The organism is Ruegeria sp. HKCCA5491 (assembly GCF_013034565.1).
GTDB lineage: Bacteria > Pseudomonadota > Alphaproteobacteria > Rhodobacterales > Rhodobacteraceae > Ruegeria.
This window is the reverse complement of the sequence record NZ_WQGG01000001.1, coordinates 288,358-346,028: the sequence shown is the minus strand read 5'-3', so window position 1 is coordinate 346,028 and position 57,671 is coordinate 288,358. Positions and strand designations below refer to the sequence as shown.

At 55.6% G+C, this 57,671-nt stretch carries 52 protein-coding genes and 1 tRNA gene (2 of these 53 only partly in view); 36 read left to right on the top strand and 17 right to left on the bottom strand.

Annotation, left to right across the window (positions count from 1 at the left end; all coding sequences use genetic code 11):
- Both GOV88_RS01615 and GOV88_RS01610 read left to right on the top strand, forming a co-directional pair.
- Positions 1-115: the 3' end of a xanthine dehydrogenase family protein molybdopterin-binding subunit gene (locus GOV88_RS01615; RefSeq protein ID WP_171239331.1), read on the top strand. The gene continues 2,246 nt to the left of window position 1, outside the view; only the last 115 of its 2,361 coding nucleotides appear in the window; its start codon lies beyond the left edge, outside the window; it ends in the stop codon at positions 113-115.
- Positions 116-210: 95 nt separating this feature from the next.
- Positions 211-1,002 (top strand): xanthine dehydrogenase family protein subunit M, encoded by a 792-nt coding sequence (locus GOV88_RS01610; RefSeq protein WP_171121282.1) that lies wholly within the window; start codon positions 211-213, stop codon positions 1,000-1,002.
- A 39-nt stretch (positions 1,003-1,041) separates the two neighbouring features.
- Here GOV88_RS01610 and GOV88_RS01605 read toward each other — a convergent pair whose 3' ends face one another.
- Both GOV88_RS01605 and GOV88_RS01600 read right to left on the bottom strand, forming a co-directional pair.
- On the bottom strand, positions 1,042-1,929 hold the full coding sequence (locus GOV88_RS01605; RefSeq protein ID WP_171239330.1) for an FAD:protein FMN transferase: 888 nt from the start codon (positions 1,927-1,929) through the stop codon (positions 1,042-1,044).
- On the bottom strand, positions 1,929-3,992 hold the full coding sequence (locus tag GOV88_RS01600; RefSeq protein WP_171239329.1) for a 4Fe-4S binding protein: 2,064 nt from the start codon (positions 3,990-3,992) through the stop codon (positions 1,929-1,931). The genes GOV88_RS01605 and GOV88_RS01600 overlap by 1 nt, the downstream gene beginning before the upstream one ends.
- Before the next feature lie 198 nt (positions 3,993-4,190).
- Between GOV88_RS01600 and pqqA the strand changes: the two genes are divergently transcribed.
- Genes pqqA through pqqE form a run of 5 tightly spaced genes read left to right on the top strand, consistent with a single transcriptional unit; the run spans position 4,191 to position 7,297 of the window.
- On the top strand, positions 4,191-4,298 hold the full coding sequence (gene pqqA / locus GOV88_RS01595) for a pyrroloquinoline quinone precursor peptide PqqA (RefSeq protein WP_170537497.1): 108 nt from the start codon (positions 4,191-4,193) through the stop codon (positions 4,296-4,298).
- Between the two features lie 26 nt (positions 4,299-4,324).
- Positions 4,325-5,212, top strand: a complete 888-nt coding sequence (pqqB, locus tag GOV88_RS01590; protein WP_171124980.1) for a pyrroloquinoline quinone biosynthesis protein PqqB — start codon at positions 4,325-4,327, stop codon at positions 5,210-5,212.
- Complete coding sequence (pqqC, locus tag GOV88_RS01585; protein ID WP_171123175.1) at positions 5,209-5,937, top strand: pyrroloquinoline-quinone synthase PqqC; 729 nt, start codon at positions 5,209-5,211, stop codon at positions 5,935-5,937. Before pqqB ends, pqqC begins: the two co-directional genes overlap by 4 nt.
- Positions 5,934-6,221 (top strand): pyrroloquinoline quinone biosynthesis peptide chaperone PqqD, encoded by a 288-nt coding sequence (gene pqqD / locus GOV88_RS01580; protein ID WP_171123177.1) that lies wholly within the window; start codon positions 5,934-5,936, stop codon positions 6,219-6,221. Before pqqC ends, pqqD begins: the two co-directional genes overlap by 4 nt.
- The gene (pqqE, locus tag GOV88_RS01575) at positions 6,218-7,297 is read left to right on the top strand and encodes a pyrroloquinoline quinone biosynthesis protein PqqE (protein ID WP_171239328.1); all 1,080 of its coding nucleotides are present in this window, start codon (positions 6,218-6,220) and stop codon (positions 7,295-7,297) included. Before pqqD ends, pqqE begins: the two co-directional genes overlap by 4 nt.
- Positions 7,298-7,318: 21 nt before the next feature.
- On the opposite strand, the gene GOV88_RS01570 is transcribed toward pqqE, so the two are convergent.
- Positions 7,319-8,668 (bottom strand): tetratricopeptide repeat protein, encoded by a 1,350-nt coding sequence (locus GOV88_RS01570; RefSeq protein WP_171124984.1) that lies wholly within the window; start codon positions 8,666-8,668, stop codon positions 7,319-7,321.
- Positions 8,669-8,837: 169 nt separating this feature from the next.
- Here GOV88_RS01570 and gntH point away from each other — a divergent pair, with 169 nt between their 5' ends.
- The 4 genes from gntH to GOV88_RS01550 are packed head-to-tail and all read left to right on the top strand — an operon-like array spanning position 8,838 to position 13,478.
- Positions 8,838-10,172 (top strand): guanitoxin biosynthesis MBL fold metallo-hydrolase GntH, encoded by a 1,335-nt coding sequence (gene gntH / locus GOV88_RS01565; protein ID WP_171239327.1) that lies wholly within the window; start codon positions 8,838-8,840, stop codon positions 10,170-10,172.
- A gap of 46 nt (positions 10,173-10,218) precedes the next feature.
- Positions 10,219-10,482 (top strand): hypothetical protein, encoded by a 264-nt coding sequence (locus tag GOV88_RS01560; RefSeq protein WP_171124988.1) that lies wholly within the window; start codon positions 10,219-10,221, stop codon positions 10,480-10,482.
- Entirely contained in the window at positions 10,433-12,211 is a 1,779-nt protein-coding gene (locus tag GOV88_RS01555; RefSeq protein ID WP_171239326.1) for a hypothetical protein, read from the top strand. The genes GOV88_RS01560 and GOV88_RS01555 overlap by 50 nt, the downstream gene beginning before the upstream one ends.
- Before the next feature lie 4 nt (positions 12,212-12,215).
- Positions 12,216-13,478: a HupE/UreJ family protein gene (locus GOV88_RS01550; RefSeq protein WP_171239325.1), complete on the top strand. Its 1,263-nt coding sequence runs from the start codon at positions 12,216-12,218 to the stop codon at positions 13,476-13,478.
- A 2-nt stretch (positions 13,479-13,480) separates the two neighbouring features.
- Here GOV88_RS01550 and GOV88_RS01545 read toward each other — a convergent pair whose 3' ends face one another.
- Complete coding sequence (locus tag GOV88_RS01545) at positions 13,481-14,329, bottom strand: Rossmann-like and DUF2520 domain-containing protein (protein ID WP_171239324.1); 849 nt, start codon at positions 14,327-14,329, stop codon at positions 13,481-13,483.
- A 210-nt stretch (positions 14,330-14,539) separates the two neighbouring features.
- Between GOV88_RS01545 and paaA the strand changes: the two genes are divergently transcribed.
- The 5 genes from paaA to GOV88_RS01520 are packed head-to-tail and all read left to right on the top strand — an operon-like array spanning position 14,540 to position 18,143.
- Positions 14,540-15,535 (top strand): 1,2-phenylacetyl-CoA epoxidase subunit PaaA, encoded by a 996-nt coding sequence (gene paaA, locus GOV88_RS01540; protein ID WP_171124996.1) that lies wholly within the window; start codon positions 14,540-14,542, stop codon positions 15,533-15,535.
- A 4-nt stretch (positions 15,536-15,539) separates the two neighbouring features.
- The gene (gene paaB, locus GOV88_RS01535; RefSeq protein ID WP_171239323.1) at positions 15,540-15,830 is read left to right on the top strand and encodes a 1,2-phenylacetyl-CoA epoxidase subunit PaaB; all 291 of its coding nucleotides are present in this window, start codon (positions 15,540-15,542) and stop codon (positions 15,828-15,830) included.
- Positions 15,830-16,600 (top strand): 1,2-phenylacetyl-CoA epoxidase subunit PaaC, encoded by a 771-nt coding sequence (paaC, locus tag GOV88_RS01530; RefSeq protein WP_171239322.1) that lies wholly within the window; start codon positions 15,830-15,832, stop codon positions 16,598-16,600. The genes paaB and paaC overlap by 1 nt, the downstream gene beginning before the upstream one ends.
- A 5-nt stretch (positions 16,601-16,605) precedes the next feature.
- Positions 16,606-17,064: a 1,2-phenylacetyl-CoA epoxidase subunit PaaD gene (gene paaD, locus GOV88_RS01525; protein ID WP_171239321.1), complete on the top strand. Its 459-nt coding sequence runs from the start codon at positions 16,606-16,608 to the stop codon at positions 17,062-17,064.
- Between the two features lie 11 nt (positions 17,065-17,075).
- A complete protein-coding gene (locus GOV88_RS01520) occupies positions 17,076-18,143 on the top strand; it encodes a ferredoxin--NADP reductase (RefSeq protein WP_171125004.1) in 1,068 nt (355 codons plus the stop codon).
- On the opposite strand, the gene GOV88_RS01515 is transcribed toward GOV88_RS01520, so the two are convergent.
- The 3 genes from GOV88_RS01515 to paaI are packed head-to-tail and all read right to left on the bottom strand — an operon-like array spanning position 18,140 to position 20,501.
- Positions 18,140-18,748 (bottom strand): TetR/AcrR family transcriptional regulator, encoded by a 609-nt coding sequence (locus GOV88_RS01515; RefSeq protein ID WP_171125006.1) that lies wholly within the window; start codon positions 18,746-18,748, stop codon positions 18,140-18,142. The genes GOV88_RS01520 and GOV88_RS01515 overlap by 4 nt on opposite strands.
- A 4-nt stretch (positions 18,749-18,752) precedes the next feature.
- Positions 18,753-20,063, bottom strand: coding sequence for a phenylacetate--CoA ligase PaaK (gene paaK, locus GOV88_RS01510; RefSeq protein WP_171125008.1), 1,311 nt, complete (start codon positions 20,061-20,063; stop codon positions 18,753-18,755).
- A 12-nt stretch (positions 20,064-20,075) separates the two neighbouring features.
- Positions 20,076-20,501, bottom strand: coding sequence for a hydroxyphenylacetyl-CoA thioesterase PaaI (gene paaI, locus GOV88_RS01505; RefSeq protein ID WP_171125010.1), 426 nt, complete (start codon positions 20,499-20,501; stop codon positions 20,076-20,078).
- A gap of 187 nt (positions 20,502-20,688) precedes the next feature.
- Here paaI and paaZ point away from each other — a divergent pair, with 187 nt between their 5' ends.
- From paaZ to GOV88_RS01480, 5 genes are all read left to right on the top strand, one after another.
- Positions 20,689-22,734, top strand: coding sequence for a phenylacetic acid degradation bifunctional protein PaaZ (paaZ, locus tag GOV88_RS01500; RefSeq protein WP_171239320.1), 2,046 nt, complete (start codon positions 20,689-20,691; stop codon positions 22,732-22,734).
- Positions 22,735-22,815: 81 nt separating this feature from the next.
- Entirely contained in the window at positions 22,816-23,553 is a 738-nt protein-coding gene (locus GOV88_RS01495) for a hypothetical protein (protein WP_171239319.1), read from the top strand.
- A gap of 112 nt (positions 23,554-23,665) precedes the next feature.
- Positions 23,666-24,679, top strand: a complete 1,014-nt coding sequence (locus GOV88_RS01490; protein WP_171125016.1) for a TRAP transporter substrate-binding protein — start codon at positions 23,666-23,668, stop codon at positions 24,677-24,679.
- Entirely contained in the window at positions 24,676-25,182 is a 507-nt protein-coding gene (locus GOV88_RS01485; RefSeq protein WP_171125018.1) for a TRAP transporter small permease, read from the top strand. The genes GOV88_RS01490 and GOV88_RS01485 overlap by 4 nt, the downstream gene beginning before the upstream one ends.
- A gap of 5 nt (positions 25,183-25,187) precedes the next feature.
- Positions 25,188-26,525: a TRAP transporter large permease gene (locus GOV88_RS01480; protein ID WP_171239318.1), complete on the top strand. Its 1,338-nt coding sequence runs from the start codon at positions 25,188-25,190 to the stop codon at positions 26,523-26,525.
- Between the two features lie 63 nt (positions 26,526-26,588).
- Here GOV88_RS01480 and GOV88_RS01475 read toward each other — a convergent pair whose 3' ends face one another.
- The 7 genes from GOV88_RS01475 to GOV88_RS01445 form a co-directional block, all read right to left on the bottom strand.
- Entirely contained in the window at positions 26,589-28,343 is a 1,755-nt protein-coding gene (locus GOV88_RS01475; RefSeq protein ID WP_171239317.1) for a SulP family inorganic anion transporter, read from the bottom strand.
- Complete coding sequence (locus GOV88_RS01470) at positions 28,343-30,022, bottom strand: bifunctional protein tyrosine phosphatase family protein/NAD(P)/FAD-dependent oxidoreductase (RefSeq protein WP_171239316.1); 1,680 nt, start codon at positions 30,020-30,022, stop codon at positions 28,343-28,345. The genes GOV88_RS01475 and GOV88_RS01470 overlap by 1 nt, the downstream gene beginning before the upstream one ends.
- Positions 30,023-30,042: 20 nt before the next feature.
- The gene (locus GOV88_RS01465; protein WP_171239315.1) at positions 30,043-30,927 is read right to left on the bottom strand and encodes an MBL fold metallo-hydrolase; all 885 of its coding nucleotides are present in this window, start codon (positions 30,925-30,927) and stop codon (positions 30,043-30,045) included.
- Between the two features lie 24 nt (positions 30,928-30,951).
- Entirely contained in the window at positions 30,952-31,389 is a 438-nt protein-coding gene (locus GOV88_RS01460; protein ID WP_171125028.1) for a DUF6691 family protein, read from the bottom strand.
- 3 nt (positions 31,390-31,392) lie between these two features.
- Complete coding sequence (locus tag GOV88_RS01455; protein WP_254449136.1) at positions 31,393-31,827, bottom strand: YeeE/YedE family protein; 435 nt, start codon at positions 31,825-31,827, stop codon at positions 31,393-31,395.
- The gene (locus tag GOV88_RS01450) at positions 31,824-32,036 is read right to left on the bottom strand and encodes a DUF2892 domain-containing protein (RefSeq protein ID WP_171239314.1); all 213 of its coding nucleotides are present in this window, start codon (positions 32,034-32,036) and stop codon (positions 31,824-31,826) included. Before GOV88_RS01450 ends, GOV88_RS01455 begins: the two co-directional genes overlap by 4 nt.
- Positions 32,037-32,143: 107 nt before the next feature.
- Complete coding sequence (locus tag GOV88_RS01445) at positions 32,144-32,812, bottom strand: Crp/Fnr family transcriptional regulator (protein WP_171125032.1); 669 nt, start codon at positions 32,810-32,812, stop codon at positions 32,144-32,146.
- 184 nt (positions 32,813-32,996) lie between these two features.
- Between GOV88_RS01445 and GOV88_RS01440 the strand changes: the two genes are divergently transcribed.
- The 7 genes from GOV88_RS01440 (at position 32,997) to GOV88_RS01410 (ending at position 46,522) form a co-directional block, all read left to right on the top strand.
- Positions 32,997-34,307 carry a glycosyltransferase gene (locus GOV88_RS01440; protein ID WP_171239313.1) on the top strand — a complete coding sequence of 437 codons (1,311 nt, stop codon included), beginning with the start codon at positions 32,997-32,999 and terminating at the stop codon, positions 34,305-34,307.
- A gap of 95 nt (positions 34,308-34,402) precedes the next feature.
- Positions 34,403-35,563 (top strand): acyl-CoA dehydrogenase family protein, encoded by a 1,161-nt coding sequence (locus GOV88_RS01435; RefSeq protein ID WP_171239312.1) that lies wholly within the window; start codon positions 34,403-34,405, stop codon positions 35,561-35,563.
- Positions 35,556-36,806 (top strand): HupE/UreJ family protein, encoded by a 1,251-nt coding sequence (locus tag GOV88_RS01430; protein ID WP_171239311.1) that lies wholly within the window; start codon positions 35,556-35,558, stop codon positions 36,804-36,806. Before GOV88_RS01435 ends, GOV88_RS01430 begins: the two co-directional genes overlap by 8 nt.
- A complete protein-coding gene (locus GOV88_RS01425) occupies positions 36,806-38,323 on the top strand; it encodes an amino acid adenylation domain-containing protein (protein ID WP_171239310.1) in 1,518 nt (505 codons plus the stop codon). The genes GOV88_RS01430 and GOV88_RS01425 overlap by 1 nt, the downstream gene beginning before the upstream one ends.
- Positions 38,304-38,570 (top strand): acyl carrier protein, encoded by a 267-nt coding sequence (locus GOV88_RS01420; protein WP_171125042.1) that lies wholly within the window; start codon positions 38,304-38,306, stop codon positions 38,568-38,570. Before GOV88_RS01425 ends, GOV88_RS01420 begins: the two co-directional genes overlap by 20 nt.
- Before the next feature lie 4 nt (positions 38,571-38,574).
- On the top strand, positions 38,575-42,687 hold the full coding sequence (locus GOV88_RS01415; RefSeq protein ID WP_171239309.1) for a non-ribosomal peptide synthetase: 4,113 nt from the start codon (positions 38,575-38,577) through the stop codon (positions 42,685-42,687).
- Position 42,688: 1 nt separating this feature from the next.
- On the top strand, positions 42,689-46,522 hold the full coding sequence (locus tag GOV88_RS01410; protein WP_171239308.1) for a non-ribosomal peptide synthetase: 3,834 nt from the start codon (positions 42,689-42,691) through the stop codon (positions 46,520-46,522).
- Between the two features lie 24 nt (positions 46,523-46,546).
- On the opposite strand, the gene GOV88_RS01405 is transcribed toward GOV88_RS01410, so the two are convergent.
- The gene (locus GOV88_RS01405; protein WP_171239307.1) at positions 46,547-48,406 is read right to left on the bottom strand and encodes an adenylate/guanylate cyclase domain-containing protein; all 1,860 of its coding nucleotides are present in this window, start codon (positions 48,404-48,406) and stop codon (positions 46,547-46,549) included.
- Between the two features lie 287 nt (positions 48,407-48,693).
- Entirely contained in the window at positions 48,694-49,512 is an 819-nt protein-coding gene (locus tag GOV88_RS01400; RefSeq protein WP_171125050.1) for a DUF2189 domain-containing protein, read from the bottom strand.
- 173 nt (positions 49,513-49,685) lie between these two features.
- Here GOV88_RS01400 and GOV88_RS01395 point away from each other — a divergent pair, with 173 nt between their 5' ends.
- From GOV88_RS01395 to GOV88_RS01385, 3 genes are read left to right on the top strand one after another with little or no spacing between them, the layout of a single operon-like run.
- Positions 49,686-50,510 carry an ABC transporter substrate-binding protein gene (locus GOV88_RS01395; protein ID WP_171239306.1) on the top strand — a complete coding sequence of 275 codons (825 nt, stop codon included), beginning with the start codon at positions 49,686-49,688 and terminating at the stop codon, positions 50,508-50,510.
- Positions 50,511-51,371, top strand: coding sequence for an amino acid ABC transporter permease (locus GOV88_RS01390; RefSeq protein WP_171125054.1), 861 nt, complete (start codon positions 50,511-50,513; stop codon positions 51,369-51,371).
- A complete protein-coding gene (locus GOV88_RS01385) occupies positions 51,368-52,099 on the top strand; it encodes an amino acid ABC transporter ATP-binding protein (protein WP_171239305.1) in 732 nt (243 codons plus the stop codon). Before GOV88_RS01390 ends, GOV88_RS01385 begins: the two co-directional genes overlap by 4 nt.
- A gap of 90 nt (positions 52,100-52,189) precedes the next feature.
- Here the strand turns inward: GOV88_RS01385 and GOV88_RS01380 are convergent.
- Positions 52,190-52,274, bottom strand: a tRNA-Leu gene (locus GOV88_RS01380).
- Positions 52,275-52,650: 376 nt separating this feature from the next.
- Between GOV88_RS01380 and GOV88_RS01375 the strand changes: the two genes are divergently transcribed.
- The 5 genes in view from GOV88_RS01375 to GOV88_RS01355 are tightly spaced (at most 30 nt apart) and all read left to right on the top strand, a layout consistent with a single transcriptional unit that may run on beyond the window.
- A complete protein-coding gene (locus GOV88_RS01375) occupies positions 52,651-53,058 on the top strand; it encodes a hypothetical protein (protein ID WP_174825885.1) in 408 nt (135 codons plus the stop codon).
- Positions 53,059-53,060: 2 nt separating this feature from the next.
- Complete coding sequence (locus GOV88_RS01370; RefSeq protein ID WP_171239304.1) at positions 53,061-55,073, top strand: dynamin family protein; 2,013 nt, start codon at positions 53,061-53,063, stop codon at positions 55,071-55,073.
- An 8-nt stretch (positions 55,074-55,081) separates the two neighbouring features.
- Positions 55,082-56,767, top strand: a complete 1,686-nt coding sequence (locus GOV88_RS01365) for a dynamin family protein (protein WP_171239303.1) — start codon at positions 55,082-55,084, stop codon at positions 56,765-56,767.
- Between the two features lie 30 nt (positions 56,768-56,797).
- Positions 56,798-57,199, top strand: a complete 402-nt coding sequence (locus tag GOV88_RS01360) for a hypothetical protein (protein ID WP_171123262.1) — start codon at positions 56,798-56,800, stop codon at positions 57,197-57,199.
- A 25-nt stretch (positions 57,200-57,224) separates the two neighbouring features.
- Positions 57,225-57,671: the 5' portion of a hypothetical protein gene (locus GOV88_RS01355; RefSeq protein WP_171125064.1), read on the top strand. The gene runs 399 nt beyond the window's last position; 447 of the gene's 846 nt are visible here — the first part of the coding sequence; the start codon lies at positions 57,225-57,227; its stop codon lies off the right edge, out of view.

Sequence of the window (57,671 nt, the reverse complement as noted above, 5' to 3'; positions counted from 1 at the left end):
GCCCCCCGCTGTGGTCAATGCGGTTCTGGATGCGATGCATTCGGGTGGCAAGGCTGTCGATCACATCGACATGCCGGTGAGCCCGTCGCGCGTCTGGGCGGCGATGAACAGTTGAGAGGTTGGGGTGCGAGGGGCCAGCCCCTCGCGCTCCCCGGGATATTTATAGCCAGATGAAGAACGGATCCGTGTTCTTCGGAAAGGAAATGCGAAATGTACAGTTTCGAGTTTGAGAAGCCTTCGACCATTGCCGATGCGGTTGCCGCGTTGGGGGCCGAGGACGCACAGGCGTTGGGCGGGGGGCAGACGCTGATCCCGACGCTGAAGCAGCGGTTGGCGGCCCCTTCGGCGCTGGTATCGCTGGGTGGGATTGCCGAGATGCAGGGCGTGTGCGTCGAGGATGACGGCTCGGTCTCGATCGGCGGGGCCACGCCCCATGCGGTGGTGGCGCGCGAGGCGGCGGGGTCCTATCCTGGGCTGGCGGCTTTGGCCGGGCAAATCGGTGATCCGGCGGTGCGCAATCGCGGCACCATTGGTGGCTCGGTGGCCAACAATGATCCGGCGGCCTGTTATCCGGCGGGCGTGCTGGGATCGGGCGCGACCATTGTGACCAACGCGCGGCAGATCGCGGCGGATGACTTTTTTCAGGGCATGTTCACAACGGCGTTGGACGAGGGCGAGATCATCACCCAGATCCGCTTTCCCGTGCCGCAGGCCGCGAGCTATCAGAAGTTCCTGCAACCTGCGTCGCGCTTTGCGTTGGTCGGCGTCTATCTGGCGCGGTTCGCAGATGGCGTGCGCGTGGCTGTCACCGGCGCCAGCGAAGACGGCGTGTTCCGTTGGTCCGAGGCTGAACAAGCGCTCAACACCGAGTTCCGCCCCGACGCCCTGACCGGCCTGAGCATCAACCCCGCAAACATGATCGGCGACCTGCACGGCAGCAAGGACTACCGCGCCCACCTCGTCAGCGTCATGACTAAACGCGCAATCAACGCCTGCTCGTAACACACCAATAAACCAAGGCCCGGAAACAAAGGGCCTTGGTTACACGGTCAAATATCTGACCCTACCGTCAGGAAGCACGCAATAGGCGGACGGGTATCCGTTTGTTTTCGCAAGTGTCCGTTCGATTTCATCCACACTCAGGTAACAAAACGCTGTGGACAGTGCATCGGCGGTTGTTGCATTCGAAGCTTCAACGCTGACCGTCGACCACACCGGCGCGCCGTGATTTCTGGGATCAAGAATATGGGTGTGCTCTGCGCTCAACCTCATCGCTTGCGGGCTGGATGTTGCGATCGCTCTGTCCTTCAGTTGGACAGTCTGAACGATGCCATGACGAGGGTCGGAAATACCCAAAGTCCATACCTTACCACCGGCGTGAAACTCTCCGACATTGACCAGAACTTTGGTCCAGCCTGACTGTTTGAGGACACCGGCAACCATATCTGTCGCATAGCCCTGCGCGATGCCGTTCAGTGTCAATTTCTGACCACGGCCAAGAACAATTCTGTCTGGAGAAATCTTCACACGGTCCCAGCCAATTAAGCCTTTTGCCGCGTCAAGATCTCTGCCCTTGGCCAATGCTTCCCACAACGGTTGAACCGTTGGATCAAATTGGCCACCTGTCAAAATGTACGCCTCTTGGCAGGCCAGAAGTAGCTGAAGAAATTGCGGTGATGGGTTGCGCAGGCTGCCTTGGCTGTTCAACTGCGACAAGGCTGAACTGGGGCGATACAGGCTGAATTGGTCCTCACAATCTTGCAGCAACGCGGTCACTTTTTCTATGGCTGCGGCGGCAGTGGTGGGGTCTCCCTCAAAGGTCAGGCTGACTTCGGCACCCAAAGCGTATCCGCGCCAGGTCGTTGTCTGAGCGCCAGCGGGGGCGGCAATTGCAGCGGCAGAGATTGCTAGAAAACGGCGGCGTTTCATCACTTGGCAGCAACCTTTCGTTCCTGACGGCGGGCGGCAATGATCAATGGGACGCAACGCTGACGGTCGTCGTGAATTGCGACGCAGTCCAAACATTGGAAGCATTCATTGTACTGGATTTCCCCAGTCTTTTTGATTGCACCATATTTACACTTTACCCGGCAAAGTTGGCATGGCGAACCACATTCAGCCTTGCGGTCGATCCAATCGCGTCCGCGTATAAGCCCTCCGATTGCCAAAAACGCGCCCAACGGGCAGACATAGCGGCAAAACCCTTTGAACATGACCATGCCCAGGAAAAGCCAGAAGGCGGCATAAACGGCATAGTACCATTCGCGCACGAAGAAAGTGGTGATAGCGGTTTTGAAAGGTTCCACCTCGGCGGCTTTGTCGATCTGATCGGGGATCGTAAAAACGACAACGACAAGACCCGCGAGCACCACGTATTTCAACCATTTCAAACGCTGGTCCCATTTGTCGGACGGTTCTATTTGCGGAATCCGCAAAGCCCTTCCTAAATGGTGCGCAAATTCCTGCAGCGCGCCAAATGGGCAGAGCCAGCCGCAAAACAGCCCCCTGCCCCACGCGACAAGACCAACAATCGAAACCGCCCAAATCAGGAGCGAAAAGGGATCATAGAGAAGAAACGCAAAGCTGCCTCTCTCGAGTGCGGCGCGAAGGGTGCCGAGAACCGTCACGATTGACAATTGCCCCTGACCCCACCACCCGACAAATCCAACGACAACAGCCAGAATGCCAAGGCGGTACGGAGTGAACATTGGCTGGGCGGCAAGTGAATTCATTCGGAATCCAAGCACGGACACCAGCCCAACCAAAAATACCGACAGGATAATCATGTCGGATTGGCGGCTTCTCAGAGCTTCCAACCACGGGGGTGCAGGTTTGATCTGAACGGGTCGGGAAAAGAAACGATCAGGGGTTGAGTGTGAGATTTCGAGTGTTACCGACCCGGTTTCCGGCTGGAACATGCCATGTTCCCGCACGGCCAATACCTTTAGAATCCAGTCCCGCGAAGGATCAAAACCCAATCGCCGGTCTGTCCGCAGGATCATGGCAGTGCCATCTGGCGCGCCATCTGCCAGTTCAACAAGCAGGTCGGCATCGCGCAGGGCCACTGGCAATCCATCCTGTTCGGCTGAAATCCAATCAGGCGCTGTGTTTCGAACGAATTCATCACTAACAAGGCCGTGTCGGGCGGTTTCGATCAGAAGGATCGGCTCATCATTGTCCGAAATCTCCATAAAACCCTGCAGTTCTTCGAAACTGCCGGTCGAAAGCGCAGCACGGGCAATTGATTTAGGCCCCAAGTCCACGATCCACAGGTCGAGATACGGCTCATCCGGGTAATCCCGTGCCTCGGGGTCGTCATCTTCCCACAAAGTGCCAGCAAAAAGTGCGTCCACTTCGGAATTTGACAGCGTTTTGTGGGTTGCGATCCCGGTGGCGATCAAGTCATCCCAAGTCAGGTTTTCGTCATGATCCGGGTTCGGGAAGGCGGGCGGTGACGTCGCCAAGCCCTGCATCTTTTCCCGCGCCACCGCAAGAGCAGCGCCCATGACCGATTCATGCGCGATGCGGACACTGGCAGTGGCCTTGGTAACGCCGTCGAGGTAAACAAGCTGTGATCCCGATGCGGCGTCGCCGTACTGTGTGCCGACTACGATTGAGTCCGAGATCGAATGTCCCCCATACTGCTCAAAGAACTTGTGAAAGGGCGCTTGTCCCAAACCTGAGACAAAGATCGGTTCATTATGCTCAATCAGTTGGACGTCCATGAACCGCCCTTCCAGGTCCAATACAACCAACATGTTGATCGGCGCTCCGGAAAAACCCGGCAAGGGCGCTAAGGGCTCAGTTTCAAAAACAAATCCGGCCTCGATACCGCCCGAATTCAGGAGCGCATAGACCCCTTTGTCGTTCAGGGCGTCCCCAAGGGAAAACGGCGCACGAATAAAGTCCTCGAGTTTTTCCCGCGGCAGCGGTTCAGCTTCAGCCATCAGGCTGCCGAATAGCAGGATAATCATTGCAACCAGCGTGCGCATGGGCTGAACACTATATTTCCCATCACACGCAGGACATTCGACGAAAGTCCTAAAACGCAGTTTGCCTATCTCGGGCCATTGACGATGCGCGTAATGGATCAGACAATGAGATTACAGTCTTACGACCAAAGCAGCATTTTCCCGATAAGGTGCCGGTTGTAGGTTTTTTGCTGTAGTCACCCAGCTGTGGAGGAATCAATGACCTGGAGCACGCCTAAACTGAAGGAAGTGAATTGCGGCATGGAGATCAATATGTATTCTCCGTCCGAGGACGAAGGCCGCGAGCACGAGCGCGACCTGTTCTAATCACTTAAGCTCAGCGGAGGCCCGAGGTGCGATTTTTGGTTCTTGGGGCTTCTGCTGGTGGCGGACTGCCGCAATGGAATTGCGGCTGCCGGAATTGCCGGGACGCACGTAGCGGGGTTATCCCTCCATCGGGTCAGTCTTCATTGGCTGTGTCACCTGACGGTGAAAACTGGAGCATTCTGAACGCTTCACCAGACATCCGGCAGCAGATGCTGGACAATCCTCAACTGCATCCCCGATCAATTCGCGACACACCTGTTGCGTCGGTTCTGCTGACGAATGGGGACATCGACCACATTGCGGGCCTTCTCAGCCTGCGCGAGCAGACACCGTTTTCGCTGTTTGCCACCGGAGATATTCTTGATGTTCTGGCAGCAAACAAAATTTTTGACGCCGTGAACCGAGAAAAAGTAACACGTTCCCGCATCGCCTTGGACAAAGACTTTGCCCTACAGGATGGTCTGCAGGCACGGTTGTTCGCTGTTCCGGGAAAGGTTCCCTTGTTCATGGAAGGCGAGGCCGTAGACACCAACCTGATGGGCGAACAAACCGTTGGAGTGCGCCTTTCGACTGGTACCAGAGTGGCTTATTACATTCCCGGCTGCGCACGGGTAACGCCAAAGCTGCTGGATCAGCTTCGTGACGCGGATCAGCTCTTCTTTGACGGAACATTGTATGAAGACGACGAGATGATCCGTACGAGCACCGGGGTGAAAACAGGTCGGCGTATGGGTCATATCTCGGTCAACGGGCCTGAGGGGTCGATCGCGCAACTGGCCGGAGTAACGGCTGCCAAGACGTTCATCCATATCAATAATACAAACCCGATGTTGCAACCAAACAGCCCCGAGCGCGCTGCCGTTGAAAAGGCTGGCTGGTCAATCGCGTTTGATGGGCAGGAGATCGCAATATGAGCCGAGAGACCTTGGAAGCCCGTCTGCGGCAGATCGGACAAGAACGGTATCACGACAAACACCCCTTTCATCACCGTCTTCACAGCGGGCAGTGTTCACCGGATCAAGTGCGCGCCTGGGTGATCAATCGCTGGGCATATCAAGCCGCAATCCCTTTGAAAGACGCAGCTTTCATGTCGCGTTGCGCGGACCCGGACATTCGCCGTGAATGGCGCTCGCGCATCGAAGATCATGACGGCGGCGTTGAAGAAGGTGGCGGCATCCGACGTTGGTTGAAACTGGCCGAAGCCGTGGGGCTGGACCCCGACTACGTTGCATCGGGCCGTGGAGTGCTGCCCGCAACTCAGTTCGCTGTCGATGCCTATGTCCATTATGTTCGTGAACGCCCGATGCTTCAGGCCGTCGCGTCATCTCTGACCGAGTTGTTTGCGCCCAAAATCCACGAGCAACGGATCGAAGGACTGTTAGCTCATTATGATTTCGCAAACGCGGATAGCCTGTCTTATTTCCGTAAGCGCCTGACTCAGGCACCCAAAGACGTGGCCTTTGGCCTCAACTGGGTGTTGGATCATGCGGATACAGCCGAAAAAGAGGATATGGCCTGCGACGCGCTGATATTCAAAACCAACGTGCTTTGGGCCCAGTTAGACGCGTTGTGGTCAGCTTATGTCACGCCGGGCGCGGTCCCTCCCGGCGCATGGAAGCCCGGAGAAGGCATGGCATGACCCTGGCGCTGCGCAAAACCGACCGTCCTTACCTGCCCCGCGGGGTCCGCGTACAACGCGACGAGAAACGCAACCGAACCGTTTTGATGGCGCCCGAAAAAGTAATCGAGCTGGACGATATCGGAGTTGCGATCCTGTCACGGATCGACGGCATGACCAGACTTGAAGACTTGGTTCAGGATTTGGCCACCACCTACAACGCGCCAGCCGAACAGGTAGAACCTGATGTCCAGCGATTTCTGCAAGCCTTGCGCGGCCGGCTTTACGTAATGGTGAAGGAATGACCCCATCTGCGCCAATAGCCCTGCTTGCAGAGCTGACACATCGCTGTCCGCTTAGTTGTCCCTATTGCAGCAACCCGGTCGAGTTGGAGCGTAAAGAGACCGAACTGGACACGGAAACGTGGAAAGAGGTCCTGGGACAAGCGCGCGACCTTGGTGTTTTGCAAGTGCATCTGTCCGGCGGAGAGCCTGCTTCGCGCCGCGACCTCGAAGAACTTACGGAACACTCGGCTGGGCTTGGACTTTATACTAACCTGATCACATCAGGCATTGGATTGACACCCAAGCGTCTGGACAATCTGGAAGCCGCAGGACTGGATCACATCCAATTGTCGCTTCAGGGCACAAACGCCAACCTTGCAGATTTTATCGGCGGGTATCGCGGTGGGTTCGATCGCAAAATGAGCGTTGCCAAAGACATCCGGGAAAGGGGCATTCCGCTCACGCTGAACGCGGTAATGCACCGGAAGAATCTGGATGATCTGGACCGAACCATTGAAATGGCCGTCGAACTTGGCGCGCGACGGCTTGAAGTTGCCTGTGTCCAGTTTCACGGCTGGGCGCTGCAGAACCGCGCCGCCCTGCTGCCGACTCGGGCACAGACCCAGGCTGTGAAGGAAACAGTGGCCCAGGCCGCCCGTCGGTTACAGGGGGTTCTGGCCTTTGATTTCGTCCCGCCAGATTACTATTCCGATTTTCCCAAGGCGTGCATGGGTGGGTGGGGATCAACCGGTTTGAACATTACGCCCAACGGTACGGTACTGCCCTGCCACGCAGCCCAGACACTGACCCATCTCAGGTTTGAAAACGTCCGCGACACCGGGCTTGAAGATATCTGGTACAAAAGCCAAGCCTTCAACGCCTATCGCGGAACAGATTGGATGCCCGAACCTTGTCAGAGCTGCGACCGAAAAGATCTGGATTTTGGCGGCTGTCGGTGTCAAGCCCTTGCATTGGCTGGCGACGCCGGAGCAACGGATCCCATATGCAGGAAATCGCCACTTCACGCGAAAGTCACTGAGATTTTGCATCAGGAACCAAACGCGCAGGAAAGCGACCTAGTTTACCGAAGACTTTGACCCTTGATAATTGGCGGGCCTTTATTGCGACGCCGCTGTTTCTTGCGACGGTCCAGTCCACCCTAATGCGACCAGCCTATCAATAACCGCCGCTGCATGTGCGTCATTCCTGTAGATACTTTTCAACATCGCATCGACCGGCACTTCCGGCCAGGCAAGCTCCAGCTCTGCCAGTTTCGCGCGCGCCTCTGGCTTGCGTCCCAAAGCCGCTAACGAAGCGGTCACATAAGCCAATGACGGCGCGCTGAGAGGGTCGCCCAGCTCCTTCGCCTCTTCAAACCTTGCAATCGTCGTTTCAAATTCACCTAGATGAAAATGTGCCGCTCCAGAGATGTTGCGATTGGCAAACCGTTGATTGCTGGACTCCAGCAAAGACAGACGATCCGCAATTTCGACAGCTTCTTCGAAGTCACCCGAAAACAGGGCAACAGCACCCAGAAAATCCAGAATGGCGCCGTCTGCCGGGTCAAGCTGGGATGCACGCCGCCCAAGCGTCAAAGCCGTCTCATAATCCCCATTGGCAAAATAAGCCCAGCTTTTTGCCGACTGGCTCCACCCATGCTCGGGCGCCAGTTGCATCGCTTCGTTTGCGAAATCCATAGCAGCCGTCGCGTAGTCAGATTTCTCCTGCAACTCAGGGGTCAGGATGGACAGCGTCGCCAGAGTCTGTGCCGCTCCTGCGTACCCTCCGAAATAGGTTGCATCCATTTCGATGACCCGTTCAAACACCGAAAGGACCAGTATCTGTCTTTGCAAATCAAAAATCGGGAAAGTCATCACGCGCGCCTGTTGCGCAAGGTTGTAGGCCTGCAAAGCAGACGGAGACTTTTCATAAATCGCGGCGTTACGCAGCAAGTCGGGCTTTCCCACCGCAACATTATCAGGCTTTGAACCGGAACCCCGCTCCGACGTTACAGGCAAAAAGCTGACCGCCAAGACCGCGCCCAAAAACACACCTGCGGAGAACGTCGTAAGTGGCAACCAAAATATTTTTTCTGACTTACGGGGTTCGGGCTGAATACTCTTCGTCGCAGGCTCAAATCGTGGGCGATACCCTCCTGTGTCGATGTGCAATCGAACGGGGTCAAACTTACCAACGCCCTCGTAATACAGTTCCAAAAGCTGCCGAAGTCGCCGTGCGTCTACGCGGACGACGTTTTCCGGGTCTATGCCTTCTGACGTGTCGCGGTCATAGACATCCTGCGCGACCGTCTTTCCGCGAATATCGGCCCCCCGACCTGCGATCTCTTCCTCAACCACATAGTTTAGAAAAGAACGCAACCTATCCGCGCCATCGAAATGCGTATCGTCCAACACATTGGCAAGCGCACGGCGCTTGTCTTGTTCTGAGATTCCATCTGAAGCGGCCATCACATTCAGATACTTGCAATTAATTCGACGTGAGTCACCCGGATTTTCACCGTGAGTCACTTACGCGAAGTGCCATCACGGTGCAGAATTAAAAGGGTACACCCCGCAGGTAAGCCTAACTGGTCTGCGATCCGAATTGCCTTGTCATTTGATCACAAAGGGGAAATCCATGTCACGGCGCACACGTTTTTCACATCTCGGCAAACACTTTTCGATCGGGCTGGTCTTTGGCGCGTGGGCTATAGCGCCCCAGACCTTCACCAACACCATAGAGGCTTTGTTCGTACCAAATGCCGCCTATGCACAAGAAACCCAGGAGGTTTCGCCAACAATGGTGCGCGACCGCCCCCGTGACGTTTATTACCCGAACACCGAAGATCTGGCTGAAGACGAGATGCGGGTCATCGCCTGCGGCACCGGGATGCCAACCACGCGTGCAGCACAGGCTGCGGCGTGTTTCCTTGTTGAATTGGGAAACGGCGACAAGTTCCTGTTCGACATCGGATCAGGTTCAGCGGAACGAATTTCATCATTGCAAATCCCCTACAACTATTTGGACAAGGTCTTTATCGGGCACCTCCACACTGACCATTTCGGGGCCTTGCATGACCTCTTTATCGGCGGTGCATTGATGGGGCGAAACGTGCCATTGCGCGTGTGGGGGCCAAGCGGCCCAGTGGAGGAACTCGGCACGGCATATGCGTTGGAGAACATGCGCAGGATGCTGACATGGGACCTTGCAGCAAGGGCGGGAAACACAGATTTCCGGGGCTATAACCTCGTGATAAACGAGTTTGACTACACCGGTGAGAACCAGATTGTTTATGAAAGCAACGGTGTTACCATCCGTTCCTTTCCGGCAATTCACGCCATTGATGGGTCAGTTAGCTATGCATTGGAATGGAACGGTCTGAAATTTGTTTTTAGCTCTGACACGTATCCTAACAAATGGTTCAAGGAACACGCGCAAAATGCCGATCTAGCGATCCATGAGTGTTTTATTGCGGTGCCGGAATTGGTCACTAAAATGAAATTTACACCCGAATCCGCCCTTCTGGTGGGAACACAGGTTCACACGGCCCCAGAAGCCTTTGGAAAAGTCATGAGCGACATAAAACCCCGCATGGCCGTCGCCTATCACTTTTTCAATGACTTCGACACGGCCAACGGTGTCTATGAAAGAATACGCTCCACTTATGACGGACCACTGACCCTTGCAGACGATTTCATGGTCTGGAACGTCACCAAGGATGACATCTCAGTCCGCATGGCGGTCACAGAAGAACACACATGGGCGCCGCCACTGGCCGCACCCGCACAGGCGCCCGATATGCAAGACCGTATCGATTTCTCGGAAAAAGCAGGCGTACCACAAGAGGTCATGACGTTTTCACAGTTCACTCTGGACGGGATCGACGATGTGGATGATGTGCTCCGCCCAATCTACGAAGAAGCGTCAGAAGTGTTGGGGCAAACGTTCCCCTACCCCGGAGATGAGCAGTAATTCGAAATCGCCGGAACCGGGTCGGGTAGGACATTGGGCTGAACCGATGGTTGCCATTCGCCGCGTGTCAGACATAAATGAAAGGTGGAACTTCGCGGCCCGAGGTGAACTGATCAGTTTCGGCCTGAACGGGGATGATCAGCGATACCTCGTTCTGGCCGGGTTTGACTGGAAAAGTTGGGAGAACACATCACTGCGCTTTGGGTATCAGTTCTATGTCATCGACTTTTCGACAGATCAGCCTGACGGAGAGTTTGATTATGACGTTAGTAAAAACGGTCTTTATGCGGCTATCACTTTTCGTTTCTAAGACGCTCGCACGGTCGGTGAACTGGTGTTTTTGGGCATTGTTTTTGGCCTGCGTGTTGATCAGGCCCAAGGATAGTGCCGCAGACCTCGTATCCCCTTATGGCGGCGAGACCGCTCCCAATTTTGCAGAGCTGTTGGTCGAAGACGGCCGCGTTCGCGTCGCGCTGGAAATAGACCTTGGCGACTATCCGTTTTTTGTTGCGCCCGATGATGGAACAGGGCGCGCGTTGGCGGCCCGGACGGGGCGAACCTTTGGTGTGGCGGCAGATGGCAAAACTCTGACCCCAGTGGTCCGGTCGATAGATGTTCGCCGCAGAACACCCAGACTGACCGCCGCTAGCAAAGTGATAGCTCCGCGGCCCCGAAGCGAAGACGTTGTATTTGTTGAAATGGAATTCCAATTCCAAGGCCAGCCGACACAGATCACGTTTACGCCGCCACTAAATGAAAACGGCATTCCTTTAGCCTCAATTGGTATGGTCGCCGAACATCTCGGGGTGCCCGTAACCGATTACCGATACCTGTCCCGCCCGGAAACAATGCTGCCCAACTGGGAAGACCCCTGGTTTACCACGTTTGAAAACCCGAATCTGACGCGCCATCACAAGTCCCCTCTCATGTCGTTCCTGTCGATGGAGCCCCGGGAAGTTCGCCATGAAATAATCTTTCGGCTGAAGGACTTTGAAGCATGGGCAGACCTGAATTTGGGTCCGGCGGAACGCCTTTCACCGGATCAGGTGGCGCGGGTGAAGTCGGAAGCTGCATCCTTTTTTGAACAGCACAACCCCCTGTCAATCAACGGTACAAACGTATCGCCCCGCGACGTTCAGGTCTCGCGGATCGCGGTCGGTGCGGACGGGTTGCGCGTATTACCCGACGAGGCCGAGGCGCAACGGACAACCATGTTGATGGGCGCTGTATTGTCCTATCCAAACGCTACGCTGGCCGATCGCGTAGATATGACATGGCAACTTTTCCCCGACGGGACCGATATTATTCCGGTCACCCTAAGCGACCCTGCTGGGGCCGTACCCTCGCAAATCCACAAATCGGACCCGACCGTGGTTTGGAACAATCATCTGACGTCTTGGGAAAACCCCATAACGCAACCCGTTGTCGTAAAGTCCGCCGGTTTGGTCTCCCTCCCGATGCTTTCGATCGGGTTTGGCTTGGCGGCCCTCATTTGCGCGGGACTCGCACTGCGCACGAACACCAGTCGAAGAACCGTTTTTGCCGTGATGCTTGGAGCCTTCACGACAGCGGCGCTGCTGACCATTCCAATCCGCAATGCCCTGCCAATGATGACCGCCGCTGCACCGGATGAAGTAACCACTCACCAAGTTGTTCAGGGACTGCTTGGCAACCTGAGCGTCGCGATGCTGGAACCCGATATAAAAGGTGTGGAAGCGGCGTTAGAGCCGTTTGTCACACCCGACAATCGCGATCAAATTCGCGATGAGCTGCGTCGAGGCCTATCCGTAAGCCTACCCTCGGGGGCTTTGGCGAAGACCGACAAGATCGTCGATCTGCGGATTGAGGGGCTGTCGTCCGGCGAAGACAGAAACTCGCACCAGATTATCGCGAATTGGACAGCACGGGTCAGCGGCGGCCATTGGGGACATCTGCATCAGCAATCCGTGCTGTTTCGCGGTTTGATGAACGTGTCGCGACATGGCGACCAATGGCATCTGGATGGCTTGACCGTCCTGAACGCGCAGAAGCAAGGATGACATAATGCGATTTGCAATACGTTTTGCGGTACTGGTTTTATCATATCTGTCTGTCGCAGGTGGGGCCTGGGCGCATTTCAACCTGAACCAGAATGTTCGCATATTTCATATCGTCCGTAACGACAGCGGACTAAATGTGATGCTGCGCACGCCGATGGCTTATGTTCTGGCGGATAAAGTTGGGCCTGCCGGGACCGACGGCCTGCCCCGCCCTGCACCTTTCACAACCAATGAATTGCAAGACGGTGTTGTCATGCACTTGGTCGATGTTGAGGCGCTCAGGCGCGCGCCATTTGCCCTTGCGGATATTGTCCTCAACGAGCTTGTAATCGAGCAGGCCGATGGCAGGCTCCAAGGTCATATCGTCAATCTGAAAGTCTATCCCATCGGTCAAGAGCCGGGCTTTGCGACTAAAGCCGAGGCAACAGAAGCCTTGGCAGCGACTGCCATCAACATAGGCAGCGATCAGCAAGTTTACGTGGGTGATACCGTCGTTGATATATGGCTGACGTTCGGTGATGCGTCAGATGCCGCCTATGCGCTGTCGATGTTGTCCAACCCCGGTCTGGCGGGCCAGGACGAAACTGCCAACCTTATTCTGAATTATCACAACGGCGAAACGCAAACCTACCGCGCCAAGGGGTTGCTGGCCGAACCTATCGAAATCACTGGAACTGCATCCTCTGCCGCTGCGACTTTTGTCGTTGAAGGCGTCCGGCACATAATTGAGGGCATTGATCATGTTCTGTTTGTCCTGTGCATGGTGATCGGATCGCTGAACTTAAAGGCCCTGCTTGCGCGGGTGACAGGTTTCACGCTGGGCCACAGCGTGACTTTGATCATGGGGTTTTTCGGTCTGGCACCTTCAGCGCCTTGGTTCATTCCGGCCGTTGAAACGGCAATCGCCATGACCATCATACTCGCGGCCGCCGACGCCGTGTTTCAAAGATCGGGGGGCAAACACTCTTACCTTGTTGCGGCTGGCGTAACGGCTGGTGTCGGGCTTTTGCACGGGTTTGGGTTCTCGTTCATGCTGCGCGAAATTCTGAAGGTTGACGCGGACAATGTCTGGCAAAGCCTTCTGGCCTTTAATGTCGGCGTCGAGATCGGACAGTTGATGATCGTTCTGGTGACATGGCCGTTGGTCGTTATCCTCAGGCGAATGCCGACATCCGTTTGGATCGGGGCGCGGGCTTTCATTGCCGCCTCGATTTCGGTTGTTGCATTGATCTGGGTCGTCGAGCGCTTTTCCCTGCTGATCACATAAAATCAGTCCCCTGCTGAGCGTGTTTTTCCACCTTCGCTCAGGGACTTTGCCAACGCGCTCAGATCGCTGTAAATGCGCCCAGCCACAGGATGCCAGTCACCGACATCCCGGCCTTGTGTTTCAACCACAAAATTATCGCCCCTTGCCGCCGGACCTGTCAAAGCGGCCTTGGGTCCTTGCGCGCAAACATTATCGCACGTCCCACGAAGCAGCGTTTCGTTCAACTGTTGGGCGACGTCATCCGGAACACCGGCTGCGTCCCATGCTTCACGTGCAATAGCTTGCAAAACGACCGTGAAGTTGTTCGAAATGACCGCCGCTGCGTGGTACAGGCTTTTGCCTTCTGACTTAATTGGAAAGCACTTGGCACCAAGCGCTTCGAACATAGTTGTGGCCACTTCCGTCGCTTCTGGATCACCTTCAACACCGCAAAGCACCCCATTGAACTGACGCGCGGCGGTCAGAGGATCGGCAAAAGACAGAACCGGGTGAACACTGGCCAGCCGCCAGTTCAAGGATCGCAGTGGTGCCATCTGATCGGCAGGAAAGAATCCGCTACAATGCAAGGCCACCGAAGGCGTCGGGCTGGCTGAATAAGCCTCGGTAATCTGCTCGGCAACGCGATGAATCTGAGTATCCGGTACGGTCAGCATCCAAACATCCGCCGGACGCAACTCAGCAAAATTATCAACGGCCCTGCCCTGACCGATCAGCTCAACAAAATCCTGCGCAGATTGCATACGCGCATTCAAAACATCCTGAAGAATATAGCCGTCTTTGCCCTGCAGAAGCCGAGCAATCGTTTGACCCACCCGCCCGGCACCAATGATATTCACCGTTGAACTGTGCATGCCGGTAACCTCCTGTTCTGGTCGGATACTTTATTGATTAGGCGTGGAAATATCTCAAGCAAACCCGCGGAGAATTTAATGTTACAAAAACATTGTAACTTTAGTATTTCCGTAACATAATAGAGTCAACAAGACCCAATTCTGATCCAAAAACAGGATCAGACGCGGCCTCCGCATATGCGGGTTTTTGCGTTTGAGGAGGACGCAAGCATGTATGCACAGATGGTCAAGTCCACCGGAAAGGGTGTTCAATCACGGGACGACATGAGCCCCGAGGACAAAGCCTTTCAGGATCGTATCGACCGGGGGGAAAAGATTGAGCCAAAGGACTATATGCCCGAGGCCTATCGCAAGACGCTGATCCGGCAGATCGGTCAGCACGCCCATTCCGAAATCGTCGGCCAACTGCCCGAGGGCAATTGGATCACCCGCGCACCCACGCTTGAACGTAAGGCCAATCTGCTGGCCAAAGTACAGGATGAGGCGGGACACGGGCTTTACCTGTATTGTGCGGCTGAAACGCTTGGCGTCAGCCGGGATGAGCTGGTGGAAATGCTTCATTCCGAGCGGATGAAGTATTCGTCCATCTTCAACTACCCCACCCTTACTTGGGCGGATATGGGTGCGGTCGGTTGGCTGGTCGATGGGGCTGCAATCATGAATCAGGTGCCGCTGCAGCGTACGTCCTATGGGCCATATGCGCGCGCAATGGTTCGCATCTGCAAGGAAGAGAGCTTTCACCAGCGTCAAGGCTATCACATCATGATAAAAATGGCGAAAGAAGGCACCGCTGATCAAAAACGCATGGCACAGGATGCGTTGAACCGATTCTGGTATCCTGCGTTGATGATGTTCGGTCCGTCGGACAAGGACAGCGTGCATTCCGCGCAATCGATGGCCTGGAAAATCAAGATCAACACCAACGACGAGTTACGCCAGAAATTCGTCGATGAAACCGTTCCGCAGGCCGATTTTCTGGGCCTGACGATCCCCGATGAAAACCTGCGCTGGATAGACGAGACCGGCCATTACGAGTTCAGCGAACCAGACTGGTCGGAATTCTTCGAAGTGATATCCGGCAATGGCCCCTGCAACGCCGAGCGTCTGAACACACGTCGCAAGGCGTGGGATGATGGCGCGTGGGTGCGCGAGGCAATGCTTGCCCATGCGCGCAAATCCCAGAAACGCTCTCAAGCTGCGGAGTAACCCGATGACACATGAAAACGAATGGCCCCTGTGGGAGGTCTTTATCCGCGGACAGCACGGCATGAGCCACCGCCATGTCGGATCGTTGCACGCCGCAGATGCCGAGCATGCAATTCGCAACGCGCGCGACGTTTACACGCGCCGCAACGAAGGCGTCAGCATCTGGGTTATCGAAGCCGAAAAGATCACAGCCTCCAACCCCTCGGACAAAGGACCGTTATTCCATCCGGCCCGTGACAAGGTCTATCGGCACCCGACATTCTACGACATCCCGGAAGAAGTTGGGAAAATGTGATGACAGTCTCTGCTGCTGAAAGCCCTCTGTTCGAGTTCCTTCTCAGGCAGGGGGACAATGCCCTGGTGCTGGGTCATCGTACTTCGGAATGGAGCGGGGTCGCTCCGGTATTAGAAGAAGATATCGCGCTGGCGAACATGGCTCTGGATTTGATCGGCCAGACCCAGTTGTGGCTGGGATATGCCGGTGAGGTCGAAGGTGCCGGGCGAACCGCCGATGATCTGGCCTTTCTGCGCGAAGTTTACGATTATCGAAACCTTCTGATGCTGGAGGTGCCGAATGGCGACTTTGGGAGGACGCAAATGCGCCAGTTCCTGTTTGATGCCTTTCAGGTACCGTGGCTGACACGCTTACAGGACTCGAAAAACACGCGCGTGGCCGAGATCGCAGCCAAGTGCTTGAAAGAGGCGCTATATCACCTCGACCGATCCTCTCACACGGTGATTGCTTTGGGGGATGGGACAGAAGAAAGCAACCGCCGCATGACGGACGCGCTGACGTTCCTTTGGCCTTATAGCGGAGAGGTTTTCAAGGACGATGCCACCGATAACGCCATGGCCGAAGCGGGGGTCGCGCCGTTGCCCTCGGATCTACACTCCGTCTGGCTGGAAACGGTTGAACGCGTGTTGACTGAAGCTTGCCTGACATTGCCCGAGGGAGCATTTGCCCAATCAGGTGGGCGCACCGGGTTTCGGCACACCGAGCATCTGGGACACATGCTGGCGGTTATGCAAACCCTCCAACGCTCTTACCCCGGAGCGACTTGGTAGCCGCAATGCCTGTAACCGAAGCACAGATTTGGGACTGGCTCGAAGGCGTCCCCGACCCCGAAATCCCGGTGATCTCGGTGGTCGATCTTGGGGTGATCCGGGATGTTTCCGTGTCCGGCGACGCAGTGACGGTGACCGTTACACCCACTTATTCCGGCTGCCCTGCGATGGCGGTGATATCAATGGACATAGAAACGGCTCTGGCCACAAACGGGATTGAAAACCTGCAGATCCAAACCCGTATTGCGCCACCCTGGACGACCGACTGGCTATCGGAAAAAGCCCGCACCCGGTTAGAGGAGTTCGGCATTGCTCCGCCGCAACCCGCGGGCGGTCCAACGCGGTGCCCGCACTGCAAATCCGACAGGCTTGAAAAGATCAGCCAATTCGGTTCGACCCCCTGCAAAGCGCAATGGCGCTGCAAGGACTGTCTGGAACCCTTCGACTATTTCAAATGTATCTGAGGTCTTGAGTTATGGCGACGTTTCACCCCCTGACCGTGACGGACATCCAAAAAACGATCCGCGACGCAGTTATTGTGACCCTGAAACCCGAAAGCCCGGACAGATTTACCTTTGCACCGGGCCAATACCTGACGTTCAAACGAGACTTTGACGGTGAGGAATTGCGGCGCTCCTACTCTATCTGCGCGGCACCACATGAAGGTGTTTTGCAGGTTGGGATCAAAAGCGTTGATGGCGGCGCGTTTTCCAACTGGGCCAACACAGAACTGCAAGTGGGCGATGTTATGACCGCCATGCCGCCCATGGGTAATTTTCACGCGGCGGTGGATACCGATGCCCCGCACTATCTGGGATTTGCGGGGGGATCGGGCATCACACCGGTATTGTCGATCCTGAAAACCGCCCTGTCCGAAGACCCCTCTGCCCGGTTTACACTTGTCTACGCGAACCGAACCCCAAACACGATCATGTTCCGGGAAGAGCTAGAGGACCTGAAAAACCGGTACCTGCACCGATTGAACATCGTTCACATACTTGAAGATGACAGTCAGGAGATTGACCTGTTCCGGGGGAGGGTCGACGGTGAAAAATGCGCGGCTCTGTTTCGGCATTGGATCGACATAGGCTCTGTCTCGATGGCGTATATCTGCGGGCCGGAGCCTATGATGCTGGCGATTTCGCAATCGCTCAAGGATCACGGTTTGACAAAGGATCAGATCCGGTTCGAGTTGTTCGCCTCTTCCCAACCGGGCCGAGCCAAAACCCGCCCAACCTCAAAAGCCATTGACGATGCAGGCATCAAGGGGCGGGTTACACTGGGCGGCGTGAGCCGCAGCCTGACCATTCCAAAGGATACCAGCCTGTTGGAAGCCGCGCTTGCTGAGAACCTTGACGCGCCTCACGCCTGCAAAGCAGGGGTGTGTTCCACGTGCAAAGCACGGGTTGTAGAAGGCGAAGTCGAAATGGTGGCAAACCACGCACTGGAAGATTACGAAGTGGAAGCTGGTTTTGTTCTGACCTGTCAGTGTTTCCCAGTCTCAGACAAAGTGATGTGGGATTACGATGAGGCAGGCCACTAACTGTCGGCCTGAACCCCGGGCAGACCTGCAACAGTAAATTGCGTGATAGTTCTTGCATAACCTTCGCGATCTGATCGCGTCGCCTTTGGGTGCCACATGTAATACCAATTCAACATGCCAAAAACCGACATCGTCAATTCGCGCAACAACCTGGGCTGCGAACTCAACTTGCCGCCGCTCACCGCATCCAGAATACCACTCATCTGAGTGACCATATCCTTTTGATAGGCTTTCAGCACCGTCTGCATGGCGTCGGGCAGCAGTGAGACCCCTTCGCTCTGAATGTTGTGTTCATAATCCATCCCTTCATAAGCCAGAAGGTATTCTCGCAAAACCAGATGCAACTGTTCTTCGGGCGGTTTGCCTTCCAATTCGACCGAAGAGACCCGGTCGTTCAACTCGGAAAGATAGGAATCCAGTATATCGAACAGCAACGCCTCTTTACTGTCATAGTAGTGATAGATGTTGGCTTTCGATATGCCCGCGCTTTTCGCCACCTGGTTCATCGAGGCACGTGCAATCCCTTCGCGGGCAAAAACACTGGCCGCAACCGAAAGGATGCTCTGCCGTTTTTTATCGTGGTCTTTTGCGATCGTGCGCGCCACGGGCTCACTCCTTTGGTCTGTTGTCGATAACACGTCGGGCCTTGCCCTGACTGCGTTCGACAGTGCCGGGCACACCGACACTTACTGTGGTTCCGATCCCTATCGTATCTTTGATCTTCTTAGACAAGGCCCCGGCCGCGGCATCCCGTGCTGCATCAGCTGCCGCATCAGGCGCGGCTTCGACATGTACGGTCATCGCGTCCATCCGGCCCGAGCGAGTCAGTTCAATCTGGAAATACGGCGCGAGTTCGGGGGTCGCCAGAACTAGTTCTTCGATTTGGGTCGGAAAGACATTCACGCCGCGCATGATGATCATGTCATCAGAACGTCCGGTAATCTTCTCCATCCGCCGCATCGACCGCGCCGTTCCGGGCAACAGACGTGTCAGGTCGCGCGTGCGGTATCGTACCATCGGCAGCCCTTCTTTGGTTAGCGTTGTAAAGACCAACTCTCCGATCTCACCGTCTGGCAAGACCTCGCCGGTCTCGGGGTCGATGACCTCGGGGTAGAAATGATCCTCCCAGATGTGTAGGCCGTCCTTGGTCTCGACGCATTCATTGGCCACACCGGGACCCATGATTTCCGACAGGCCATAGATATCAACCGCATGCATGTCAAACGCGGCCTCGACCTCGGCTCGCATCGCGTTGGTCCAGGGTTCGGCACCAAAAATACCAACTTCCAGCGAACTGTCCCGCGGGTCTATTCCGGCGGCATGAAACTGTTCAAGGATGTTGAGCATATAGGACGGGGTCACCATGATCGTACTGGGTTTAAAATCCTGTATCAGCATCACCTGCCGTTCTGTCATTCCGCCCGAAACAGGTACGACCGTGCAATTCAATTCCTCAGCCCCGTAATGAGCGCCAAGCCCGCCGGTGAACAGGCCATAGCCATAAGCAATATGGACGATGTCACCGGGCTTGGTTCCGCTGGCCCTCATCGACCGTGCGACCAGCTTTGCCCAGTTGTCGATATCCCCGCGCGTATACCCGACAACTGTCGGTTTGCCCGTTGTCCCTGATGATGCGTGCACACGCACGATCTGTTCACGCGGGACAGCAAAAAGGCCAAAGGGGTAGTTAGCCCGCAGGTCATCCTTGTAGGTGAATGGGAACTTCGACAGGTCCGCCAGCGATTTCAAATCATCCGGGTGCACCCCTGCGGCATCAAACCTTTGCCGATAAAAGGGGACGTTTTCATATGCGTGCTTTAACGACCATTGCAGCCGTTGCAGTTGCAAGGCGCGAATTTCGTCTGTGGATGCTATTTCGATCGGGTCGAGCCTGTCTCGGGCTGGCGTCAGGTCTTTCATGCTCCTCCTCCCCTATTCCTCGAAAAGCTGGCCCGGAATGGCGCGGGAGCAGCCTCGAAATTCTGCGATCACTGTGTTTTTCTGGTTGGTGACGGTGACGTCATAAATGCCGTTTCGCCCGGTCAAGCTGACTTCGCGCGCCTCGGCGAAAAGCCGGTCACCCAATCGGCCCGGCGCAATGTATGAGATAGTGTTGTGTTGCGCGACGGTGGACTGATTTCTGCTGTTGCAAGCAAACGCAAAGGCGCTATCGGCCAGCATGAAGATCACACCGCCATGGCAGATACCATGTCCGTTGATATGGTGTTTCTCGATCATCATGGACAGTGTCGCCCTGCCCTCATCCACGTCGTCAATGCGCATGCCAACCCAAGGGCTAGCGTTGTCCTCGCGCCACATGGCTTGCGCCGCACGTTCCGCGCGCTCTTTAGGCGTCATGCTTGCGGCCTTTGGAATTTAACAAACAAACGACCAATTTGCCCTTTACCCGGCCCGTGCTTCCCACCGTCATGGACACCACATTCTCCTTGATCTTCCTCCGCCCTGTACTTAAACATTTCATAAACCGACCGGTAGGTCAATTAATGAGTTGAGTCACACCGAACCCAGACGCAAGGACCGCCTCATGACTGTACAAAATGTTGAAAGCTACATCGCCGGACAGTGGATCGGATGCGACAGTTCAGCCCGCGAAATCCACTCGGCCGTAACCGGTGAGTTGATTGGAAGGGCCGGGAACACTGCGCTGGACATTGGGGCCATGTTGGACTTCGCGCGCTCAAAGGGCGGGCCTGCCCTGCGCGGGATGACGTTCCATGATCGTGCGCGCATGCTCAAGGCGTTGGCGGCGCACTTGGGACAGCACAAACAAGCCCTTTATGACATTTCATTCGCGACGGGCGCGACGCAGAAAGATCACCTGATCGACATTGACGGCGGTATCGGCACATTGATGGTCTATGCCAGCAAAGGTCGCCGTGAAATGCCGGACGACACCATCTATTTGGATGGTGAGGTCGAACGGCTGTCCCGGCACGGCACCTTTCTGGGGCAGCATATCTGTACCTCGCTGACCGGAGCGGCCGTTCACATCAATGCCTTCAATTTTCCTGTTTGGGGTATGCTGGAAAAGCTGGCCCCAACGCTTTTGGCTGGGGTTCCCGCAATCATAAAACCGGCGACGGCGACCTGCTATGTTGCCGAACGCTGCGTGAGGATCATGCTGGCTAGCGGCCTGCTGCCAGAAGGCGCCATTCAGTTGATTTCCGGCGGGCTCGGAGACCTGTTGGATCATTTGGGCGGGCAAGACGCCGTCAGCTTCACCGGTTCGGCTGCAACCGCAAAAACGCTTCGCGGCGCATCATGTTTTCAAGGAAATGCAACGCGGTTCATTGCCGAACAAGACAGCCTCAACGCGTCGATCCTCGGCCCGGATGCCGTGGCAGGCACGCCCGAATTTGATCTGTTCATCAAAGAAGCCACCCGCGAAATGACCACCAAGGCAGGCCAGAAATGCACCGCCATTCGCCGCATCATGACTCCGGCTTCTCAGGTCGTGGCAGTTATTGACGCCCTAAGCAGACGGCTTGGATCGGTCGTCATTGGGGACCCTGCGGCTGAAGAATCACAAATGGGTGCCCTCGTGTCCCAGGCCCAAAGACAGGATGTTCTGGAAAAAGCCGCCCTAATCGGGCAAGAGGCGGACCGCGTTTTCGGAAACCCCGATGGCTTCGTGGTGCATGGAGCGGATCGAGACAAAGGTGCATTTGTCCCGCCGATGCTGTTTCATTGCGCGTCGCCGGACACAGCCAACCTGCTGCATTCGGTCGAGGCGTTCGGCCCCGTTTCAACCGTCATGCCCTATCGCGATCTGGAACACGCGGTCCAGACAGCCAATCGCGGTGGAGGAAGCCTCGTGGCATCGGTTATCACGAACGATCTCGATGTCGCCAGAACTGTCGCCTTGGGTGCTGGGCCGTTCCACGGGCGACTTTATTTCAACAACCGGACCTCGATGAAAGAAAGCACAGGCCATGGGTCACCCCTGCCGCATATGGTGCATGGCGGGCCCGGTCGCGCGGGCGGCGGCGAAGAGATGGGCGGTATTCGCGGCGTGATGCACTACATGCAACGCACCGCCATTCAGGGCAGCCCCGACATCCTGACGGCCATTGGGCGTAAATGGGTGCCGGGTGCAAACGAAATAACCAGTCACGACCATCCGTTCACCCGCACATTCGACGCGCTTGAAATCGGGGAAACCCTGCACACCGCGGAACGTGAAATTACGCTGGACGACATCGAGAACTTTGCCCATTTCACCGGCGACACGTTTTATGCCCACATGGATGATGCAGCCGCCAAGCGGAACCCATTCTTTCCGGGCCGTGTTGCGCACGGTTATCTGCTGCTGAGCTTCGCCGCCGGTCTGTTCGTTCAACCGGACGAGGGACCAGTTTTGGCCAATACAGGGCTGGATAACTTGCGGTTCCTCAAGCCAATTCAGGCGGGAGACAGCATTCGCGTTCGTCTGACCGTGATGCAAAAGTCGCCGCGAAATCAGGACTATGGTGAGGTCCGGTGGAAAGTCACCCTTCTTAACCGCGACGGTGATCTTGCGGCCGAATACGAGTTGCTGACCATGAACGCCTATCATCGCGATGAACCTTAGGGTTTTCTCATAGCCACATGGCGCGATGGCGTGATAACTAAGGGGTCAACTTCCATTTAAGCGCTTTGGAAAGACCCGATTTTGACTGCCGCCGACTCCCTGATTGATGACCTGTGCAACCTTGAGCCGATCAAGACATGGTCGTTGATTGTCACGCTGTTTGGCGACCTCAGCGACCACCACATCACGGGCAAGGAGCTAGGCCTGCTGATGGGACATGTCGGCGTAAGAACCGAGGCCATACGGGTCGCGCTGCACCGGCTCAGGAAAGACGGTTGGATTGTGTCGACAAAATCAGGGCGCGAAGTGACCTATAGCCTTTCGGATGTTGGTCTGGCCGAGACACGCGCCGCCTACGAAGATGTTTACAGGCAGGACGTAAAATACCCGCAAGGATGGCAGTTGCTTTTGACCAAAAGTGATTATGCCGCCCCAGGCCCGGCAATTCGCATTGAAAGATCATTGCTGCTGGTGCCTGTCGAAGCTGTTCTAAGCGACGGTGCGGCGCTTGGACTGCAGGCAGATACGGACCATATACCAGACTGGTTTTCAGATCGGATTGTTCCCTCTCAAACTTTGGTTCTGGCGCAAAAGCTTTGTGAAATTGCCGAGCGTCCAGGCATCAGCGATCTGCCACCCCTTTCCTTGGCTGCAGTCCGGCTGCTGCTGCTGCATTACTGGCGCAAAATAGCTTTGCGCAATTCCAGTTGGGCTCATATTTCGATGATCCCGCAAGGACCACTTGCACGGTGCCATCATCGCGTGACCCAGGTGATGGCTGATCTGCCCAGACTGGATCCCGCTGCATTCGCCAATTGACACGACGGCGATTGTTTTTCGGAAAATCCGCGCGCCAGTATAGTTGACCGACCGGTTGGTTTATGAAACTGTAGTCCAAAGCTGCACGCAGCTTTTGTTATGGGAGGATAACATGAAACAGACGCTTGCTGCCTTTGGGCTGGGGATTTCCGCATTGCTGGCAGGAACTGCTGCCTGGGCAGAAAAAACAATGGTGGTTTCCTCGTGGTTGCCACCCAGTCACATCGTGAACGAGATCATCTGGCCAGAGTTCATTTCACGCATCGAAGAAGCAACCGATGGTCGTGTAACCGGTGCCATCGAGTATAATCTGGCCTCACCCCCGGCGCAGGCCGACCTGATCGAAGACGGTGGCGCGGATGCGGCCTGGATTTTCCACGGGTATAACCCCGGCCGCTTTGTCACCACCAAACTGATCGAAATTCCGGGTCTTGAAGGTGACTCTGCCGCTGCGTCCGCGGCCCATTGGCGTGCGCACGAGCAATATCTGGCCGCGGCAAATGAACATGACGGCGTTGTTCCGGTTGCCATGATGGTCCATGCCCCGGGTATGTTGCACCTGTCCAAGGAAGTCAGCTCGCTTGACGATGTCGCGGGCCTCAAGATCCGTTCGGGCGGTGGCGTCATGGGGGATGTCCTCAAAGGTCTGAATATGGCGGGCGTTCAGGTTGCCGCGCCTAAGGTATATGAAACGGTTTCAAACGGTGTTGCAGACGGAACATTCTTTCCGGGTGACACGATTGCCATTCTACGCCTGACCGAAGTTCTACCCTACACCTATCGCGTACCGGGTGGATTCTATCGCGGCTCCTTCTCGATCATCATGAGTGAAGAGTTCCTTGAGTCTGTCGGCGAAGAGGATGCCGCAGCTATCCGCGCGGCATTGGGCGAGGATTTCTCGGCCTTCGCGGGCAAGGCCTGGGACGTCGGCAACCAAAGGGGTCTGGATGCGCAGGCTGCTTCAGGGCAGATCATTGACCTTGAAGGTGATGCAGCCGCCCCATTTGAGACACTAGTGCCGCAGATACAGGCATCAGTGCTTGAGGAAGTCTCAGGCAAAGGCGTCGACTCAGAAGCCGCGATGCAACTGATCCGGGACACCATGTCCGAATACAGCGCGAAATGAGCGCACAATCGAATCTAAAACGGGCAAGCCACTGGTTTGCCCGCTTATGTCTATTGGGCAGCGGCCTTTGCCTTATGCTCGTTATGGGCCTGACAGTTGTCGAGGTTATTGGTCGCTATGTCTTCAACGCACCGATTTTCGGGCGTCAGGATCTGGCGCAAATCCTACTGGCATTGTCTATCTTCTTCGCGTTTCCCGTGGTCACCCTTCGACGTGAACAGATTGACGTCGACCTGCTTGACCACCTCTTCACACGACGCGCTGCATTTTGGCGAAACCGTTGTATCGACGCGCTTACATCGCTTTGCTTGCTGACAATGGCAGTGTGGCTGTTCGCGCGCGCGGACAAGGCGCTTGAGCGCGGCGTAACCAGCGAGTTGCTGTTCATCCCAAAATACCCGCTCATTTATTTCATCGCACTCGTCGTGAGCTTGACCGGTGTGTTGTTGGCGGTCAGTGCCATTCTCAAAATCATACAGCCGACCGATCCTGAAGGACTCTGACCAAGATGGAAGTCTCACTGATTGCTTTTGCGCTGGTCATCTTCCTTGTGTTGCTGCGCGTTCCGATCGGCATCGCAATGGGATTTATCGGGGCTGTCGGGTTCGTTTATCTGAGGGACGGGCGCTGGTCCGCAGGGTTGGGCCCGGCAGCAGATTCGATACTGGACGTAACGCAGAACGACGCGCTGTCGGTGATACCGTTGTTTATCTTCATGGGAATGATCGTCGCACAAAGCGGCATGGCGCTGGAATTATACCGCGCCGCCTACACGTTGGTCGGGCGGTTACCGGGCGGTTTGGCGATGTCGACGATTTTGGCCTGCGGTGGCTTTTCTGCTGTATCAGGCTCGTCGCTGGCCACAGCCGCAACCATGTCCAAGGTGGCCCTGCCACCGATGCGAAAGTTTGGCTATCACGATAGTCTGTCCACCGCGTCCGTCGCCGCGGGCGGTACATTGGGCATACTTATCCCACCCAGCATCATCCTGATCATCTACGGGTTTTTGACCGGTCAATCCATCGGGAAACTGTTTTTGGCAGGCATTTTGCCGGGCCTTCTGGGCATACTGCTGTATCTGGGCGCCGTCGCCTTCGTCGTCTGGCGCAAGCCCGAGTACGGTCCCGCCGGAGAAAAAAGCTCGTGGACCGAAACACGGCAGGCTTTGCTGCGCGTCCTTCCGATCCTTGCGCTGTTCACGCTGATCATTGGCGGACTATACGGCCGCGTCTTCACCGCAGACGAGGCGGCGGGCGTCGGTGCATTTGGCGCGATCGTCATTTCGGTCCTAATCGGCCGGTTCACGGTCAAGGGGTTGATCGAAGCACTGGTTCAGACGGTAAAAACATCTGTTGGATTGTTCGTCCTTCTGATCGGCGCGGATATCTTCAACCGTTTGATTACACGCGCAAGATTACCGGATGACCTGCTGGCGCTGGTTCAGGGGGCCGGGCTGGAGCCATTCACAATTCTGCTGATCATAATTTTTATCTACATCGTTCTGGGCGCCGTGTTTGAAAGCTTGTCCATGATCACACTGACCGTGCCGGTCTTCGCTCCTTTGATCGCATCCTTGGGGTTTTTCGAAGGCGATGTCACCGGAGAAACCGCCCTGATCTGGTTCGGGATCATCGTCGTGGTGGTGACGGAAATCTCGCTTATCACACCACCCATCGGCCTGAACGTGTTTGTCCTGAGGTCCGTGGTACAAGACGTATCAACCGCAACAATCTTCCGAGGTGTGACGCCATTCTGGGCTGCCGATATCGTAAGGTTGGCCCTTCTGGTGGCCCTTCCTGCCTTGTCGCTGTTCCTGCCCTTAGGCGTTTTCGGGTTCGGACCATAGCTTGTTTGCCCGAACCCTCAACCCCGGCACTGCGCTGTTACGTTCCCGACAGTGCTACGTTGTTCAAGCTGCCGCATTCGGCTGCGGGGAACGGGCAAGGTGATCCCAGGCGTCGAATTGCGACAGGAAAACCTGCCCATTCAGACCCTCAAGAAAACGGGATCGCCTCAGCCGGTCCATCACAGGCCCTTTGACCTCTGACAAATGCAGGCCAACATCCATATCGGCAAGGCGGAGGTTGATGGATTCCAGACTTTCCAACGCTGAATAGTCAACCTCGTTTACAGCCGAGCACATCAGTATAACATGTCGTACTGTACACCCGTCGGGTACTCTGCTTTGAATGTAGTCCTCCAGAAACCTCGCGTTCACGAAATACAGGCTTTCATCAACCCGCAGGTTGACGACCCTGGGGTCGGTCAGAACCGCATGACGCTTGATATTTCTAAAATGCTGGGTGCCAGGAACCAGGCCCACTTCGGCCACATGGGGTTGGGAAGTCTTGTAAAGGTGCAACAGAACAGAAAGCACGACCCCCGACGCCACGCCAACCTCGACCCCAAGAAGAAGGGTCAACAAAATAGTGGCCGCCACAGCCACAAAGTCCGCGCACGAATAGGACCACGTCTTTTTCAGGATCGACAGGTCCACCAGCCCGAGGACTGCAACAATGATCGTGGCCGCCAGCGTCGCCGTCGGCAGAAAGTAGACCAACGGTGTCAACGCCAACGCTGCAACCGCCAAACCGATTGCTGTAAACGCACCGGCGGCGGGTGTCTCAGCACCGGCATCAAAATTAACAACCGAACGAGCAAAACCACCCGTCACCGGAAACCCCCCGGTAAATGCAGCACCCAGATTGGCGGCGCCCAGCCCGATCAGCTCCTGATCCGGGTCAATCCTTTGTCTTCTTTTCGCAGCCAGTGTTTGCGCAACAGAAACGCTTTCGACAAAACCGATTATCGAGATCAGGATTGCCGGAAGAAGCAGCGCTTCGATCAGATCGAAGGACAGGCTGGGCACCGTAAAAGGCGGCAAGCTCTGCGGGACCGCACCGACAATAAGCACCCCTTGATCTGCCAGATCAAATGCCCAAACACTGACCGTTGTCGCGACGACCGCAAAAACCGGACCCGCTTTCGTCAGGATATCAGCCAACAGCGGCGGCGTTCGCAATTTGGTCAATGTCGGTCTCAGGAAGCTGCGCACCCAAAAAAGGAACAGGGTTGCGCTCGTCCCAATCGCCACCGTTACCCAGTTTGTCTGGCTCAGGTGCGACAGGATTGAGCCGAGCATCTCGGGCAGTGTATGGCCATGTGCCTCAATGCCAAGAATGTGCTTTAGCTGGCTGGTCGCAATCAAAATGCCCGAGGCCGTGATGAACCCGGCAATCACCGGGTGGCTCAGGAAATTGGCCAGCAACCCCAGCCGCAGCACACCCATGAGCACCAGAAACCCTCCGGACAGCATAGCCAATGTCAGGGCGGCGGCAGCGTATCCGGCGGTGCCCTGCTCCGCGACCTGCCCGATAACTGAGGCCGTCAAAAGGGACACAACAGCCACAGGCCCAACCGCCAGCGAACGGCTGGTTCCGAAAACCGCATAGAGCATAATCGGAGCGATCGAAGTATAAAGTCCCGCCTCGGGCGGCAGACCGGCCAGCATCGCATAGGCTAGCGATTGCGGGATCAGCATGATCGTCACGATCACCGCCGCGAAAAGGTCGTTTGACAGGGCCGAACGCGAATATGTTCGACCCCAGTCCAATACCGGAAAGTAGCGCCCAATGCCGCGGCCCGAGGTAATTTTGCTACGCATCAGTTTCCGGTTACCTTGATCTTTTCGGGCTTCGCCAGCCATTCTTTCCCCCGCAGCATCGCCTTCCAGTAGATCGGGGGCAGCAGCCTTTCCTTCAGCAACCAAGCCGCGCGTGACGGTTGAGTTCCATCAATCAGGAACGGGGGAAAACTGGGCTTGAGTGCGCCGCCATATCCAAATTCAGCCAGCACAATTTTACCCCGCTCAACCGTCAACGGACACGACCCATAACCATCGTACTGCGCTACTGCCGAACGACCGGCGATATCTGCCACGATATTGTCTGCAACAACCGGAGCCTGCTTGCGCGCTGCAGCCGCTGTTTTGGCATTTGGCGCGTTCATCACATCGCCCAGCGACCAGATGTTGTCGTATGTTTCGTGACGCAGGGTGGCCTGATCCACGTCAACCCAACCAGCCGCGTCGGCCAATGGCGACACCCGGATGAAATCGGGCGCTGTCTGAGGTGGGCAGACGTGGATCATGTCAAATCCGACCTCAATGGTTTCCACGTCTTCACCGGGCCGAGCTATTTCAAAGCGGGCCATTTTTCCCGGCCCGTCCAAAGCGATCAGATTATGAAAGAAGTTCAACGAGGCATCGTATTTCTCAATATATCGTTCAAGCGCGGGCACATAATCCTTCACGCCAAATATTACGCCACCTGCGTTCATGAACTGGATGTCGATATCTTTCAGCACACCCCGGCGGAACCACGCGTCACCCGACAAGTACATCGCCTTTTGCGGCGCACCCGCGCATTTGATTGGCACTGGCGGCTGGGTAAACAACGCCCTGCCCTTCTGCATCTGCTGCACCAGTTTCCACGTATAAGGCGCAAGATCATAACGGTAGTTTGAAGTGACACCATTGCGGCCCAGCGTTTCTTCCAAACCCTCCACTTTGCCCCAGTCAAGCTTGAGGCCCGGGCAAACAACCAACCGGCCGTATTTGACCACGCGGCAACCGTCCAGGATCACGGCATCATTGTCGGGTTCAAAGGCTGCCACGGCTGACTTCAACCAGTGCACACCTTTCGGAATGAGGCTGCCCATGGTTCGCGCCGTGCTCTGAGAGTCAAAAATTCCACCACCGACCATGGTCCAACCGGGTTGATAATAGTGAATATCAGCGGGGTCGATCACGGCAATATCCAGATCGGAATCTCGTGACTTCAAACTTGCCGCGACAGCGATACCACCGGCACCGCCGCCCACTATGACAACATCAAAGAACGCGTCACCCTTGTCCGTTGGCGTTTTGCCGCCGTTGGCGATGCGGCGCGCTACACCGTTCATGTCATAACCCACCGCCCCAGTTGCCGCGAGGATTTCTGCCATTGGTCGGAGGTTGGATTCATGAAAAGACCACAGCGTAGCCGACCTTGTCCCGGTTCGACAATAGGCCAATACCGGCTTTGGCGCGTCCTGATAGACCCGGCCAAATTCGGCCACGTCCAGATCCCGAACCATACCGCTGGTGATCGGGACATAACGCGCCTCGATCCCCAGTTTTTGTGCCGCGGCTTCGATTTCCTCGAACACTGGCTGGTCAGCGGCTTCTCCATCGGGCCTGTTACACAGGATGCTGCGAAAACCCTTGGCAGCAATCGTCGCGACATCCTCGACCGTGATCTGCGGGCTGACCGAGAGCTGATCCGTGATGTATCTGATATCCATCTGTCTCCTCCCTTTTTCCGTCACAGAGTGTTCACGGGCACTTTGAGCATGGGGTTGCCGTCGGGATCCCGAGGCACTTCGCCCGCTCGCATGTTGACCTGCAACGACGGGATGATGAGCTTGGGCATATCCAGAACCGCGTCACGCTCGGTGCGGAATTTGACGAACTCCTCCTTCGTTTTCCCCCCGCCAACATGGATGTTCAGGGTCTTTTCTTCGCCCACGTTGGTTTCCCACGCAATGTCGCGCCCGTTCGGCCCATAATCGTGGCACATGAAAAGGCGTGTTTCGTCCGGCAGGGACAGCACTTTTTGGATCGAGTCGTACAGAACCCCGGCGTCCCCGCCCGGAAAATCCGCGCGCGCCGACCCCCCATCAGGCATAAACAGCGTATCCCCAACAAAGGCCGCATCCCCCATGACATGAACCATGCAAGCCGGGGTATGGCCCGGTGTATACATCGCGAAGGCCTGCATGTTGCCGATCATGTAAGTATCGCCTTCTTCGAACAGGGCATCGAACTGCGAGCCATCGCGTTGGAACTCTGTGCCTTCGTTGAACACTTTTCCAAACGTGTCCTGTACCACCATGATCTTTGAGCCGATGCCGATCTTTCCACCCAGCTTGCCTTGGATATATGGCGCAGCTGACAGGTGATCCGCGTGAACATGCGTTTCGATGATCCACTCCAATCGCAACCCCTGCGACTGTATCTGGTGGATCAAAGCGTCGGCGTGGTCATAGGTGATCCGGCCTGCGGCATAGTCGATGTCCATAACGCTGTCCACGATGGCGCAGGCCGCTGAAGACGGGTCCTTGACGATGTAGCTGATGGTGTTTGTCGCCACGTCAAAAAAGGCCTGAACATCGGGCTTGGTGTTCAAGTTGATCGGGTAATGAGTCATTGTGTTTACTCCTCCTTTGTCGTGTCAGGCCGTGGTCTGTGCCCGGCGCGCGGTGGTGGATTGAATGGATTTCGCCAACAGGATGCCGACAACCAAGGCAGCGACAAAAGCAAAGACCTGCCATTGCCCCGTCCCCAGCGCGGGCAAGGCGCCGCCCGGGCAAAAACCGGATAAGCCCCATCCAATGCCGAATACTGCCGAACCACCCACAAGCGGCACGTCAATTTCGCGTTTTGTTGGCAGGCTGAACCCGCCCGTGAAGATCGGTGTCTTGCGCCCAAAGACCAGTCGATAGCCAATGAAGGTTGTGACCAGCGCGCCTCCCATCACAAAGATCAACGATGGGTCCCAGCGTCCCGCGACATCAAAAAAGTTGATCACCTTTGCAGGGTTGGCCATGCCCGAAATTGATATTCCAAGACCAAAGACGAGACCGATGAAATATGTGGCGATGAGTTTCATGGATCAGCCTCCAATCACGTGGCGCACGACAAAAACCGTGACGAAGGTGAAAGCCATAAACGTCAACGTCGCCACGATTGATCGCGGGCTAAGTCGCGCCATACCGCAGACACCATGGCCGGATGTGCAACCCGCGCCATAGGTGACTCCAAGCCCGACGATCACCCCACCTACCAGTAGCGCGGGGGTCGATACGGGAACATCAACGGCAGGCATCTGGCCCGAAAACATCCAAAACAGGGTGGGCCCCGTGATCATCCCGGCGACAAGTACCAGTCGCCACGCAAAGTCCTGACGATTGGAAGGCTGGACCAGCCCGGTCAAAATACCTGTCGCCCCCATAACCCGGCCCATGACAAGCATCAGCAGGGTCGACGCGACGCCGATCAGAATGCCTCCGGTCAGAGAGGCAACTGGCGTGAACGCGGTCTCCATCATCCGCAGTCCTTGCAGGTTTTGAGGCCAACAATGTTGTAGATCGGGCAGTTCCCGACAAGGGCGGTTACCCCGAACACCGCAGCGACGATCACTGCCAGCCAAAACAGTAGGCCAGACCCAGCCATGCCGGTGCCAAAGGCCACAAACAAAAGGATAACGGCAACAGCAATGCGCAGGCCGCGATCAAGCTTTCCCATATTGGTGATCATTTCTCACTCCATCGAGACTCAATGGAGCGACACTTGCATAGCTCGGACCCAAGCCTCGGTGACTTGGTCACCAAACTATTCACTTTTTATGTTCGGCGTTATCAGCCTTACATTGCCGAACTGCGCGCCAACTGTTCCAATCCGGCCCTGTTCACCAGATGAACCTCGCCTCGGGACTGTTCGATCCATCCACGGCGGTGAAACTCTGACAACAGTCGCGAGATGACCTCACGCGCCGTTCCCAGTTCAGTCCCCAACACCGCATGGGTGGCGCGAACGACATCGCTATGGTCAGCAAGTTCCAAAAGACGGGCGGCCAGACGGACATCCATCCGTTGAAACACGATGTCATCAATCAGCGTGAACAGGTCTGTTATCCGGCGGGAATAAGCCGCAAAGACGAAATTGCGGAACACATCGGACTTTGCCACCAGCTCGTCAAAAGTTTGTCTCGGTATTGCGACCGCGCTGACATCAGTCTCGGCGATGCCATCTGCAGAATAGTCTTCAAAGGCAAGCATGCATGCGGTTGTCAAAACACAGCTTTCGCCCGCGTGGACGCGATACAAAAAGACCTCGCGCCCTGTTTCGGATTTTTGCTGAACCCGTATCGTACCTTCTAACAACAGCAGAAGATTGTCAGCAGTTTGTCCCGGTGAGAACACCTGCGTACCTGCCGGAACGCTGACAATTTGGCTTCCCTCCTCCAGTCGCGCGCGAATGTCGGCTGGCAATTGGCTCAGCCCTTTGAACCTGTCGATCCACGAAACGTCCATAATCCTGTTCCAGCCTATCTGCTTGACCGCTTTTCGAATGACACGATACATCTTATTTATCGAATATAACAGAGATTCGAAACTGACAGCGCAATACCCAGATCAAATCTTGACTGAAAACAGCGCTAGAATACCTCCAAGTAAATTCACAGGCGCGCGCCTATCTAATGACAGAAGGCAAAACATGTCCAAGCGGCTAGCCATTATATCCAGCGGCTTGAACAGCCCCCTAAGCAGCGCCGTGGAATTTGCACAACAGGCCAGGGACACCGGGTTCAAGATCACTTTTCTTGCTCCGGTATCCTCAGCGTCGATTCTTGCACATGCGGGCTTGGAACATTTCATAATTCCGGGCCCTAAATTTGATGCGTTCACGCCGTTGGTTCCCTCCGAAACCGCGCAGTCAATGACCAGGCAAGAGCGCCTGAAATCGGCCGTAGCTGCGTTTGAAGTTGATGAACTGCAGCGGGACTTGGCCCGTATCTCTGCCGATGCGATATTCGTCGATTGCGAATTACATGCGCATATCGTCGTTGCGATGACGTTGGGTGTTCCGGTCGTCCAATTCAGCAACATGTTTTTGTCACCCCCCAGTCCACAAGCCCCCCCGCTGAACAGGCGCGGCATACCAGGACAAGGGCTTCGCGGTAGCAAGCTTGGCATCTGTTTGCTGTGGGCACAGTTTCTTGCATGGAAAAACCTCAAAATTCTCAGGAACCGGATTTCCAGCAAAAGTACGGACTATCCAACGGCCGTTCAGGAACTGGCCCGACTGCACAATGTGCCGATCTCCAAACTTAGGCGGCGCGTGTGTTGGCAGATGCCGTGGACCTACAAAATCCAGACAGCATTGTTTTTGCCCCAAGCATTGGACCTGCCGACCAAACCCTACGATTACATGACGTACCTTGGCCCGATGATCATGGAAAACCGGCCACAGAAATATTACGATGCAAATACAGTTGCCCGGTTTTGCGATCCCGCTTTGCGACGCAGGCGGATTTTCGTCGGGTTTGGCACCATGATGAAAACAAAAGGCGATTTGGTCTCCAAACTTTTGACCGTAGCCGAGCGTCATCCAAAATGGCACTTCCTGTTCACCGCTGGCAAAGACTGGGACCACGCCTCTGAATTGCCTGCACCGGACAATGTCGACGTTGTTCCATGGGTCCCGCAACACCGTGTTTTGGAACACGCTGACATGGCCATTATGCATGGAGGCACCGGCAGTTTGGTCGAGGCCGTTGAGACCGCGACCCCGCTTTTGTTATATCCTCATGTCAACGACCAGAAAGGCAGCGCCGCGCGGGTCGTATTTCACCGCATTGGGCGCGCAGGAACGCCCAAAGACCCCATCGACAAGATTGAAGCAGACATCCATGCCGTGCTGGAAGACCGAGACATGGCGCGGAGGTGCCGAGAAATGCAGGCCGAGTGCCGAGCAGAACAGTCCGGCGACACACTAGAGCGGTATTTGCGAACGCTCGTGGGCTGAGGCAATCACCCGCAATGCTAAAGCACAGCACTTTTTTTGATCCTATCGGGACTTGGGCACGTAAAGGTTTCAGAAGCAGTCGATGAACCCTCAAAGTGCACTACAAATCTCAGATCAACGACTTAGGCTCTGACGCCAAAAGCTTTGCGGTCACGCTTCCGGACGTTACCGCCGAAAACTTGCGCGGGGTCTGGAAGACGATTGCCGAGTTCGGAAGTTTCAACTTTGCGGTCCCGTCCGAGTTCGGCGGCTCCGGTAGAACAGCCCAAGAATTTTGCAGCCATTTTTTGGGGTTCGGCGAAGGATGCCGTGACAACGGACTTGCAATGGCCGTGATCTCGCAGATCTGGACCCTGCAAAAACCGCTGATCCGCTTTGGTAGTTCTCAGGTAAAGGCCGCGTATTTGCCTAAATTGCTGGCAGGTGAAACCCTCGGCGCTTTTGCTTTGACCGAATTGGAGGCAGGGTCCGATGCGCTTGCGCTCAGGACACGGGCCGATCGTGTGGACGGCGGCTATGTCTTGAATGGCAGCAAAGCTTTTGTCGGTATGGGGCCAAACTGTGACATCGCAATCGTCTTCGCTCAGACAGACCCGGAAAAAGGCCGCTGGGGGCTATCCGCCTTTGTCGTCCACGCCGAAGACCAAGGATTTATCCGGCATCCGGCTCAGGGCAAACTGGGCTTGAACAGCGTTCCTCTGGGTGAACTGGAGTTCCGGGATTGCCGAATTTCTGAGGACCGGCGACTGGGACCCGAAGGCGCAGGGGCCGCTATCATTCAAACCACCCTGGACTGGGAGCGTTGTTTCATCCTGACATCGCAGGTGGGCGCGATGCGCAGGCAATTGGCTGAGTGTACCGACTTTGCAGCGGCCCGTAACCTGTTTGGACAATCCATTTCCGAGTTCCAGTCCGTCGCTAACCGCATCGCGGATATGCGGGTGCGTTTAGAAACTTGCGAGTTGATGCTGAAGCGCGCTGCAGACCTTTACGACGCTGAAAAACCCCTCACCCAATTCGCGGCCATGGCGAATCTTCACATATCCGAAGCCTTCCTCTGTTCCAGCCTGGACGCGCTCAGAACCCATGGCGGGCGCGGATATCTGGCGGGGGCATCAACTGAACAAGACGCAAGGGACGCGCTGGGTGGCGTGATCTACTCGGGCACCTCGGACATTCAGCGTCAGATCATTGCCAAAATGGAAATTGGACAGCGGTCCAAACCAAACAAACTGGGAGACTCAACCAATGGCTAACGGCCTTGTTTCAAGCCATAACCACTCATCGCCACGCCAACCCGTATCGTGTGGGTTACATCAACAGGTGTTGGCGTTTGCGGGTCTTTTCCTGATGATGCTGACATCTGTGGCCCATGCCCACAGCTTTAACGAAAGTTATGTGTACTTTGACGTCACCGATGACAGTCTGAGCGGGCGCATCGAAGTAACTCTGACGGACCTGACCCGCGTGCAGCAGGGAACCGCAGAAATCGAGACCCCTCTGACAGAGGAGGAAGTCACCGCCGCGCAGCAGGCTTTCTTCGATTACTTCGAAGAGCGCATGAACCTGTCTTACGAAGGCCGCCCATACGAAGTTGAATTTGATGATATTTCGTTCTTTGGCACGTCCGTAGACACGTTTGCCCAGCTTCACTTTGCCGTTCGCGACATCACTGAGACACCTACAACGATCCAGATGTCGTATGACGGGTTGTTTTCAGATGTCGACCCGACGCATCGGGGATACGCCCTGATCGGAAGCAATTCGCGCAACGGGATGGACGAAAACGAGGCGTATATTTCACTGATCTTTGCGCCCGGTGAGGGTCAGAAAGACTTGTATCTGAATGATGAACCCACCAAGGATATTGCCCTTACCTTTTTCGAACATGGCGTTTGGCATATCTGGCTGGGGTTTGACCATGTCCTGTTCCTGATCACGCTGTTGCTGGGTGCCGTCATGCGGATCGAAAACCAGCGCTGGGTTCCCTCCGAGAGCATTCGGGACAGCCTGCGTGAAACCGTCAAAATCGTCACGGTTTTCACGGTCGCACACACAATCACCCTCTGCCTCGCGACCTTCGAGGTCGTCACTCTGCCGGTCACGCTGGTCGAGGCGGTTATCGCATTCTCGATCGCGGCCGTGGCGATTGGTAACCTGATCCCGAGGTTTCACGCTGGATCGTGGAAAGTCGTGTTCCTGTTCGGTATCTTCCACGGCTTTGGCTTTGCAAACGTGCTGGAACCGCTTGGGCTTGATCCCACCCGCAAAGCGCTTGGCTTGGCGACTTTCAACATCGGGGTCGAGGTCGGGCAGCTTGCGATCGTCCTTGTCCTGTTCCCGATCTTCTTTGCCCTACGTCGTCTGACCGCCTATCGTGTGATCGGCCTGCAATTCGGCTCGGTCGCGTTAATCGCAATCGCGGCATTCTGGTTCTACGAACGAACCGTCGGCTGGTTCCCCGTGTTCGGTGAAACAGTGGCACAGGTTGCCTTCTGATGATCAATCCGGCCCTCCTCGACCACGCTGTCAGGTATCACGCTCGACACACTCCGGATGCTCCGGCTCTGAGCGTGTTGGGCACGGTGACAACCTATGAAACCTTGAACAGCGAAATCGACAGGATAGCGGCCTGTTTGCTGGACCGCGGCGTTCAGATCGGGGACAGAATTGTTTTGTGCACAGCCAAGGGTTTAAAGGCGATTGCGGCCTTGCATGCGATTCTTCGTGTTGGCGGCGTATATGCTCCACTTGACCCGACAGCCCCGGCAAAACGTATTGCAGGGCAAGTTTCGGTAGTTTCTCCCAAATTTGTCCTCGCAGATACGCCCCGGCTCACCCTTTTCGCAGGGGTATTTGCCACGCCTCAGCTCATTGATATTTCTCAGGATTTCCCTGAGGCAAATATGAATGACAAGATGGCAGATCGTCAGCCCCGAAGATCGGAATATGACGCAGCCTATATCCTGATGACCTCGGGCACGACCGGCACACCGAAGGGAATTGTTCACACCCATAAAAGCGGCCTCGCCATCACACGAATGGCTGCCGCACGGTGCCGGCTGACATCAAGCGATCGGATAAGTCACCACACTCCGCTGCATTTCGACATGTCGATTTTCGACGTTTTCTGCACGTTCTTGTCCGGGGCCTGCTGTGTGGTGATCCCGGAAGCCTATACCAAGCTGCCCGCTTCGCTGTCCCAGCTCACGGAACACGAACGTATTTCGGTTTGGTATTCCGTGCCTCACGCCATAATTCAAATGGTCGAGCGAGGCGCTTTGGCAGACCGCAATCTACAAGCCCTGCGCATCGTGATGTTTGCAGGAGAGGCCATGCCGCCTTCTTCCCTCAGTTCGTTTTCAAAACATGCGCCAAACGCAACTTTTCTTAACGCTTACGGGCCAACCGAGACAAACCACTGCACCACTGCTGAGTTCACACATGCCGACCTGGACGGCACCACCCCTTTGCCAATCGGCTTTCCGGAACAAGGGGTCATCGTCCGCATCGGGGCAGAGGCAAACGAAGCAAGCACAGGCGAGCTTCTAATAGCCTCCGATCAAGTAATGTCAGGATACTTGAATGCGCCAGACCTGAACCGGGCAGCCTTTTGTACCTTGCCGGACGAATCCGGGCAGCCAAGGCAATTTTACCGAACCGGCGATATCGTCCGCCGCGCGCAGGACGGTCAACTAATTCTGGTCGGGCGCAAAGACCGTCAGGTCAAGCTGAGGGGCTATCGCATCGAATTGGACGAGGTAGAGCTTGCCCTGGTCAACTGCGCCCAAATCACCGAAGCCGCCGTGATCCTTTTCGAAGGCAAAATCCAAGCCTTTGCAACGGGGCAGACAGGCGTTGATCTGAACGAAATCCGGTCCAATCTGGAGACTGTGTTGCCGCACTATGCTGTCCCAAGCCGGATAGACCTGCTTAGTTCAATGCCACGCACCTCGACCGGAAAGATTAACCGTCAAAAGCTGATAGGAATTGCGAATGCGCAGCGAGCAGCCTGAAACGCATGATCATGCATTGCGCCACTTCGTTCAAACCACCCTTTTGGGTGGTCGGTCGGTGACAGATGACGAGGAATTGTTGCTAAGCGGCATGATCGATTCATTGGGGGTGATGTCGCTGGTTTCGTTCATTGAGCAAACCTATCAGATCGAAGTGCCGTTTGAGGATGTCACCCTTGAGAATATGGGCACGATCAAAACGATCATGGATTTTGCGGAAACGCGGCTAAAAACGCGTGCGGACTGAAAGAATGTCGTATCCTCTGACCGAAAGCCAAACGCTATTTTGGAAGGGCCACCAGCTTCAGCCGGACGTACCCTTGTACAACATGGCCTGGAGGTTCGATCTGCATTTCGCCGTTCAGCCCGAGGTATTCAAGGCCGCATTCCTTGAAACGCTCGAGCTTAACCAAGCACTCAGAACCGCAATACGTGATACACCCGAAGGTCCTGTCCAATTTGCCGTCGAGATGGACGAAGATCTTCTCGAGATCAAAGACCTCAGCGATAATGAAAATCAGCAGGAAACGCTGACTTCGGAATCGGCGGACTGGGTCCAAACCCCTTTTGAACTGACTGAGGGAACGATGCGCAGTCGGTTGGTGAAGTTGGCGAACTCACACTGGGTTTGGCTTGTGTGTCAGCACCACATTGCCTGCGACGCGCAATCAGGCGCACTTATGTTCGAGCAGGTCTCGCAACGCTACGAACGTCTCCAAGGGGGGCATACCGAAAAAGTCGAGAGCCTGCCCAACTTTTTTGAACGTCAGAATTTGCGATCTTCCTCGATGGTCGCGGCACACGTCGCCGCGCCAACGGCCAAAACACCTCCGTACGGCAGCGATCCACAACGAACATTCTCTTCGAAGCGTCTTCGCATACCAGTTGATCCGGCACTTTTCGGTGCTTTGGAGAATGCAATTGCCAGGCCGGAATTCAGACTTTTCACGCCCGAGCTGTCGCGGTTGGCCATCTACCTCACGGCTTTTTTCGCCCATCTTCACAGGATAACGGGCGACGAAGAAATTACGATTGGTCTGCCATCGCACAATCGACTAACGCCGGATGATCGAAGAACGATCGGACTGTTTGTCGAAGTCTTGCCTCTCTCAATCCAATTCGATGCGTCGGACACCCTGCTTGACCTTCACGGCAAGGTAAAAAAGGGGCTGGGCGTTTTCTTGAAACAGGCCAAGCCAGGTGCGGTTTCAAAGATAGACACATCAGGTGTCAGTGCGGTCTGCAACTATATTCAGGCACGCTTTGATGCGTTTGCCGGACACCGCGCCTCGGTCGAATGGCTGCATAGCGGCGCACATGATGCAATCCATTCTCTCAGGCTTCACGTCATCGACTTTGAAGGAAGTGGTGTTCCAAGTCTAAGTCTGGACGTTCAGAACAAAATTCTTGAATCGGTTTCAGAGACCAGCCTTTGCGCACATTTCGTCAAGTTTCTGACGGCCGTGGTTTCAACCCCGGAAAGCCGCGTAACGGCCGTTGCATTCTCGGCCGGACCCGAAGATCTGTCACTTGTTCAAGGCCCGGCGGAACCTCAATCCACACAAGTTTCCGTACTGGAAAGGTTCAGATCACACGTAAGAAACACGCCTGACCTGATTGCCCTATCCCAAGCAGAACACGAGCTAAGTTACGGGCAGCTAGACGAACTCAGCGACCGCATTGCAACCCATTTGAAAGAACTTGGTGTTTCCCGCGGTTCCTGCGTCGCGGTCCATCTACCTCGGTCCATGGATTTTGTGATTGCGGTCATGGGCGTTCTGAAGGTCGGGTGCGCGTTCGTACCAATTGCGACCAACATACCCCCGGCACGCGTGGACGAAATTCTGCTCGGGAGTCGTGCATCCGCTGTATTTGTTACCCCAGAAGACCAGCGTAAGTACCCTTGTAAAAGCATTACGGTCGAGGCCGCCCGCCACGACGACACTGTTGTCAGAGGGGCAATCGAACCCGACGACACCGCATACATTCTGTTTACATCAGGGTCGACAGGTGTACCCAAGGGCGTCGAAGTAAGCCACGAAAACCTAGCGCGATATATTGACTGGGCGGCTCGGTCTTTTGCTAACGACCGTCCTGCTCATTTTGCGTTCTTTTCGTCCGTGTCGTTTGATTTGACCCTGACGTCGCTGTTTGTCCCTTTGATCACTGGCGGGTCGACCAGGGTTTATCCCGAACGCTCTGACCCGGACATGGCCATCCTTGACGTCTTTGCCGAGGATAAAGTCGACATCGTGAAACTGACCCCGTCGCATCTGGCTTTGGCTTGCACGCAAACGCAATCCGTCCGACGCATAGAAACGCTGATACTTGGCGGTGAAAACCTGACATCCGCGCTTTGCCGTCGTGCGCTCAACACCCTGTCACCGTCATTGAAAATTATCAACGAATACGGCCCGACGGAAGCCGTCGTTGGGGCCATGCACCATAGGTTTGACCCCGACGCGGATACGCAGTCGTCAGTTCAGATTGGCCAACCTGCAGTGGGGGTCACGCTGTCTGTTCGGGACGCGGCACTAAATATCTGCCCTTTAGGAGTGACCGGAGAAATCTTGATCAGCGGTCGGCTGGCTGACGGGTATCTGAACAGCCCGTCCCTGACTGCTGAAAAGTTCGTCGACGATCCTTTGAACCTACAGGATAAGCTATATCGGACCGGCGATCTTGGTCGCATCACGAATGATGGGCGTTTTGAATACCTTGGACGCGCGGATCAACAGATCAAGAAAAACGGCGTTCGCTTCGAGACTGCGGAATACGAACAGATTCTGCGCCATTTGCCTGATGTCGACGCGGTGCATGTCACCTTTTCTTCAACCGATCACACCATCGTATCAACGCAGCAGTGCAAGAATTGCGGCCTGACAGACGCTGTTCCCGGGGTGCATTTTGGCACGCAAGATATGTGTACGATCTGTGCCGAATTTTACACCTATAAAGACCGCGCCGGGGCTTATTTTCGCGCCGAACCCGAACTTGAGGACAAGATCGCCAAAGCCGTTCGCGCCAGCACTGGCAAATACGATGTCCTCATGATGCTGAGCGGCGGTAAAGACAGTACCTATGCAGCCTATCGACTGGCCGCCTATGGGCCTCGAGTGCTCGCTGTAACTTTGGACAATGGGTATATCTCGGACGAAGCCAAAGAGAACATTCAAAGGGTCGTTGACGACCTGAACTGGGACCACAGGTACCTGTCCACGGACAAAATGAACCAAATCTTCGTAGACAGCCTGAAAACGCATTCCAATGTCTGCCAAGGTTGTTTCAAGGCCCTTTACACACTGGCCTTCCGAACGGCCCTGTCCGAGGGGGCGGCAATGGTCGTCACTGGCCTGTCGCGCGGCCAGTTTTTCGAGACGCGGCTGACGCCTGACCTGTTCCGTAACTCAGCCCCGACTTGCGCGCAACTGGATGAAATGGTTACGCAAGCCCGCAAGACCTATCACGCAGAAGACGACGCAGTATCCCGGCTTTTGCAGACCGACGACCTAAAGGATGGCCGTTTTCTCAGTCAAATCGACGTGCTGGATATCTATCGCTATGTCGATGTGCCTGTTTCGGACATTTATGAGTTCCTCGACACTCAAACCGCATGGAAACGCCCAAGGGACACGGGACGATCGACCAATTGCCTGATCAACGATGCCGGAATCCACGTTCACAAAACGCGGGAAGGGTTTCACAACTATGCTCTGCCCTATTCGTGGGACGTACGAATGGGTCACAAGACACGCGATCAGGCACTGGACGAGCTGAACGATGAAATCGACACGCAAAGAATAGAAGCGATCCTGGAAGAAATCGGATTTGACGAACCTGTTGCGCGGGCACCTGCTCTGACGGTTTATGTGGCAGGTCATGATCTGAATGGGTCGCAGGTCTGGGATATCCTTCGCGAACACCTGCAACGCGAGATGTTGCCGGATCAGGTTGTAATCCTGGATGAAATGCCCCTTAATGCCAACGGCAAGGTGGATACTTCTAAGTTGCCCAAGGCCGCGTCAAAAAACCCGCCCCCGGGCAATTACGTCGCACCAGAAACCGAAACGCAACGCCGATTGGCAGCTATCCTTTCCGGTGTTCTAGGCGAAGTAGAGATCAGCGCGACGCGAGATTTCTTTGACTTGGGCGTAGACAGCATCGCCGCAATCGAAGTTGCAATGAAAGCCAATGAGCAAGGCATCAACCTGCCTGCGACTGCGTTATTCGAGTATCGGTCACTCAGGGCATTGGCCTCTTATGCGGACACGTTGCCAGATGACCATGGCAGCGGCGACGATGACGCTCATCTGATCGACTTGGACGACGATGATCTGTCGCGCATAACTGAGGCTTTGGACTGACATGGGGCTTCCCAAAGGCGTTGCAGATATCCTGCCGCTGACCCCGGCCCAGCAGGGAATGCTGTTTCATACTGTGGGTGAGGCAGCCCTGGGGGGACAGTATGTTGCAGTCATCAGTTGCGCCTTGAACGGCCCGCTGGATCCGAACCGCCTTAAACGTGCCTTCAAAGCGATGCTGGCAGGGCGTGATGCGCTTCATGCCGGTTTCGTATGGGAAGGCGTAAAACAACCCGTGCAGGCCGTACGCGAAGAGATCAACCTGCCTTGGACCGAACTTGATTGGAGCGGCGTCAGGAATGTCGATCAGCGGTGGGACGATCTGCTGCGGCTGGAACAAATTCGTCGCTTCGACCTCAAAAAACCACCTTTGATGGCAGTAACCCTGATCAAGTTGTCTGACTCAGCGTGGCGACTGGTCTGGACGGCTCACCATTTGATCAGCGACGGATGGTCAACAAGGGTCGCGCTTCAAGATGTGTGTGCATCCTACAGGAATCCAAACGCTGTGCGCGACCAGGCGCCCAGCTTCAAAAGCTACCTCATTTGGCAACGAAAACAAAAAAACCTGACAAATCGAGCGTTTTGGACCGACCAGTTTTCAGGCCTCACAGAACCCAGCACCTTGCAAACCACGGCAACAAGCTCGGAAGCGGCGCTTCAGGAAAGGCGGGTGGAAGAACTGGGTCATGAGCTGATGACTTCGGTCGAGAATCTGGCACGTCAGCTTAAAGTGACTTCAAACGTTATTCTGTCGGCCGCATGGGGTTTGACGCTGCGGCGACTGCTGCAACAAGACGATGTGGTCTTTGGTACGACAACTTCGGGCCGACCACCCGAGATCCCCGGAATTGCAAAGGCCATAGGCGCATTCGTCAATACTCTGCCCGTGCGGTGCAAATTCGACCCTGCGCAGCCGGTTGAGAACTTCCTGCTTGATCACGCGCGCTCAGACCTTGCGCGTCGCAAGCATGAGTATGCGTCGCTTGCCAAGGTACAATCCTGTGCGCCGTTTACCAGTGGCACGCCTTTGTTCGATACGCTGTTCGTCAACGAAGGGCTTGCACAATTGGACCTGGATTTAGGCGACGTCGACATGACCCGCCTGAAGACAACACAATTCAGCAACTACCCACTTACCCTGTTGGTGACGCCACAAGACAGACTGACTGTCGAACTATACCACGATCCTTCGAGTCTCAGCTCAGAAGACGTGGAGTCCGTGATCACCGATTACAAAGATATCTTGTCAGCAATCACAAATGACCCAAAAGTCGCGGTCAAGAATTTGTTGCGGCAAGCGCAAGACGCCATGAAACCTTCGCCGGAACCGGACAGCGAAGATGTCATTGAACGATTTCTAAGTTGCGCCCGAAACTCGCCCCAAGCAGTAGCGATATCTGATGGCGAGGCTACGCTTACTTATGCGGAACTTTCGCTCGGCGCGCGGAAGATTGCAAAGGCTTTGGTGGATGCCGGGGTCAAAACAACAGACATTGTGCCGGTGGCGTTGCCGCGTGGATCCGCGGCGATCTCGGCCTTCTTAGGCGTTATGATGTCCGGCGCGGCCTATGTCCCTTTGGACTTGGACTACCCGTCGGAGCGTATCTCGCAAGTCCTGAACGCAATCGAAGCCCGTCACATCGTCACCGACCAGATCGGACGCACCAAGCTGCCTGAAACCGGCGCTCACCACGTTTTGCTAAGCTCTTTAGGCAATCCAATGGACAGTGTGGACGTCAGGCGCGGTGAAAGAGCTTACGTCATGTTCACGTCCGGGTCTCAGAGCTTACCCAAAGGGGTCGAGATTACGCGTCGGGGATTGGCACTATCAACCGCCGCAAGAGACACGTACTACAAGGAACGGCCAAGCGTCTTTCTGCTTTTGTCTTCGCTGGCATTCGACAGCTCTGTGGCCGGCATTTATTGGACCTTGTGCACAGGTGGGCAACTCGTGATCGCGCCAAGGCGTGCCGAACAGGAACCGTTAAAGCTTGGCAAGTTGATTTCCCATCACCGGGTAACGCACACTCTTTGCCTTCCAGGATTGGCGCAGGCGCTTCTTTCGGCGGTTCCAAGTCGCGATCTTGAAAGCCTGAGAACCGTGATCACAGCCGGGGAGCCCTTGCACCCAACCATCGTAAGGCAATTTCGAACGGTTCTTCCGGGTCGCCGATTGGTGAACGAATATGGCCCAACCGAAGCAACCGTCTGGTGCACAGCCTATGATGCGACCAGCCATGTTGAAGATGCGGACATCCCGATCGGCTCTGCAATCCCCGGTACTTGGGTCGGAGTTGTCGACGCGGACGATTGCCCTGTCAGCGCCGGTAAGATTGGCGAAATCGTTGTGGCCGGTCGAACAGTTGCGCGCGGCTATCTGAACAATGCCATTCAAACTCAGGAACGCTTTTTCCATACTGGCTTGAAGGACATACAAGCCTACAGGACTGGAGACTTGGGAATAGCAGATGCGTCAGGGCACATCACATTTCTGGGGCGCAAGGACTCACAGGTCAAAATTCGCGGCCACCGCGTTGAGCTTTCCGAAATAGAAACCGCAGCCAGCACCGTTACACCCAATCAACCCGTCGCGGCTGTCGTGCTTGATCAAGCAGCTTCCAAAAGTATCGCGATCGCAATCGAAGGTCCGGCAGACGAGGCGTTATGTCAGACTGTCAGTGGGCACATCCAGGCAACTTTACCAAGTCCTTTTCATCCAAACCTGGTCGTGAACATCGAAAGGTTCCCGCAACTTCCAAACGGCAAAACAGACCTGCAGACACTGGCCCGAATGGTCTCAGACGTCAGGCAGGTACAGGTCGGCGACCCGCCCGAGGGGGAATTGGAAGGGCTGCTTGCAGAGCTTTTTTCCGACGTGTTACGCACAGCTTGCACCACGCGGGACGCAAATTTCTTTGATATAGGAGGTGACAGCCTGACGACCATCGCCGCCTATGCGAAGGGTCAGGAAATGGGATTGGAGTTTGAACCGACCGACCTGTTCAGTTGTCCCACGGTCGCCGAACTGGCAAAGCGCATCACGGACCGGATGACGAGCGTCACATTTTCTGAAAACGACAGCACAATTCAGGTGTCAAACCCCGGACCCGGTAAGACGACCGTTGTCATCGCGCATTGTTCGGTCCAATTCAGCCGCTATATGGCGCGCAGCCTTGGCCCGGATTATTCCGTTGTCCTCATCCGAAGCCACCGGACACAGGGGATGGACATTCCAGTTGGCAAAACCTTCGATGATCTGGCGTCAGACGCTAAGTCCTACTTGGATCAATCGGAAAACACGGGGCCGATCGTTTTATGCGGATATTCAGCCGGTTGTCCGTTGGTCATGGAACTGGCCCGACAGTTGGGGCAGGACAGGATTAAAGGCTTGGTGCTGCTTGATCCTCCGATAAAAATGGTGGGCGAAGAACCAAAACTGCAGCCGATATTTTTTCGAACATATAAACGCTGGCGATACCTGTTTCGGAATTTCAAACGAAAAGCCAAGGCAAAACACACCCTGCCTGCGACCATGGCCGCGCTGCATGAGCAACCGGATTCAAAAGATCTCCATATTGAAGCTGTAGAAATCTCTCATGGGTTGGCGATCAGTGACTTCCGCGTGCCTAGACTTGACCAACCGGCCCATGTGTTCCTGACGCCCGGCAATCCATCGCTTGCAACTGGCGATGTTCTGGACACGCATTTGCGCCGCAAAACCTGTCACATGCTTGAAATGAAGCACGAAGAGCTCATGCAGCGGCCAGATGCATTTCTGAACATTGCAACCGCGCTGAAGGATCTTCTGGATCAAGGCCCGCCCGGGTCGGGCTAAGAACGTCTGCGCCCCTTGTGCCGATCAATCCTCAAGACCAAGTTCGCGCAACACCTCATACCTGCGTTCAGGTATCGACTGTTCGATATAGGCCAGATCAAAAGGGTGGATACTGGCGATAGAAATCCCTGGCTTTAGCCTTCTTGCCTCAGAAATAAATGCCTGTGCTCTTTCAGTATCGCCGCTCTTCCACGCGGCGACGGCAGGCCAGGTCAGAAATTCAGCCCGGTAAGTTTCGGGTAATACTTCCAAGAAAGCGTCGGTCAAAGCGTTGGCGCGCTCAAATTCGCCAGCGTCAATCAGCGCACCGTATTCGTCCACGATCAGCCACCACAGGGAAACCGGGGTCATGCGCTTTGCTCTGGTAAAATAGGGAAGAGACTCTTCGGCCGCACCTGCATATTTTAATACCCAAGCAGCACTTCGAATGACCCTGGCGTCACCCATCCCCCCCTCCAACGCGAGATGGGCGTATTCCTGCGCCTCTTCCCCTCGGTTCTGTACGACGCGTAATACAGCCAGGTTGGACAGAGTGGCCGGACGCCCGGGGTCGATGTCGAGCGCTATTGCAAGATGATCTTCGGCAAGGGCAAGCGACTCTTTCGGGTCCCTGGAAAATCCAAGCCTAACATCCATGATATGTGTAAATGCCATACCAACCAGCGCATCAACATATCTTGCGTCACGTTCAAGCGCCGCCTGATAATGCTTACGCGCGGTCTTGTTGTCTTCGGCGGTGAAGCGAACCCGATGCGCGCGCCCCTTTGCGTTTTCCGCAAATGCCACAAGGTCATTTGTTTCGCGCAGCGTCACCCTGTCGCCGTCTACCGTCCCGCGGTAAACCTGCTCTAGCACGGACAGAGTAATTTCGTCCTGAATATCAAAGAAATCACCCGATTTTCGGTTAAATGTCTCAGACCAAAGATATTTTCCCGACGTGGCATCAAGTAGCTTGGCCGATATCCTAAGGTCTTCGCCAGATTTCTGGACGCTGCCCTCAAGCACGTAACGAACCCCATAACGCGCCGCGATGTCACGACTGCTAAGGCCCTCACCGCTGTCTTTCGAACTTGTATCCTGACCGATGACCAGCAAGTCCGGCAACTTGGCAAGGTTCGTCGTGATATTCTCGCTTATTCCGTCAGCCAGATACCCATGTTCAGCCTCTCCGGGGCCGATATAGTCAAACGCCAAGACCGCCAGAGAAGAGTCGTCAGGCATGTTCTGCACATACCCGTCCACATCCTGTTGCGCCAAGTTCCCCCGCTGGAACCACCACCACGCGCTAGCGGTAATGAGCAGAGCGATGCCCGCGACAAGCAAGATTGCCGGGCTGATCTGTTTGGATTTGGGCGGCGATGCTGCTTCGGCTCCATTTTCAATCTGGAATGCCCTAATGGATCGAGACAGGTTCTTGACCCGAACTTCACCCAAATCCTTCAGGTTGACATTCAGCTTGTCCCTCACCTGATCCCGTACCGCACGGCTCAGCAATACGCCGCCCGCCGGTGCCAATTGCTCAAGCCGCGCCGCGACGTTAACCCCGTCGCCAAGCAGGTCATCGCCTTCAGGTACGACATCGCCGATGTTTATTCCGATCCGGTAAGCAATACGCCGGTCCGGTGGGATTCTTTCGTTTCGCCGCGCCATCCCGGTTTGCGTATCAATCGCAAACCGAACCGCCTGCACCGCTGAGGGAAACTCGATCAGCAAGCTGTCGCCGGCGGTATTCGCAACGCGACCCGAGTATTTTTCGATCAGGGGATCAAGCAACGCGTCACGGTGAGAACGCTGTGCCGAAAGCGTTCCCTCTTCGTCTGCGGCGACCAATCGCGAGAATCCAGCGATGTCCGCAGCAACTATCGTTGTAAGCCGACGTTCCATATGGGTTTCTCACCCCAAAGGCTAAGCGAGAACCCACAATCGGTCTATACCGTGCCCCGGGCGTCGGCTGAAACATGACAAAACGCTACTGCAACCGCTTGCCAGCGCTTTGTTTTAATATTTATTTTCAATTCATTCCCTCACCCACATCTAGGCAAGAGATCAAAAATCTGGCTAACCCCCTCAAGCCAATTCGATAGGTAATAGGGTTCCGGGTAATGAAATTGGCCGCAACAGTGAATTGTTTTTCGTCGCATATGGATCCAATTCGACCCGACTTGACGGCCTCATTCACCTGCCGGAGGCAGAGCCTTTTGATAAAGATGCCAGGTCGTGTGACCAAGGATGGGCAGGGTGAAGATCAGCCCCAGAAACGCTGGAACCAACGACAACAGCATAGTGACCGAAATGATCGCCGCCCAACTGAGCATGACCAGCGGACTTTCCGTCACCACCCGGATTGACGTCAGCATCGCTGTGACGAAATCGGTTTCCCGGTCAAGCAACATGGGCATGGCCACGACCGTCACCGAAAACAGGACGGTTGACAAAAACGCGCCTGCGCAGGTCCCGATTACAAGAAAGGTCCACCCTTGCGGCGTAAAGAATATGGTGTTCAGGAACCCGTCAAAATTCGAAAAAGAGGCATCTTTCAGAATAATCGCCAGCCATAGCCGTATCTGATAGATCCACACCCAGAAAATGAACAGGGTAACAAAGGCCATCCAACCCATTTCACGTTTCCGCTGATTGGCCATGACAGTAAGGATTTCAGACCAGCCAAAGCTCTGACCCTTCTGCAACCGCCGCGACATTTCATATAATCCTGCCGCCGCGAAAGGTGCGACCAAAGGAAAGCCGACGGCGGCGGGAATAATCATCCAAATCTTGCCCAGCCAGACCAGACACCACACGAACAGTATTCCGAAAACCGCGTAGAACAGACCAAAAAAACCGCTCATCACAGGGCGCGCAAGAAAGTCTGAAAACCCGGCTTTCAATGACGCTGAAACGTCCTGCGCAGTCACCTTCCTGACCGCTTGTATAGACGGTTGGGACTGGGCCGGGCTGTCCGGCGGTGTGGAACCTGCGGTTTTGGGCGCCATATCACACTCCTTCCACGCCATGATACTGCGCTCAAGCTTTTGCTTCCAGCCTGTGCGCTGAAATAGACGTCTGTCTTGGAAGCCGGGTGCCCAAGCCCATACGACTGTTGCCCTAGACAAATCCGCCTGCCCGTAAGAACCTGTGCGCAATCAAAAAATAGGGAGTCGTTTAGATGAAACTGATTGCTTGCACGGCTTTGACCGCAATTGTCTCTGCAACCGCAGCGTTTGCTGCAGGCGACGGGACCTGCGCGGCAGGGAAAACACTGACCGAAGGCACGCTGACGATCGCGACCGGAAACCCGGCCTATTATCCTTGGGTTATGAACGACGCGCCAGAAAGCGGCGAAGGGTTTGAAGCCGCTGTCGCCTACGCCATCGCCGAAAAAATGGGTTTCGGGAAAGACAACGTAACGTGGGTCCGCACAAGTTTTGACGAGGCGATCCAGCCCGGAGCCAAGAACTTTGACTTCAACATGCAGCAATACTCGATCACGCCTGAACGCGAGGAAATGGTCGATTTCAGCTTGCCTTACTACACATCTGCCATGGCGGTTCTAACCACCCAGAATGTTGTCGATTCAGGTGCCCAAGCAACGTTGGACAGCCTCAAGGGGCTAAAATGGGGTGCGGTGGCCACCACCACAGCGATTCCCATGCTGAACGAAGTTATCCAGCCCACGGATGAGCCGCTGCTTTACAACGACAACGCCGATGTGAACGCCGCTATTATGGCGGGCCAGATTGATGCCGCACTCTATGACTTGCCGACCGCGCTGTACCTGTCGGCCGTTGTGGTGGAAGGTGGCGCCTTGCTGGGACAGTTCCCTCCGGATCAATCGGAAAGCCCCGACCAGTTCGGCCTTTTGATGGAAGACGGCAGCGCGCTGAGGGAATGTGTCGATGCGGCCATCACGGATCTGACCGAAAGCGGTGAGCTTGCGGCCATAGAAGCGCAATGGTTGTCCGAGGCGACGGGTGTGCCGGTCATCAAATAAATGGACGAAACATCGTTGCAAAAAGGCGTAGCCGAGCGTTCGACCACAACGCCAACGCGTCGCGAAATCTATGAGGCCGGGATACGGCGGCGGTCCAATCGGATCGCCTTGATTTCGACGGTCAGCGTTATCCTAGCGCTCGTCGTTCTAGTTCCGCTCGCCCCCGGTTGGGATGCGGTTCAACGCGCCTTTTTCAACGGCAGGGTGTTCACAGCAACCTTTCCCGGCTTACTAGAAGCCTTTCTTGTGAACGTGATGATCTTTGCGTGGTCCGCGCCGCTGATCGCGATCACTGGCCTTGCCATCGCGCTGTGTCGGGACACCCGCGCGCCCGCGTTTTTTCCACTGCGACTATTCGGGATCGCATATACCGACATCTTCCGCGGCCTGCCTGTCGTACTTGTCATCTACATTATCGGCTTTGGCATACCCGGTCTGGGCCTGCCAAGGCCATGGAACAGCCCGTATATCTGGGGCACCTTGGCACTGGTTCTAGTCTACTCCGCTTACGTGGCCGAGGTAATCCGTTCGGGAATCGACTCGATCCACCATTCACAGCGCGCGGCAGCGGCTTCACTGGGCCTCAGCGATCGGGACACCATGCGCTATGTTGTGCTGCCTCAGGCCATTCGAAATGTGGTTCCCGCCAATATGAACCTCTTCATCGCCCTGCAGAAAGACGTTGCGCTGTTGTCTTTTATCGGCCCGGTCGAGATTTTCCGTCAGGCGGGTGTCTATAAATCACTCTACGCCAATTTCACGCCCTATGTCGGCGCTGCGCTGATCTTTCTGGCACTGACCATACCTGCGACGCGATACGCGGATTACCTGATGAACAAACAAAACAAGGCGCGCACATGACGGCGAAGTTATCCTTGCGCGGGGTACGGAAGCGATTCGACGACCACGAAGTCTGCAAAGGCATTGATCTTGATATCGCTGAAGGTGAGATGGTGTGCCTGATCGGCGCGTCTGGCTCAGGCAAGTCTACGCTTCTGCGCTGTATGAACCTGTTGGAACCGATTGACGATGGTTCGATCTGGCTGGACGGGACAGATATTTCCGAGCCGGGCCTGGACCCTCAGCCTGTACGCCAGAAGATCGGCATAGTCTTTCAAAGCTATAACCTGTTCCCGCATATGACAGCGGCGGAGAACGTGATGCTTGCCCCGCGTCGCGTGCGTGGACTAAGCAGAGAAGACCTACGCACGCGGGTCACGCAACTTTTTACCCGTTTCGGTCTGGGTGAACGGATGGATCACTATCCGGATCAGCTATCAGGGGGACAACAGCAGCGTGTGGCAATCATCCGGGCGCTTGCGATGGAGCCGCAGATCATGCTGTTTGACGAGATTACAAGTGCGCTGGACCCTGAACTGGTCGGCGAAGTTCTAGACGTGCTTCGCGACCTGCGAAAACAGGGGATGACAATGGTTCTTGCTACGCACGAGATGGGCTTTGCACGTGAACTAGCCGACAAGGTGTGTTTCCTTGATGCGGGCCGAATCCTGGAACAAGGCCCGCCAGAAACGCTTTTCTCCAACCCCAGCGAGCCCAGAACCAAGGCCTTTCTTGCCCGCGTACTTTGACGCGGCAATGTGCGGTCTTTCATACTGAGCATTGAAGTTTACCGGGCCACGCGTCCTCGCAAACACAGCTATTGTCGTTTGATTTCAAATTGGTGCGGGTGGAGGGACTTGAACCCCCACGCCTTGCGGCGCCAGAACCTAAATCTGGTGCGTCTACCAATTTCGCCACACCCGCACGATGACCGGGTCAATAGCAAAGCTTGAAACCAAGTGCGAGGGGGAAAGTGCACCCGTTCTCAATATTCTTTGTGACCTGGCGGCACCCGTTCTTGGCTTCGCACAAATTGATGCACCAAGAACCGTCTTTCGGTGCGAAAGCAGTCAATAAAACCAGTGTGAAATCATGCAATGCCTTTCTAAGTGAAAGCGCGGCACAGCCACCGCATCACAATTGCGCCACAATTCAAACGCCAAAAAATCTTATTCGCGTCAAACAAATTCCGCCTTGGGGGTCATTGATGTGCATGTGGACTTACTGAGTCTTTTTGCCTTCGGGCGCTGTACGAGTTCTATCTGCTCAACTCAAAAACAAGGGCTTAACCGTGACCAATATGATGACTTCCGCTGCTGCCGAGCAAGACGCTGTTGGTCTTGCACGCGAGAGCTTTCTCGGTGAACTCAAGACCCTGAGCCGCGACCACCCCGACACGGGTTTTGGTGTCGCGCTCCGAACACATTCGGGTGGCCACTATTTGCTTGCTAACTCGCGTATGCCGCTGCCAGAAACCAAATCCGCCGGGTTCCCGACCGGACGCAGCGTAGCTTGTCTGGAGAACAGCGAGCAATTCAGCTCCATCGAAGTCCTGGCTGATGAGACCGCCTTCGACAAGATTTCCCCAAGCGCCGAGGCCGCAATTTTGGGCAACGCCCTGAATTTGATTGCCCGCATTGATCTGCTGACCAGCACCCAAGCCGATCAGGTACAGCATCACATGGCGGCAACAGGAACCGGAGGCTAATCATGGCGCGCAATGACCATCTTCTGTCCGTCGGAAACGAGGCGCTAACGCCCATGACATCGGCGATGGCAGCCCTGACCACGCAGATCGACCAACTGACAGAGGTGGCGGACGCGCGCTCATCCGCCCGTCTTGCCACGCTCAAGACTCGTATGGAAAGCTTCACCGCCAGCGTGACACTGGTTGGGCAAGTCAAGGCCGGCAAGTCCTCGATCGTGAACATTCTGGCCGGGCGCCCTGCCCTTTTGCCGTCTGACGTGAACCCATGGACGTCGGTTGTCACGACGCTGAACATCAATACTCGTACCGAAGGCGACACCAAATCTAAGTTCACATTCTTTGAGCAGGAAGAATGGGATAACCTGATGGTGGGCGGCGGGCGTCTTGGCGAATTGGCCAACCGGGCCGGCGCAGACGACGAAATGGACGACATTCGCCGCCAAATCGGAGAGATGAAGGAGAAGTCCGAAGAACGCCTTGGCAAACACTTCGACCTGATCCTTGGCCAGAGCCATCAGTATGACTATTTCGACGAAGAACTGATCCAGCGTTACGTGTGCCTGGGCGATCAGGATGATCCTGACATCAACCCCAAAACAGGGCGGTTTGCAGATGTTACAAAATCTGCGGAACTGTACATGGATATCCCGCAATACCCGATATCTCTGAAACTCTGCGACACGCCGGGTGTCAACGATACCTTCATGGTGCGCGAGCAGATAACCCTGCGCAGCCTGCGCGGATCCGAGGTGTGCGTCGTTGTTTTGGCCGCAAGTCAGGCCCTGACGACCATGGACATGGCGCTGATGCGGATCATTGCGCAGTTCGAGAACCGTCAGATCATTCTGTTCGTAAACCGGATCGACGAACTGGCCGATCCGGTTAATCAGGTCCCTGAAATTCGCGACCGGATCCAGGACACGTTGAAACAAAACAATATCGACGCAAACACTAGCGTCGTGTTCGGCAGCGCGCTTTGGGCCGAAGCCGCGCTTACGGGCAATCCTGACATTTTGAACGAAGATTCCCGTCAGGCGTTGAACACCTTCTATCTGGCGGCCGGGTTTGGGGATCAGGCCCCGTCTTTGGACAAGATTTGGGCGCTGTCCGGGTTGCCGGATCTGTTGCTGGCCATGAATGAACGCATAGCCGAAGGCGCGGGGCACCGGCTGCTGGAAAGGGTGCGCCACAAGGCGCGCAATATCGCAAGCCAGATCCGCGCAACGGCGGTTGCCAAAACACTGTCAGGCGGCGAAGGCGTTGTCCGCGATCTGGATGGCGTTTCGACCGAAGAGGCCATCGAAAAGGTCACTGAACAATACGAAAAGAAAGCGGCTGATCTGACCTCGTCCCTGCGCGATAAGGTCTTGGAAAGGCTAAAATCTGCCGAGACAAATTTTGTCAAACGCGCGACGGACTCGCTGATTGCGCATCTTGAACAAAACGGTGAGGAAGGGACGTGGCAATACGATCCTGCTGGTTTGAGAACCCTGCAAAAGGCTGCGTATTTCAGCTTTGCGCGCTCCATGCGCAAGGATGCCGGGGCGCTGTATGCATCAGCGGCTTCAGACACTGAAGCACTGTATCAAAAGTTGTTGGGCAACCATTTGGGCGAATTCACGATCGAAGCCCCGATCGTGCCCCGGGTGCCACCGCCATTGGGTATCGGGCGCACCATTGCTCTGGACCTTCAAAGCACATGGTGGCGACGGTGGTGGCAACGCCGAAAAGGGTTCGAGGCATATGCCGCAGATTACACCCGTCTGATTGCATCCGAAGCGAACTCGATAACCAAGGATATCGAAGAAAACCAGATTGCAGCGGTTTTGGAAAACGTCCGTGCCAGCCTGTCTGACTTTATGCGCGAGCAAAAAGAGACATTGCTGAGCATTTCGGCAGCCGCCGAGAATGACCCCAACCGGAACGCAGCGATGATGGCTGGAATGGTGCCGCAAAAATCCCGCGACGACATTCTGGGCGACATTCTCAAAGATCTAAGCAACGAGGCAGCATGAGTATCACCATGGCAAAAGATTCACAAACCCGCTTCGTTTCTACCAAGGCCTGGAATCGTATCGAGCACTGGTCACGGCGCAAACCCATTTTTGCGCTTATGGGAGAGTTCAGCGCCGGTAAATCGACCTTGATGAACTTTCTGCTGCGCTCGCACGCTTTGCCGACGCAGGTGACGGCGACGCAGTTACCCCCGGTTTGGTTTAGCTGGGGTAAGCAGTCGGCCTATGTGCAACGTCATGACGGCACCCGTCAGGCTATCGGACTGGATCAGTTGGAAACGGTTGGCGTCAACGACGTCCAGTTCATCCGTATTTTCCTTGAATCCGATATTCTGGAAGCTGTTGACCTGATCGACACGCCCGGAATTTCCGACCCGAAGATTTCGGACGACGTCTGGCGCCGCGCCGTCGGGCAAGCAAATGGGGTTCTTTGGTGCACCCATGCGACGCAAGCCTGGCGTGAAACCGAACGTGCGACTTGGGTTTCCCTGCCCGAGCGGCTGCAAAACAACTCGTTGCTATTGGTAACGCGGGCCGATGTGCTGGCTTCGAAGGACCGCCAGAAAGTTCTGCGTCGGGTCAATCGTGAAGCAGGTCACCTGTTCAACCGCTCAATCCTGTTTTCAGCACGCGACGCCATTACCGCACGCGACAAAAGCGGTGACGCCGATCTTTGGGCGCGCAGCGGCGGCGGGAAAATGGTCGACAGCTTCCTGGAGATCACCGAACAGATCATGGACAACCGCGCCGAATTGCTGGCGCGTTACCAGGTCGACAGCAGCCTCGCGATCGCGGAGCCTGTGCAACCGCTGCGGCCAAGAAAGGCAGCAGAAAATGCCGAACAATCAAGGCCGTTGAAACTGGTCGATCCGGTTATCGCCGACAGCGAAGCTGACAACGAAGTCGTCACCAACTTCCCTGTGCGCCCGGCCCGTGTAGAAACCAGAACAGAAGAGACCGCCCGAGCGTCCAGAATTAACTCGGATGAAGCGGATCGCCTGCGGGCTGAAATGGAAACCTCGTCCGAGGTGGCCCCCATCGCTGAAACGCAAGAGCAAGAGGATGACTTGCGCGCCTTTTTCAGGGAAACGCCAAGCCAGAATCTGAACCTGTCTGAAATCCCTTCCGAGTCTTTCGAAGAGGACAGCCTTGAGCTGACTTCAGAGCCTGAAATGGATCAACCGGAAGAAAGTGCGATTGAACCCGACGGGTTCATGGTGTCTCTGGAAGACAGATTGGCGGATACCCCCGAGCAGGCGGAAGACACTGAGGACGCAAGCGGCGAACTGAGTACAGATGCCTCGGTGTCGTCCATTACAGCCCTCATGGCAGAGCAGACGACCGACGGGGAAGATGAATTCGAGCCAGAGCCTGAAAGCAACGGCTTGATAGACATGCAGGTTGTTCCGCTGACCAGTGGTAGTGCAACTGATGCACCCGCTCAGAACGAAAGGCTGGAAGATCTACTAAGTGTCCCGGCGGGATCACCCCTAAGTGCTGCTGCCATGTGGCGCGAGGTTACGGAAGATGAAGACCTGCCAGACGATGCGGAAGGCCTGAAATCAATGTTCCGGTCCTTCCTGCAGGAGTTCGACCAGATTGCGGCAGAACACAGCGCCCGCAAGTCCAAAGATTCGGTGTCCTCCATCCCGAAGCCAAATGACAATAACGGTGCAGAGTGGCATGTGTTGTAGAAAAAATAGGGCAGAAAAACAGGGCACAAGATGTCTATCGAAGCAGCTTTAAATACCGCAATTCATACCATACCCGACTGTATTGCAGCCGGGTATGTCGATATGGAGACCGGGATGTTGCTGGGAACAAGTTTCGCCAGCCCGGAAGACGCAACCGCGCTGGACAGCTTGGCCATAGCGGTGGCCAACCTGTTTCAGGGCCGCGGTGTGCGCGGCTTTGAAGAGCTGTTGCGCGCAAACGGAACCGAGGAAGCCGGGCAGTCGGGATTTGGCGAGATCGCCGTGTTTTCAAAAGATCGTCTGAATATCTTCCTGCGGACCCAAGCCTACCCGGACCACGTGGTCTGTTACACCTGCCGCAACAGCGCCAATGTTGGGTTGGCGCTGACCAAATCGCATCTCAGCCTTGGGCCGGTTGCGGCTGCAGTTTAAGCGCGGATAAAGAGGTCTCGATACTATGGATACAGCGATACTCGATCTGCTCGAAGATATTGGACGCACTTCGGTCGCGCGCCTGAATCCTGCCGTAACGCTTACGGCAGAGACTGCGACCGCCCGTCGTGAGCAGGTCCTTCGCACAATTCGTGGCACGGTTCTGCCCCGCCGCTTGGAATTCACCGCCGCAAATGGCGATTGCCTTGCTATCGAAGTCAACAGCTCTCGGGTCACGGACGTGTTTCGTGTGCGTTCGGGCCTTGTTCCTGACTTTGAAACGGAAGCACGCGAAAATCTTGCGGAAAAGCTTGCCCAACTTGTATCCGATATCGCCGCCGCACCGGGGCCAATGGAGCTGATCTCTCTGCAACCCGATATCGCGTTGGAGGCTGATGATGTCGGGATCACCTTCCGCGAAATCTCGGACGCATGCCATTCGACCGAGCTTCCTGCGGAGCCCGTCGTCTCG

What these genes read in the sequence shown, in the direction of transcription:
- GOV88_RS01610 (WP_171121282.1), top strand. Translation starts at nt 211, where the DNA reads ATGTACAGTTTCGAGTTTGAGAAGCCTTCGACCATTGCCGATGCGGTT.
- GOV88_RS01450 (WP_171239314.1), bottom strand. Translation starts at nt 32,036, where the DNA reads ATGATCACCAATATGGGAAAGCTTGATCGCGGCCTGCGCATTGCTGTT.
- GOV88_RS01605 (WP_171239330.1), bottom strand. Translation starts at nt 1,929, where the DNA reads ATGAAACGCCGCCGTTTTCTAGCAATCTCTGCCGCTGCAATTGCCGCC.
- GOV88_RS01410 (WP_171239308.1), top strand. Translation starts at nt 42,689, where the DNA reads ATGGGGCTTCCCAAAGGCGTTGCAGATATCCTGCCGCTGACCCCGGCC.
- GOV88_RS01545 (WP_171239324.1), bottom strand. Translation starts at nt 14,329, where the DNA reads ATGCACAGTTCAACGGTGAATATCATTGGTGCCGGGCGGGTGGGTCAA.
- GOV88_RS01365 (WP_171239303.1), top strand. Translation starts at nt 55,082, where the DNA reads ATGGCAAAAGATTCACAAACCCGCTTCGTTTCTACCAAGGCCTGGAAT.
- gntH (WP_171239327.1), top strand. Translation starts at nt 8,838, where the DNA reads ATGTCACGGCGCACACGTTTTTCACATCTCGGCAAACACTTTTCGATC.
- GOV88_RS01470 (WP_171239316.1), bottom strand. Translation starts at nt 30,022, where the DNA reads ATGGATATCAGATACATCACGGATCAGCTCTCGGTCAGCCCGCAGATC.
- paaZ (WP_171239320.1), top strand. Translation starts at nt 20,689, where the DNA reads ATGACTGTACAAAATGTTGAAAGCTACATCGCCGGACAGTGGATCGGA.
- GOV88_RS01400 (WP_171125050.1), bottom strand. Translation starts at nt 49,512, where the DNA reads ATGGCGCCCAAAACCGCAGGTTCCACACCGCCGGACAGCCCGGCCCAG.
- GOV88_RS01520 (WP_171125004.1), top strand. Translation starts at nt 17,076, where the DNA reads ATGGCGACGTTTCACCCCCTGACCGTGACGGACATCCAAAAAACGATC.
- GOV88_RS01480 (WP_171239318.1), top strand. Translation starts at nt 25,188, where the DNA reads ATGGAAGTCTCACTGATTGCTTTTGCGCTGGTCATCTTCCTTGTGTTG.
- GOV88_RS01430 (WP_171239311.1), top strand. Translation starts at nt 35,556, where the DNA reads ATGGCTAACGGCCTTGTTTCAAGCCATAACCACTCATCGCCACGCCAA.
- GOV88_RS01360 (WP_171123262.1), top strand. Translation starts at nt 56,798, where the DNA reads ATGTCTATCGAAGCAGCTTTAAATACCGCAATTCATACCATACCCGAC.
- paaC (WP_171239322.1), top strand. Translation starts at nt 15,830, where the DNA reads ATGACAGTCTCTGCTGCTGAAAGCCCTCTGTTCGAGTTCCTTCTCAGG.
- GOV88_RS01415 (WP_171239309.1), top strand. Translation starts at nt 38,575, where the DNA reads ATGTCGTATCCTCTGACCGAAAGCCAAACGCTATTTTGGAAGGGCCAC.
- GOV88_RS01370 (WP_171239304.1), top strand. Translation starts at nt 53,061, where the DNA reads ATGGCGCGCAATGACCATCTTCTGTCCGTCGGAAACGAGGCGCTAACG.
- GOV88_RS01570 (WP_171124984.1), bottom strand. Translation starts at nt 8,668, where the DNA reads ATGGCCGCTTCAGATGGAATCTCAGAACAAGACAAGCGCCGTGCGCTT.
- GOV88_RS01425 (WP_171239310.1), top strand. Translation starts at nt 36,806, where the DNA reads ATGATCAATCCGGCCCTCCTCGACCACGCTGTCAGGTATCACGCTCGA.
- pqqC (WP_171123175.1), top strand. Translation starts at nt 5,209, where the DNA reads ATGAGCCGAGAGACCTTGGAAGCCCGTCTGCGGCAGATCGGACAAGAA.
- GOV88_RS01485 (WP_171125018.1), top strand. Translation starts at nt 24,676, where the DNA reads ATGAGCGCACAATCGAATCTAAAACGGGCAAGCCACTGGTTTGCCCGC.
- GOV88_RS01475 (WP_171239317.1), bottom strand. Translation starts at nt 28,343, where the DNA reads ATGCGTAGCAAAATTACCTCGGGCCGCGGCATTGGGCGCTACTTTCCG.
- GOV88_RS01420 (WP_171125042.1), top strand. Translation starts at nt 38,304, where the DNA reads ATGCGCAGCGAGCAGCCTGAAACGCATGATCATGCATTGCGCCACTTC.
- GOV88_RS01600 (WP_171239329.1), bottom strand. Translation starts at nt 3,992, where the DNA reads ATGCGCACGCTGGTTGCAATGATTATCCTGCTATTCGGCAGCCTGATG.
- paaA (WP_171124996.1), top strand. Translation starts at nt 14,540, where the DNA reads ATGTATGCACAGATGGTCAAGTCCACCGGAAAGGGTGTTCAATCACGG.
- pqqD (WP_171123177.1), top strand. Translation starts at nt 5,934, where the DNA reads ATGACCCTGGCGCTGCGCAAAACCGACCGTCCTTACCTGCCCCGCGGG.
- GOV88_RS01560 (WP_171124988.1), top strand. Translation starts at nt 10,219, where the DNA reads ATGGTTGCCATTCGCCGCGTGTCAGACATAAATGAAAGGTGGAACTTC.
- GOV88_RS01460 (WP_171125028.1), bottom strand. Translation starts at nt 31,389, where the DNA reads ATGAAACTCATCGCCACATATTTCATCGGTCTCGTCTTTGGTCTTGGA.
- GOV88_RS01555 (WP_171239326.1), top strand. Translation starts at nt 10,433, where the DNA reads ATGACGTTAGTAAAAACGGTCTTTATGCGGCTATCACTTTTCGTTTCT.
- pqqE (WP_171239328.1), top strand. Translation starts at nt 6,218, where the DNA reads ATGACCCCATCTGCGCCAATAGCCCTGCTTGCAGAGCTGACACATCGC.
- GOV88_RS01490 (WP_171125016.1), top strand. Translation starts at nt 23,666, where the DNA reads ATGAAACAGACGCTTGCTGCCTTTGGGCTGGGGATTTCCGCATTGCTG.
- GOV88_RS01390 (WP_171125054.1), top strand. Translation starts at nt 50,511, where the DNA reads ATGGACGAAACATCGTTGCAAAAAGGCGTAGCCGAGCGTTCGACCACA.
- paaD (WP_171239321.1), top strand. Translation starts at nt 16,606, where the DNA reads ATGCCTGTAACCGAAGCACAGATTTGGGACTGGCTCGAAGGCGTCCCC.
- GOV88_RS01440 (WP_171239313.1), top strand. Translation starts at nt 32,997, where the DNA reads ATGTCCAAGCGGCTAGCCATTATATCCAGCGGCTTGAACAGCCCCCTA.
- pqqA (WP_170537497.1), top strand. Translation starts at nt 4,191, where the DNA reads ATGACCTGGAGCACGCCTAAACTGAAGGAAGTGAATTGCGGCATGGAG.
- paaK (WP_171125008.1), bottom strand. Translation starts at nt 20,063, where the DNA reads ATGAAAGACCTGACGCCAGCCCGAGACAGGCTCGACCCGATCGAAATA.
- GOV88_RS01375 (WP_174825885.1), top strand. Translation starts at nt 52,651, where the DNA reads ATGATGACTTCCGCTGCTGCCGAGCAAGACGCTGTTGGTCTTGCACGC.
- GOV88_RS01550 (WP_171239325.1), top strand. Translation starts at nt 12,216, where the DNA reads ATGCGATTTGCAATACGTTTTGCGGTACTGGTTTTATCATATCTGTCT.
- GOV88_RS01405 (WP_171239307.1), bottom strand. Translation starts at nt 48,406, where the DNA reads ATGGAACGTCGGCTTACAACGATAGTTGCTGCGGACATCGCTGGATTC.
- paaI (WP_171125010.1), bottom strand. Translation starts at nt 20,501, where the DNA reads ATGACGCCTAAAGAGCGCGCGGAACGTGCGGCGCAAGCCATGTGGCGC.
- paaB (WP_171239323.1), top strand. Translation starts at nt 15,540, where the DNA reads ATGACACATGAAAACGAATGGCCCCTGTGGGAGGTCTTTATCCGCGGA.
- GOV88_RS01445 (WP_171125032.1), bottom strand. Translation starts at nt 32,812, where the DNA reads ATGGACGTTTCGTGGATCGACAGGTTCAAAGGGCTGAGCCAATTGCCA.
- GOV88_RS01395 (WP_171239306.1), top strand. Translation starts at nt 49,686, where the DNA reads ATGAAACTGATTGCTTGCACGGCTTTGACCGCAATTGTCTCTGCAACC.
- GOV88_RS01455 (WP_254449136.1), bottom strand. Translation starts at nt 31,827, where the DNA reads ATGATGGAGACCGCGTTCACGCCAGTTGCCTCTCTGACCGGAGGCATT.
- GOV88_RS01465 (WP_171239315.1), bottom strand. Translation starts at nt 30,927, where the DNA reads ATGACTCATTACCCGATCAACTTGAACACCAAGCCCGATGTTCAGGCC.
- GOV88_RS01385 (WP_171239305.1), top strand. Translation starts at nt 51,368, where the DNA reads ATGACGGCGAAGTTATCCTTGCGCGGGGTACGGAAGCGATTCGACGAC.